General features: G+C 48.0%; 40 protein-coding genes and 1 tRNA gene (2 of these 41 cut by a window edge). 21 read left to right on the forward strand and 20 right to left on the reverse strand.

The annotated features are described in order from the left end of the window. Positions 1–2,272, reverse strand: the 5' portion of a protein-coding gene (locus BUR42_RS04780; protein WP_074238141.1) for an FAD-binding and (Fe-S)-binding domain-containing protein. 650 nt of this gene lie to the left of the window's left edge; the window shows 2,272 of its 2,922 coding nt (coding positions 1–2,272); the start codon lies at positions 2,270–2,272; the stop codon falls past the left edge of the window. A gap of 32 nt (positions 2,273–2,304) precedes the next feature. Next, entirely contained in the window at positions 2,305–3,201 is an 897-nt protein-coding gene (locus BUR42_RS04785) for a DUF72 domain-containing protein (protein WP_074238142.1), read from the reverse strand. A gap of 135 nt (positions 3,202–3,336) precedes the next feature. Between BUR42_RS04785 and BUR42_RS04790 the strand changes: the two genes are divergently transcribed. From BUR42_RS04790 to BUR42_RS04800, 3 genes are read left to right on the forward strand one after another with little or no spacing between them, the layout of a single operon-like run. Beyond that, a complete protein-coding gene (locus BUR42_RS04790; protein WP_074238143.1) occupies positions 3,337–4,752 on the forward strand; it encodes a glycogen synthase in 1,416 nt (471 codons plus the stop codon). A 10-nt stretch (positions 4,753–4,762) separates the two neighbouring features. Beyond that, the gene (locus tag BUR42_RS04795) at positions 4,763–6,040 is read left to right on the forward strand and encodes a glucose-1-phosphate adenylyltransferase (protein ID WP_074238144.1); all 1,278 of its coding nucleotides are present in this window, start codon (positions 4,763–4,765) and stop codon (positions 6,038–6,040) included. A gap of 41 nt (positions 6,041–6,081) precedes the next feature. Further along, on the forward strand, positions 6,082–7,545 hold the full coding sequence (locus tag BUR42_RS04800) for a glycoside hydrolase family 130 protein (RefSeq protein WP_074238145.1): 1,464 nt from the start codon (positions 6,082–6,084) through the stop codon (positions 7,543–7,545). Here BUR42_RS04800 and BUR42_RS04805 read toward each other — a convergent pair. Together BUR42_RS04805 and BUR42_RS04810 are read right to left on the reverse strand one after the other, a co-directional pair. Beyond that, a complete protein-coding gene (locus BUR42_RS04805; RefSeq protein WP_074238146.1) occupies positions 7,532–8,542 on the reverse strand; it encodes a glycosyltransferase family 4 protein in 1,011 nt (336 codons plus the stop codon). The two genes, BUR42_RS04800 and BUR42_RS04805, sit on opposite strands and share 14 nt — an antisense overlap. Before the next feature lie 13 nt (positions 8,543–8,555). Further along, positions 8,556–10,838, reverse strand: a complete 2,283-nt coding sequence (locus BUR42_RS04810) for a glycosyltransferase family 4 protein (protein WP_074238147.1) — start codon at positions 10,836–10,838, stop codon at positions 8,556–8,558. A 188-nt stretch (positions 10,839–11,026) separates the two neighbouring features. Here BUR42_RS04810 and bshC point away from each other — a divergent pair, with 188 nt between their 5' ends. Then, on the forward strand, positions 11,027–12,640 hold the full coding sequence (gene bshC, locus BUR42_RS04815) for a bacillithiol biosynthesis cysteine-adding enzyme BshC (protein ID WP_143197336.1): 1,614 nt from the start codon (positions 11,027–11,029) through the stop codon (positions 12,638–12,640). Positions 12,641–12,834: 194 nt separating this feature from the next. On the opposite strand, the gene BUR42_RS04820 is transcribed toward bshC, so the two are convergent. Further along, on the reverse strand, positions 12,835–15,072 hold the full coding sequence (locus BUR42_RS04820; RefSeq protein WP_074238149.1) for an FUSC family protein: 2,238 nt from the start codon (positions 15,070–15,072) through the stop codon (positions 12,835–12,837). 534 nt (positions 15,073–15,606) lie between these two features. Between BUR42_RS04820 and smc the strand changes: the two genes are divergently transcribed. From smc to BUR42_RS04835, 3 genes are all read left to right on the forward strand, one after another. Next, positions 15,607–19,137 (forward strand): chromosome segregation protein SMC, encoded by a 3,531-nt coding sequence (smc, locus tag BUR42_RS04825; protein WP_074238150.1) that lies wholly within the window; start codon positions 15,607–15,609, stop codon positions 19,135–19,137. 95 nt (positions 19,138–19,232) lie between these two features. Further along, on the forward strand, positions 19,233–20,696 hold the full coding sequence (locus tag BUR42_RS04830) for an MFS transporter (RefSeq protein WP_074238151.1): 1,464 nt from the start codon (positions 19,233–19,235) through the stop codon (positions 20,694–20,696). Between the two features lie 230 nt (positions 20,697–20,926). After that, positions 20,927–23,200 (forward strand): DUF7133 domain-containing protein, encoded by a 2,274-nt coding sequence (locus BUR42_RS04835; protein WP_084185401.1) that lies wholly within the window; start codon positions 20,927–20,929, stop codon positions 23,198–23,200. A 53-nt stretch (positions 23,201–23,253) separates the two neighbouring features. On the opposite strand, the gene BUR42_RS04840 is transcribed toward BUR42_RS04835, so the two are convergent. The 6 genes from BUR42_RS04840 to BUR42_RS04865 all read right to left on the reverse strand — a co-directional run bounded on the left by BUR42_RS04840 (position 23,254) and on the right by BUR42_RS04865 (position 31,174). Continuing rightward, complete coding sequence (locus BUR42_RS04840) at positions 23,254–24,324, reverse strand: hypothetical protein (RefSeq protein WP_074238152.1); 1,071 nt, start codon at positions 24,322–24,324, stop codon at positions 23,254–23,256. Next, positions 24,321–25,544 carry a glycosyltransferase family 87 protein gene (locus tag BUR42_RS04845; RefSeq protein ID WP_084185402.1) on the reverse strand — a complete coding sequence of 408 codons (1,224 nt, stop codon included), beginning with the start codon at positions 25,542–25,544 and terminating at the stop codon, positions 24,321–24,323. Before BUR42_RS04845 ends, BUR42_RS04840 begins: the two co-directional genes overlap by 4 nt. Before the next feature lie 24 nt (positions 25,545–25,568). Beyond that, positions 25,569–26,099, reverse strand: a complete 531-nt coding sequence (locus BUR42_RS04850) for a DUF192 domain-containing protein (protein ID WP_074238153.1) — start codon at positions 26,097–26,099, stop codon at positions 25,569–25,571. 5 nt (positions 26,100–26,104) lie between these two features. Beyond that, positions 26,105–27,286 carry an aminofutalosine synthase MqnE gene (gene mqnE / locus BUR42_RS04855; protein ID WP_074238154.1) on the reverse strand — a complete coding sequence of 394 codons (1,182 nt, stop codon included), beginning with the start codon at positions 27,284–27,286 and terminating at the stop codon, positions 26,105–26,107. Further along, complete coding sequence (locus BUR42_RS04860; protein ID WP_159442217.1) at positions 27,283–29,448, reverse strand: M43 family zinc metalloprotease; 2,166 nt, start codon at positions 29,446–29,448, stop codon at positions 27,283–27,285. Before BUR42_RS04860 ends, mqnE begins: the two co-directional genes overlap by 4 nt. Positions 29,449–29,539: 91 nt before the next feature. Further along, positions 29,540–31,174: a NupC/NupG family nucleoside CNT transporter gene (locus tag BUR42_RS04865; RefSeq protein WP_084185404.1), complete on the reverse strand. Its 1,635-nt coding sequence runs from the start codon at positions 31,172–31,174 to the stop codon at positions 29,540–29,542. Between the two features lie 185 nt (positions 31,175–31,359). Here BUR42_RS04865 and BUR42_RS04875 point away from each other — a divergent pair, with 185 nt between their 5' ends. After that, entirely contained in the window at positions 31,360–34,047 is a 2,688-nt protein-coding gene (locus BUR42_RS04875; protein ID WP_074238155.1) for a T9SS type B sorting domain-containing protein, read from the forward strand. Between the two features lie 54 nt (positions 34,048–34,101). Here BUR42_RS04875 and trxA read toward each other — a convergent pair whose 3' ends face one another. Both trxA and dnaE read right to left on the reverse strand, forming a co-directional pair. Beyond that, entirely contained in the window at positions 34,102–34,419 is a 318-nt protein-coding gene (trxA, locus tag BUR42_RS04880; protein WP_074238156.1) for a thioredoxin, read from the reverse strand. 106 nt (positions 34,420–34,525) lie between these two features. Beyond that, positions 34,526–38,164, reverse strand: coding sequence for a DNA polymerase III subunit alpha (gene dnaE / locus BUR42_RS04885; protein ID WP_074238157.1), 3,639 nt, complete (start codon positions 38,162–38,164; stop codon positions 34,526–34,528). An 80-nt stretch (positions 38,165–38,244) separates the two neighbouring features. Here dnaE and BUR42_RS04890 point away from each other — a divergent pair, with 80 nt between their 5' ends. The 4 genes from BUR42_RS04890 (at position 38,245) to BUR42_RS04905 (ending at position 41,451) form a co-directional block, all read left to right on the forward strand. Next, a complete protein-coding gene (locus BUR42_RS04890; protein ID WP_084185405.1) occupies positions 38,245–38,919 on the forward strand; it encodes a C40 family peptidase in 675 nt (224 codons plus the stop codon). Positions 38,920–39,043: 124 nt separating this feature from the next. After that, positions 39,044–39,928 (forward strand): class I SAM-dependent methyltransferase, encoded by an 885-nt coding sequence (locus tag BUR42_RS04895; protein WP_074238158.1) that lies wholly within the window; start codon positions 39,044–39,046, stop codon positions 39,926–39,928. Between the two features lie 6 nt (positions 39,929–39,934). Further along, positions 39,935–40,669 (forward strand): class I SAM-dependent methyltransferase, encoded by a 735-nt coding sequence (locus tag BUR42_RS04900; RefSeq protein WP_074238159.1) that lies wholly within the window; start codon positions 39,935–39,937, stop codon positions 40,667–40,669. After that, positions 40,666–41,451: a family 6 glucosyltransferase gene (locus BUR42_RS04905; RefSeq protein WP_074238160.1), complete on the forward strand. Its 786-nt coding sequence runs from the start codon at positions 40,666–40,668 to the stop codon at positions 41,449–41,451. The genes BUR42_RS04900 and BUR42_RS04905 overlap by 4 nt, the downstream gene beginning before the upstream one ends. Here BUR42_RS04905 and BUR42_RS04910 read toward each other — a convergent pair. Continuing rightward, positions 41,440–42,933 carry a polysaccharide biosynthesis C-terminal domain-containing protein gene (locus tag BUR42_RS04910; RefSeq protein ID WP_074238161.1) on the reverse strand — a complete coding sequence of 498 codons (1,494 nt, stop codon included), beginning with the start codon at positions 42,931–42,933 and terminating at the stop codon, positions 41,440–41,442. The genes BUR42_RS04905 and BUR42_RS04910 overlap by 12 nt on opposite strands. A gap of 75 nt (positions 42,934–43,008) precedes the next feature. On the opposite strand from BUR42_RS04910, the gene BUR42_RS04915 reads away from it, so the two are divergent. The 4 genes from BUR42_RS04915 to BUR42_RS04930 are packed head-to-tail and all read left to right on the forward strand — an operon-like array spanning position 43,009 to position 46,753. Then, positions 43,009–43,863 (forward strand): alpha-1,2-fucosyltransferase, encoded by an 855-nt coding sequence (locus tag BUR42_RS04915; RefSeq protein WP_074240452.1) that lies wholly within the window; start codon positions 43,009–43,011, stop codon positions 43,861–43,863. Positions 43,864–43,866: 3 nt separating this feature from the next. After that, entirely contained in the window at positions 43,867–44,679 is an 813-nt protein-coding gene (locus BUR42_RS04920; protein ID WP_074238162.1) for a glycosyltransferase family 2 protein, read from the forward strand. Beyond that, positions 44,679–45,839 carry a glycosyltransferase family 4 protein gene (locus tag BUR42_RS04925; RefSeq protein WP_074238163.1) on the forward strand — a complete coding sequence of 387 codons (1,161 nt, stop codon included), beginning with the start codon at positions 44,679–44,681 and terminating at the stop codon, positions 45,837–45,839. The genes BUR42_RS04920 and BUR42_RS04925 overlap by 1 nt, the downstream gene beginning before the upstream one ends. Continuing rightward, a complete protein-coding gene (locus tag BUR42_RS04930) occupies positions 45,836–46,753 on the forward strand; it encodes a glycosyltransferase family 2 protein (RefSeq protein WP_074238164.1) in 918 nt (305 codons plus the stop codon). Before BUR42_RS04925 ends, BUR42_RS04930 begins: the two co-directional genes overlap by 4 nt. Here BUR42_RS04930 and BUR42_RS04935 read toward each other — a convergent pair. Beyond that, positions 46,750–49,233, reverse strand: a complete 2,484-nt coding sequence (locus BUR42_RS04935) for a YfhO family protein (RefSeq protein ID WP_074240453.1) — start codon at positions 49,231–49,233, stop codon at positions 46,750–46,752. The genes BUR42_RS04930 and BUR42_RS04935 overlap by 4 nt on opposite strands. Positions 49,234–49,295: 62 nt before the next feature. Between BUR42_RS04935 and BUR42_RS04940 the strand changes: the two genes are divergently transcribed. Genes BUR42_RS04940 through BUR42_RS04950 form a run of 3 tightly spaced genes read left to right on the forward strand, consistent with a single transcriptional unit; the run spans position 49,296 to position 50,832 of the window. Continuing rightward, positions 49,296–49,577 (forward strand): hypothetical protein, encoded by a 282-nt coding sequence (locus tag BUR42_RS04940; RefSeq protein WP_143197337.1) that lies wholly within the window; start codon positions 49,296–49,298, stop codon positions 49,575–49,577. After that, positions 49,574–50,371 (forward strand): queuosine precursor transporter, encoded by a 798-nt coding sequence (locus tag BUR42_RS04945; protein ID WP_074238166.1) that lies wholly within the window; start codon positions 49,574–49,576, stop codon positions 50,369–50,371. The genes BUR42_RS04940 and BUR42_RS04945 overlap by 4 nt, the downstream gene beginning before the upstream one ends. A gap of 5 nt (positions 50,372–50,376) precedes the next feature. After that, positions 50,377–50,832, forward strand: a complete 456-nt coding sequence (locus tag BUR42_RS04950) for an NUDIX hydrolase (RefSeq protein ID WP_074238167.1) — start codon at positions 50,377–50,379, stop codon at positions 50,830–50,832. Position 50,833: 1 nt separating this feature from the next. Here the strand turns inward: BUR42_RS04950 and BUR42_RS04955 are convergent, their stop codons facing one another. From BUR42_RS04955 to BUR42_RS04965, 3 genes are all read right to left on the reverse strand, one after another. Beyond that, positions 50,834–51,772, reverse strand: a complete 939-nt coding sequence (locus tag BUR42_RS04955) for a magnesium transporter CorA family protein (protein WP_074238168.1) — start codon at positions 51,770–51,772, stop codon at positions 50,834–50,836. 44 nt (positions 51,773–51,816) lie between these two features. After that, a complete protein-coding gene (gene dapF / locus BUR42_RS04960) occupies positions 51,817–52,596 on the reverse strand; it encodes a diaminopimelate epimerase (RefSeq protein WP_074238169.1) in 780 nt (259 codons plus the stop codon). A gap of 67 nt (positions 52,597–52,663) precedes the next feature. After that, positions 52,664–53,536, reverse strand: a complete 873-nt coding sequence (locus BUR42_RS04965; RefSeq protein WP_074240454.1) for a nucleoside phosphorylase — start codon at positions 53,534–53,536, stop codon at positions 52,664–52,666. Positions 53,537–53,632: 96 nt separating this feature from the next. Here BUR42_RS04965 and BUR42_RS04970 point away from each other — a divergent pair. Continuing rightward, positions 53,633–53,703 (forward strand) — tRNA-Cys (locus tag BUR42_RS04970). A 124-nt stretch (positions 53,704–53,827) separates the two neighbouring features. After that, positions 53,828–56,341: a cation-translocating P-type ATPase gene (locus tag BUR42_RS04975; protein WP_074238170.1), complete on the forward strand. Its 2,514-nt coding sequence runs from the start codon at positions 53,828–53,830 to the stop codon at positions 56,339–56,341. A 178-nt stretch (positions 56,342–56,519) separates the two neighbouring features. Here the strand turns inward: BUR42_RS04975 and BUR42_RS04980 are convergent, their stop codons facing one another. Next, positions 56,520–57,254 (reverse strand): 3-keto-disaccharide hydrolase, encoded by a 735-nt coding sequence (locus tag BUR42_RS04980; protein ID WP_074238171.1) that lies wholly within the window; start codon positions 57,252–57,254, stop codon positions 56,520–56,522. Positions 57,255–57,265: 11 nt separating this feature from the next. Continuing rightward, positions 57,266–57,671 carry the 3' end of a Gfo/Idh/MocA family protein gene (locus BUR42_RS04985; RefSeq protein WP_074238172.1) on the reverse strand. The gene runs 881 nt beyond the window's last position, so only the last 406 of its 1,287 coding nucleotides appear in the window; the start codon falls outside the window, past its right edge — the gene reads right to left on this strand; it ends in the stop codon at positions 57,266–57,268.

The following is a 57,671-nucleotide window of genomic DNA, read 5'->3' on the forward strand; positions in this document are numbered from 1 at the left end:
GCAAGAGGTTCACCGCTTTGATCCCTACATAGGTATCGTTGTAATTGGTGAATTCATCTACGAAGAGATATACTTTTCGGCTTTCCACACCTTTTTGCGGATTCTCACGCAGCCACTTCCGCAGTGTTTTCTTTTCCAGTGTAGGCATGGAACGGTCAGGCGCAAAGCCGCAGATCTTTTTGATCAGCCGGGAAGTGAAGCGTGTTTTAACAAGCCAGTTGTAAATGCCGGGTGCAATAGCCGCCAGGCTGGTCATCATGCGGAAGTTACCGATCAGCCAGGTGCGCATGGGTACGCCATTGGCATCGAGGTAGTGCTGCAGGAATTCCATTTTCAGTTTAGCCACATCCACGTTGGAAGGGCATTCTGATTTGCAGCCTTTACAGGCAAGGCAGAGGTCCAGTACTTCGTAGATCTCTTTATGATCGAACTTATTTTCTTTGGTGGAATGCGTGAGGAATTCACGGAGGATATTGGCCCGCGCGCGGGTAGTATCCTTTTCGTTGCGGGTGGCCATGTAACTGGGGCACATAGTGCCGCCGCTCAGTTCTGTTTTACGGCAGTCCCCGGAACCATTACATTGCTCTGCGTGCTGGAGGATGGTCTGCTCCGGGAAGTGGAACACGGTTTTCAGGTCCGGCGCTTTCTTTCCCGGCTCGTAACGCAGGAAGCTGTTCATGGAAGGCGTATCTACGATCTTGTGCGGATTGAAGATGTTTTCCGGGTCCCAGGTGTATTTAACTTCTCTTAATAACTGGTAGTTCTTTGGACCGATCATCTGCTGGATGAACTCACCGCGCAGTCGGCCGTCTCCATGTTCACCACTGAGAGAGCCGTTGTATTTCTTTACAAGGATGGCAATTTCTTCAGCGATGGTCCTGAATAACTGGTTACCTTCTACGGTTTTCAGGTTGATGATGGGGCGGAGGTGGATCTCCCCGCTGCCTGCGTGTGCATAATGCACAGCATACAGGCTGTGTTTCTTCAGCACTTCGTTGAAGTCCGCGATAAAATCGGGCAGGTCTTCCACGGCAACTGCGGTGTCTTCGATCACGGGTACGGCCTTTTCATCACCGGGTAGGTTGCTGAGCAATCCTAATCCTGCTTTACGCAGCGTCCAGATCTTTTTGGTATCGTCTCCAAACAGCAGGGGGAAGTGGTAACCTAAACCGGCGGCTTCCATTTCTGCTTTCATCTGGTTGGCAATAGCCGTTATCTCTTCGCGGGTATCCCTGCAGAACTCCACCACCAGGATGGCACCGGGATCGCCCAATACAAAGAAGCGGTTTTTGCTTTGCTCGATATTATCTTTTGTGCATTCCAGTATATAATGATCTATCAACTCGCTGGCGCTGGGTTTATAGCGCATGGCAATGATGTTGGCGCGAAGGGAATCGTTGATGGTGGGAAAGTGTACACACATCAGGCCGGTTTCCTTTGGCGGCAGCGGTGATATATTGAGCTTGATCTCCGTGAGAAAGGCAAGGGTACCTTCTGAACCGGCTATCAGTTTACAGAAATTGAAGTCTTCTTTACCTGCAGTGAAAGGTGCGCTTTCCAGCAGCATATCTACAGCATAACCTGTATTACGGCGGAGGATGGAAGGTTTGGGGAATTGCCTGCGGATCTCACTTTGATTATCCGCATTGCCCAATATCTTCCTGATCTGGCGGTATACACTGGTTTCCAGGCTATCGTCCGTAGCTTCACATTTTGCATGGAACTCATCAGGCGAAAGAGCAGAGAACGTGGCTTCAGACCCATCGCTGAGGATGGCGTTTACTGACAGGAGGTGTTCCCGGGTACTGCCGTATACAACGGAGTTGGAGCCGCAGGAGTTGTTACCCACCATGCCGCCGATCATAGCGCGGTTGGCGGTGGATGTTTCCGGGCCGAAATAAAAGCCGTAAGGTTTCAGGAAGTAATTGAGCTCGTCGCGGATCACGCCGGGTTGTACCCGTACCCAATGTTCTTCAGTATTTATCTCCAGGATGGAAGTGAATTTCCTCGAAACGTCCACAATGATGCCGTTCCCTACTACCTGCCCCGCCAGGGAAGTGCCTGCGGTCCTCGGGATCAGGGAGGTTTTGTTCTCCCGGGCAAACCGGATCAGTGTCTTAATATCGTCTGTGTTCTCCGGAATGGCTACGGCCAAAGGCATTTCACGGTAGGCTGAAGCGTCTGTGGCGTAAAGGGTCCGCATTGTATCATCCAGGTACAGCTCTCCCCGTAATTCCCGGCTGAGTTGTACCAGCTTTTCACGCTTGATCATAATGGTGCGAAATTAACATTTAAACGCGTGACTTAAAAGAGGGTATTATCGCGGTGAATGTGAGGTTTGATAAGTTTAAGGCCGGAAGCCGCTTCCAGCTTGCTTGCCAGGTAAATGCTCATTTCCGGAACCGCCACATCGTCATGCATATGCAGGAAGAAATATATTTCTTCCAGTCCGTTCTCCAGCCAATAATGCAGGCGGTTCACCCAATCGTCTGCCCGTACATAATCTGTTGGATGCAGGCCATTGCCTACATACCGGATAAAGGCTTTGGGAAGAGGCAGGTGCATGTGTGCACAATCCCGCCGCCCGGCAGCATCTGTTATGACAAGCCCGATGCCCAGTTGCCGGAGCGTAGTGTACAGCTCCTGTGGCTGAATGAACCATTCCGGGTGACGCAGTTCCAGGAAAAAGGTAAGGTCTGTGGGAAGGGAGGCCAGGTAATTATACAACTGATCTTTGCGGGCAGGGGAAAACTGTTCGCCCACCTGTAAAAAGATAGGGCCCAGGTGTTCCTCAAAAGCCATCACACCTTCCAGGAAAGCGGTGGTGGGCTCTTTGGCATTCACCAGGTTGCTGTAGTGACTGATGCTCTGAGGCACCTTTGGGCAGAAACGAAAATCCCGGCCCTTTACTTTCTCTGCCCATTTACGGATAGTTTCCGGCGGATAGATCTTGTAATGCGTGGCATTCAGCTCAACGCAGTTATAATGTCTGGCATATTGCTCCAGGAAATCCTTTTCTTTGGTGCCCTTTGGAAATACGCTGCCCACCCAGTCTTTTCGGTTCCAGCTGGTGGCACCGAGATAAAAGGAAGGCTTCGGTGCCGGCCTGCCGGGCAGTACGCCCTGGTTGAAAACCGGTTCCGCAGGGAGTTTGAAGTCGATGTCGTTTAACAGGTCAAGGTCTGTACGTCCGAATTGCATGCTGTTAAAATATTAATTTTTAATCAACTGACAAGGTGTGGACAACCATAGCATTTCATCTTTGTTTATCAATATTTTAGCAAGCCCTTTGTTTTCTGGCTTTTCCGGTTTAATTTATAAACGAATACAAAAAGCATGGAGATCTTACACGTTAGCGCGGAGTGTTATCCGGTGGCAAAAGTAGGTGGTTTGGGCGATGTAGTGGGCGCCCTGCCCAAATATCAGCAGGAGGCAGGAACAATTGCCAAAGTAGTGATGCCCGCATATCACACAAAATTCCGGGAATCGCATACCTATGAACTGGTTCACCAGGGCGGTTTATGGGTGGGGCATGCATGGTTCCATTTCAATGTATGGAAAGAAGACTCCAATGAATTGGGCTTTGATCTTTACCAGGTGGATATCCCGGGTTTACTGGATACCCCCGGCGTATATGGATACATGAACGACACAGAGCGTTTCCTCGGATTCCAGGTGGCAGTGCTGGACTGGCTGAATGAATGGCAGCACCAGCCGGATGTGATCCATTGCCACGATCATCATACCGGCCTGATCCCTTTCCTCGTCCGCTTCGGTTACAAATACAGCCGGCTGCAGGATATTGCCACGGTGCTCACCATTCACAATGCACAGTACCAGGGCCAGTTTGGATGGGATAAGTTATACCTGATCCCTTCCTTTGACCTGTGGAAGAGTGGTATGCTGGATTGGGGAGGCAGTATCAACCCACTGGCGGCTGCCATCAAATGCGCATGGCGCATCAACACGGTGTCGCCCAGTTACATGGAGGAACTTTTCACCAGTGCAAATGGCCTGGAAGCGCTGCTGAATGCAGAAAGGGGGAAAGCCACCGGCATCCTCAACGGCATTGACGACAAAGTCTGGAACCCTGGCAAAGACGGCATGATTGCAGCAAAGTATACCATGAGCAGCCAGCTGAAAGGAAAGAAGGCCAATAAACAGCATCTCTGCGAAACTTTCAGGCTGGACCCTGAATTGCCGTTGTTTGTGTTCATCGGCAGGCTGGTAGGCGATAAAGGAGCAGACCTGCTGCCGGAGATCATCGGGCGTTCCTTGTTTGAAAACCCGGGTGCGCTGAATTTCCTTATATTAGGGAGCGGAGATGCACATACGGAATGGATGTTGCAGCAAACAAGGCAGTATGCAGGAGAGCACTTTAATGTTTATATTGGTTATAACGAGGCCCTTTCCCATCAACTATATGCCGGGGCCGACTTTTTGCTGATGCCTTCCCGCGTGGAACCCTGCGGCCTGAACCAGATGTATGCCATGCGTTACGGTACAGTGCCCATTGTACGTACAACAGGCGGCCTGAAAGATACCGTTACCGACTTTGGTGATGAGGGCGGGTTTGGGATCCGTTTTTATCATGCCAGCGTTGGGGATGTGTGTCATGCCATCGGCAGGGCGTTGGAATTATTCCACACCAAAACCAAATTTTCAAAGATCAGGAAAACGATCATGCAGCTGGATCATTCCTGGGATAAAGCAGCGCAGCAATATTTAGATCTATACACCAGCCTAAAATAAAAATAACGTTATGTCTAACGCAGTGATCTCAATCATCCTTGGGGGAGGAGCCGGTACGCGGCTGTACCCGCTGACCCGTAGCCGCTCCAAACCTGCCGTACCGGTTGCAGGCAAGTACCGCCTCGTGGATATCCCCATTTCCAATTGCCTTAATGCCGATCTGCATCGCATATTTGTACTGACGCAGTTCAACTCTGCTTCGCTCAATAAGCATATCAAGAACACGTATCACTTTTCTCATTTCAGCAAAGCCTTTGTGGATATACTGGCTGCAGAACAGACGCCCGATAACCCCACGTGGTTCCAGGGTACGGCGGATGCAGTGCGCCAGACCCTGCGGCACCTGGAGAACTTTGAGTTTGAATATGCGCTGATTCTTTCCGGGGACCAGTTGTACCAGATGGACTTCCGCGAAATGATCCAGCATCATATAGAAAAGGGGGCAGACATTTCCATTGCCACCATCCCGGTGAATGCAAAGGATGCTACAGATTTTGGGATCCTCAAAACAAATGAGGAAAGCTTTATCACTTCTTTTATAGAGAAGCCGAAGAAAGACCTGCTGCCGGACTGGACTTCCGAAGTTAGCCCCGATATGCAGCGGGAGGGAAGGAATTACCTGGCTTCCATGGGTATTTACATCTTCAATAAACAATTACTGTTCGACCTGCTGAGCGGCTCGCCGGAAGCAACGGACTTTGGTAAGGAGATCATCCCTAATTCCATCGACCAGCACAAGGTGCTCAGTTTTCAATATGAAGGGTACTGGACGGATATCGGGAACATCTCATCTTTCTTTGAAGCCAACCTGGGCCTTACAGACGATATTCCGCAGTTCAACCTGTTCGATAACCACCAGACCATCTTTTCCCGTGCCCGCATGCTGCCGCCGGCAAAGATCTCCGGCACCACCCTGGAAAAAACCGTGATCGCGGATGGCTGCATCATTAACGCCAGCCGTTTGGAACGCTGCGTAGTGGGCATCCGTACCCGCATCGGTAAAGGTACTACCATCAGCAACAGTTACCTGATGGGGAACGATACCTACCAGACCCTGGACGAGATCAACAACGCCCGGAGTCATGGCAGGCCTCCCATTGGTATCGGAGACCGCTGTTATATTAATAATACCATTATCGATAAGAATGCCTGTATAGGCAATGATGTAAGGATTAATGGCGGTAAACATATGGAAGACGGGGATTTTGAAAAATATACCGTGAAAGATGGCATTGTAGTTGTGAAGAAAGGAGCAATACTCCCCGATGGCTTTCAATGCCTTGCATAGACATGGTTGACGGGAGGTTTATTATTGATTAAATCAGGTATATGCGATTATCTATTGAAAGACAGGCAACAAAGATCACCCCGGACCTTAAACGTGTGGTAGCACGTTTTTTCTTTAACGGGGATGCGAGAGCCAAAGGAATAATACTGAAAGTGCTGGAAATGTCTGAAGTAGAAGTGGATATCACCATTACGCCTATACTAAGGGATTTCTCCAAACGTCACCGTAACATCACCCGTATCTTTGAACGCCATGCAGAAAAGCTGCGCAATCTGTTCGTGGCCATGAACATTGATTACAGCGGGGTAGAGTACAAAAGGAAACTCCTGATCGGTTCTTTTTTCACCAACGAATTTTCTATTGAATCTGCGGCTTTCTTTAATCCTTCCATTGTGGAGGATGTGGACCAGAGCGGATTGGAAGATGGGGAAAAGAGAGTGATCATGAGCTTCCGCGCAGTAGGGGAAGGCCACGTTTCTTCCATCGTTTTCCGCCGTGGCCTGATAGGGAAGGACAATGAAGTAAGTTTTGTACCGGCCGGTAATTATGTGGATGAACCGGAGATCATCCGTAATGCTGTTTACCATAAAGAGACCTTCTTTCAGAATGCCGTTTCCATTAAGTTGCCGGACTCCGTGATGAACGAGGTCAAAGGCATGCTGCCGGATACATTTGAATATGTAGCCCTGAAACAGGCAATAAGGGAAATGCAGCAGCGGTACCAGGTGGACCATCTGCTGAAAAGGAACCTGGAGCGCCTCTTATGGCTGGGAGATTCCTATTACGACATTAACTTTTCGCTGGATACAGATATTTCAGACAGGGTGATCTTCCCTTATTCCGAAGCAGAAAGCAGGGGGATAGAAGATGCGCGGTTTGTGAAATACACCGGCGATACAAGCGGTGTTACCTATTATGCTACGTATACTGCATTTGATGGTATCACCATTCAGCCCAAACTCCTGCAAACGCGGGATTTCTACAGTTTCAAGATCATGCCGCTGTATGGAGAGGGTGCCCAGAATAAGAACCTGGCGTTGTTCCCGCGGAAGATCAATGGCAAATACGCCATGTTGTCCCGCATAGACGGGATCAACAATTACATCATGTATTCCGATAAGATCAATGTATGGGAGAACCCGCAGATCCTGCAAACACCCAAGTATCCCTGGGAGTTTGTGCAGATAGGGAATTGCGGTTCCCCGATAGAAACACCCGAAGGCTGGCTGCTGCTCACCCATGGCGTGGGACCTATGCGTACCTATTGCCTGGGCCTGACGTTGCTGGACCTGGAAGATCCCACTGTTGAGCTGGGGCGGCTGAAAGAACCCCTGATCATTCCCAATAAGGATGAAAGGGAAGGATATGTGCCTAATGTGCTGTACTCCTGTGGTTCACTGATCCATAATGATGAGCTGATCATCCCTTATGGCCTGTCCGACTACGCTTCTTCCTTTGCAACGGTGAAACTGGATAAACTATTAGAGAAGATCAAAGAAGGTTAAGTGATTCGTAGATACGCACATAATCTTTCACCATCTTTTGCATACTGAATTGTTCTATTGCCCACATTCTGCACGCTGCCCGGCTTATTTCGGGCAGCGTGTTTATTTTTTCGGCCGCTTCATGGAGATCGTTCACCAGGTAACCGGTTTCTCCGTTGATGATCAGTTCCGGCATAGACCCCCTTCGGTAAGCGATCACGGGTGTTCCGCACATCATGGCTTCCGCCACGCTTAAACCAAAAGGTTCTTCAAAATAGATAGGGTGTAATAATGCTTTTGCTTTTCCCAGTAAGGTATTCCGTTCCTTCGGGCCAGCAGGGCCGATGTACCGGATCTGTTCACCATCCACATATGGTTTTATCTTCTCATTGTAATACCCTTCATCCTGTATGATACCGGCAATGATCAAACGATGCCCTGTTTTCTTAGCCAGCGTAATGGCATCATGCGCACCTTTATGCGGATGCAGCCTGCCAAAGAACAGAAGGTAATCTTCCGGTGTTTCGCAATAATCAAAACCTGCCGGATCGATGCCGTTGTAAACGGTGCCGGCATAATCCAACTCCGGATGCCGGTCGGAATTACTGATGGACACGTAGTGATTGATATCGTTGTACCGCTTGTACACCGGGATGATCTTCTCAGACGAAAACCCATGAATGGTAGTGACCATGGGGGTATTGATCAGCCGGGAATAAGTGAGGGGTAGAAAATCAAAGTGATTGTGAATGATGGCATAATCAGCGGCCTGTTCCATCAGGTAACTGATATGCATACACTCCATTACTTTAGCGTCCCGGGTTTTGTCTTCTTCATACCCTGTTGCGCAAATGGCCTTCAATGTACCGGCGGTGTGCGAATTGCCCGTGGCAAAAAGTGTTACATCCCAACCATGCTGTACCAGCCCCTCCGCTACATTTGAGGCCATCTGCTCCCAGGGCCCGTAGTGTTCCGGCGGTGTACGCCAGGCTACGGGCGAGAGTATTGCAATCTTCATATCTGCTTACTGTCTAAATGATCTTGCTCACAATGCCTCCTGAAATAACGGCCGTTTTGAGGATCTTTTCCGGTTTGGGCACAGCAGCGCAGGCGTTCAATACACTAAGATGTGAAATGAAGTAGGCCAATGTGCTTTCAGCGCCCTGGTTACGGTTGAGCCCTCTTGTTTCCAGCCCGTCGCAGCAGCCATGTGTTTCCTGATCATATAAAGAGAGGCGTAATGCATTGTCTCCCAGGAACCAGTTATAGCAGGTATACATGCGTTGCAGGTATACTTTGTTACCGGTAATGGTATGTGCCTGCTGATACAGTAACACCATGGCCATTGTTTCAATGGCCTGCTGGTCGAATAAAGGACAGTCACCGCCTTCGCAATGCCAGCCTTCGTTGCCTACAGGTGTAAAGTAACCCTGGCTCATGGTGAGGTTTTCCAGGAAGGAGAGGCTTTGCAACCCGATCTCTTTCCAGCTTTCATTACCAGTGATCTCTGCCGCATGCAGTAATGCCAGCGGCAGGATGCCGTTATCGTAGGTCATATCTTTTTCAAACCATTGCCATGCATCGTTGCTGTTCCTTTCCCATCCATCCGTTAAAGGTTCAATGAGCGTTCGCAATGCCACGAACAACCGCTCATCAGAAGGATGATAGTGAAGGTAATGGCAAACACCGATGGCTGCATTGGCGCGTCCGCGGAGGTGCTGCAGGTCTTTAAAGTGAGGAATGGCGGCATGGAACATCTCCTGCGCAAATTCCCGGTAAGAATTATTAGGTGCATGACGGATCAGGTAACCCAGGGCCCAGATAGTACGGCCAAAGGAATCTTCGGAGCCTACTTCATCCAGGTACTGCCGGTTAAAGCTGAGGAAGTTCCTGAAGTTGCCATCCGGCAATTGCATGTAATGCAGGAAGCTGAGATAGATGGGCAAGAGGTCCAGGATCTCCTTGGATGGGCGGTGCGGTACTACCATGAGCGTCATCATCAGCGCACGCGCATTATCATCTACACAATACCCTTCTTTCAGGTTAGGTATGCCGAACTTTGCGTGTTGTATGATGCCCGTATCGTCTGTTAAACGGCGGATATGACTAAGGTTCAGATGCGGCAGCATGGATGGCTCCGGCAGATTACGTGTAAGCATTGGCGTTGGAGGAGGGTTCTGCAGCCTTCTGCGGGCTACCTGGCGGTAACGGGCACCCATCCTGCTCCATTGCAATTCCTTTCCGAAGTTCAGCGAACGTTCCCGCAGGCCTTCCAGCATAGCGGGGTCGTCCAGTAATTCTGTAATGATATTGCTCAGCTCTTCGTGTTGTGCAAAACCAAAGAGGCGGCCACGGCCTTCTGCCAGTAATTCTTTTGCATACCAGTAAGGTGTGGATATCACAGCAGCTCCTGCACCCATGGCATACGTTAATGTGCCGCTGGTGATCTGCGCTTCGTTCAGGTAAGGTGTGATATAGATACTGCTGTGCATCAGGTAAGCGAACAGGTCGTTTTCCGTGAGGAACTTATCAATGAACATTACATGATCTTCCACTCCCAGTTCTGTGATCAGGTTCCGCAGGTAGTCCCGGTATTCTTCTCCTGCATGGCGCAGCACGCCGGGATGGGTTTTGCCTGCCACCACATATAATACGTCCGGGTGTTTGCTGATGATGGCGGGGAGTGCCTGTATAACGGTTTCTATTCCTTTATTCCTGCTCAGCAGCCCGAAGGTGAAGAGAACTTTGCGTTCACGTAATACCTTCGGAATTATGGCAGCATCAATGCTCAGCTTTTCAAAATCCGGTACACCATGCGGTATCATCAGTATTTTATCCTGCTCTATGTCGTAGAGGTTCACGAGGAAATTGATAGCAAGGTTACTCATTACGATCACCTTCGCCGCATGTTGGGCAATTTCTTTCACCACCATCCGCTGCATAAAAGAGGATTCTTTCAGCACAGTATGGAAGGTAACCAGGTAAGGTACTTTCAAACGGTGAAGGAACGGTAAGAGATACACGCCAGACTCTCCACCGAAAATACCAAACTCGTGCTGTACCATTACGAAGTCCACCCCGCTTTCATTCACATGGTCCGCCGCGTTGAGGTAATCCTGCATATGATGCTGGCGGATAGTGAAGGTAACTTCAGGTGGGTATTCGTACGTTTGCCCTTCGTCGTTCATCGCAATCACAGATACTTCCGGAGCTGTTGGATCCTGTTCATTAGAGATCGCACGAATGAGATGCTCTGTGAACGTTGCTATTCCGCATTCCCGCGGAAAATACGAGGCTATATAGGCTATCTTCATATTGAGATAATATTATTTACATTTTAATTGAAGGGTACAGGGCAGGAAAGCTCAGTGCTTTGCAGGACATAGATCATTTTACAAATTCGCTGCCAGATTTACCAGCTATCCGTTATAGTAACCTCAACAACAAATTCTAAAAGGGGCTGCTTCAAATTCCCTAAATTCGTGCATCCAAATTTCGAAGAGTGATCAATCATATACAACCGGTAATGTGCCACCATTACCTGCCATTTACGGAAACGGGGTTCTGTAGTCCGATCATAGCGGATTTTTTGACAGGCCGTACACCCCTGCGCTCTTTTTATGAGTATATCCAGGTAAATCCTGATTTCGATAAAGCCATGCATGTCAAATCAACGCAGCCACTGCGCAGGGACTTACTGGCGGAAGCCTTATATAAACAATACCAGGGGATAGAAATCAGGGAAGAAGTAAGGGCTAATATAGGCCTGTTGCAGGCCACCAATACTTTTACAGTCTGCACGGCTCATCAGCCGAATATATTTACAGGGTATCTCTATTTCGTCTACAAGATACTACAAACAATCAAGCTTTCCCGGGACCTGGCGGTAAAATACCCTAAGAACCATTTTGTTCCGGTGTATTACATGGGCAGCGAGGATGCAGATCTGGACGAACTGGGTTCCATACAGCTGAATGGTAAAACCCTTACCTGGGACACGGATCAGAAGGGCGCGGTAGGCCGGATGAACACTACCGGGCTGGATGAAATGATCAAAAAAGTGGCAGATGCAGTGGGTTTTGAGCCGCATGGGCCTGCTTTGGTGGAAATGCTGGAAAGGGCTTACCTGGGGCATAAAACCATCCAGGAGGCTACCCTGAGCCTTGTAAACGACCTTTTCGGATGTTACGGGCTTGTTGTGCTGATACCTGACAATCCGGCATTCAAGCAACAGCTGATCCCGGTAATGGAGGACGAATTATGGCAGCAGCGTTCCGCTTCCATCGTGGGCAAAACCATCGAAAAATTAGCAGAACATTATAAAGTTCAGGCAACCCCAAGGGAAATAAATCTTTTTTATCTCATTGAGGATAAACGTGAAAGGATTGTTAAAGATGGGGAATTGTGGAAGATACTACACACATCGTTGTCGTTTTCCGGGGAGCAGTTGAAAGAGGAATTATACACCCATCCTGAACGGTTTAGTCCGAATGTGATCCTTCGGGGCATCCTGCAGGAAACCATCCTGCCGAACATTGCTTTTATTGGCGGTGGAGGAGAAGTGGCGTACTGGCTGGAGCTAAAAGAACTCTTCCAGCATTATAAGGTGCCTTATCCTGTTATCCTGCTGCGCAACTCTTTCCTTTGGATCAAAAAGGACCTGCATGACCGCCAGCGGAAACTGGGTATCAGCACGGATGCGTTGTTTGAGGATACAGAGCTGCTGGTGAACCGTTTTGTGCATGAACATACAAATGCTGCCCTGGTGTTGCGGGAAGAATATGCGGCCGTAGAGAAGTTGTTCAATGAACTGGAAGAGAAAGCAAAAACCATTGATGTTACTTTGATCGCTACCGTGAATGGAGAGCGCACCCGTGCTTTGAAATCCATTGGTAAGCTGGAGCATAAATTCCTGAGAGCAGAGAAGAAGAAGTTTGCCTGGCAGACGGAACAGATCCGTGCTTTGAAAGAGCGGTTGTTCCCCGGGAATTCTTTGCAGGAGAGGAAGGAGAACTTTATGCCTTACTATGCGCAATATGGGCCGGCCTGGTTTGATATGATGCTGAAGGCGGTGAAGCCGGTTACGGACCAGTTTGGGGTGATTTCGGAGGAATGAATGTTTTAAAAAACACCCTTTATTGCAGCCTTAAGGTTTGCCGCGCAGCAGAGGGCGGTGTGTTTATAGTATAGATAGAATATTTCTTCTTCATTAAAAACACCCTCTATTGCAGAGGTAATGTGTTTTTAGATAGAAAAGATTCCCTCTTCATTAAAAAAAATAAAAACCGCCCTTTTATGCGCGGCCCAACCTCAGCCTTCTACTATCACCGCACCATGTACCGCCGCCTTCTTCATATCCTTTAGCACCGTGAACAATGCCTGGAACTGGTCCCGTACATGTTTTATTTCCAGCATTTCTTCCCTTTCAACAGTATGCCCCTGACCATCATTGATCTGTTGCTGTCTCAGGCGTAACAATTCCTCCAGCCTTTCTTCGAGGCGGTGGAATGCCGCCGGGGTTTCCGGGTCCGGTATAATAGCTCCTACAGATACATACTGCTCTATATGGTCCATAATGGTGAGCAGGAACAACAGGATATCCTTGTATTCCGGCCGCTTATACTTCAAATGATGTTGCAGTGCATAAGCAGATAACTGTGCTATATGTGATGATAATGAATGACTTAACACTACGAAATGATAGAGCTCTGATCCATGCTTTTGTTTGCTCTTTGGCTCAGATAACATCCGCTGAAAGGCAGCAGTAAGGTTGGCAATGCTTACATGTACATCCTTGCGGGCCAGTTTATAGGCGATCAGGCTAAAGGGTTTATCAGTGTACAGGTTGGTGACCTGCTGCAGGTATTGTTTGTTGGCTGTGATCGCTTTGATCATATAATCCGGCAGGAACCTGTATTCCCAGCTTGGCCAGAAAATGTAATTGAATACAAAGGCTATCGTACCACCGATCACCGTATCGATCACCCTGTTCGTGAGGTTATTGAAATCCGCCGGATGGAGGAAGTGTAACAGGAAGATGATAAAGGGTGTCATGAACACCACGCTCGTGATATAGTGGTAGGTCTGGAAGCTGTAGGCTCCCAGGATACAAACCAGCATCACGCAGAAGATAACCGTATCGTCTTTTGTAAGGTAGAGGATACCCGCTGCAAAGAAAGCCCCGATCAGCGTACCGATGATCCGCTGGAAACTACGGGTTTTGGTGAGGCTGAACCCCGGTTTCATGATCACCATAATGGTAAGCAGGATCCAGTAGGTCCTGCTGAGCTGCAGGGCCTGGCCCAAAAGCAGCCCGGCTACCATGGCTACGCCAGTTCTCACCGCATGCCGGAAGATGTGGGAGTTGAAGGTAAGGTTATTACGGAATGTGGTTACGTCGTACGACTGGCGGGTAGTGAATTTGGATAGTTCGAGCTGGTGATCGAAGCTGGCTTCCTTCACCCTTTCCAGCCTGGTCAGGCGGTGCATGTTGTACATCCGCTGGGTAATATGCTGCAGGTTGTCGAAAATGCTTTCGAAAGGGATCAGGTCTGCCCGTTCTTTCAGGGAAGGCAGGCTGGCCTGGTAGTTCTTGAATTCCTTCCTTGCTTTCTCTAATTCTAGTTTCAAATTCACTTTAGGCATAGAGCGCAAGCCTGCTGATACTGCGATACCTATGTTATCTAATTCTTCTGAGAATTGTATGATGGTCTCATGCAATTGCGCGATCACCTTGGTGCCGGCAAAACGTTTTTGCAGGGAGGTATAATCGATCTGGGAGGCCATGATCTGTTCCTGCATATCCACCAGGTCCAGGAAAATGAGCACCATGCTTTTGCTGATGCTCGTGGTACCCTGCTGTGCGGAACGCATTTTCAGCAGGAGTTCCCGAACGGCTTCCTGTTTTTCATTCACGATCACCTGCTGGGCAAATACATCTTTATAGGTTTCGGTGATATCGAGATCGGGTTCGTAGAAATTAGCTCTTTGGCGGAGGTATTTTGCGGTTGACTGGATACAATCCCCTAAAGTCTGCTGAACGGTCAGGTAAGGCCTGATCTGCCAGAATAATAGGGCAAGCAAAGCATACCATATACTGCCGCTGAGGGTAAGGAAGGCGATCTGCACGGCCATTTGCCAGGTACTGAACTGTTCCGCCATAATACTCACCATCACCAGCATGCCCCCGATGCCGATATTTCCGCCGCGGTTGCCATAGATCAGCAACATGGAACAAAAGAAACTGCAAAGCCCCACCCAGATGGTCAGGAACGCCATATGAGGCAGCAACAAACCTGTTCCTAAAGCTATCAGGAAGATCAGCACGGTGCTGATGATCAATCCGTTCCGTTTATGGATAATAGTGCCGGGAACATCCGCAAGGGCCGTACATAAAGCACCCATCGATATCGCTATCCCGGTGCTGAGCTGCCCGATAGCAGCAAAAATAACAGAGGGGACAACAACGCTCAGGGTAGTACGAAGTCCGTTGCTGAAATGGTAACTGAAAATAAAGGCTTTTGCTTCTTTGAGCCAACGTTCTTGCATCGTGTGCAAAATTACAATTTACAAAGGAGAGATTTTTTGCTTGTTATCCACCTTTTATCTTAAAATACTATCAGCGCTGCTGACATCTGCTGACACTTTTTTTAAATTTTATCCGCTGTAACGCAATACTATCAGGCTTCTTACGCTAATCCTTCAGTGATCCTTCAGTGATGCTCAGTGCTGGCAAGGGTTTGAGGGTGTTTCACTGAAGGATCACTGAAGGATGACAGAAGGATGGTAGGAGAAAGGCCGGTTTGCTTCTTCTTTTTTATAATTTAATCTTAGCTATCGTCTCATTATCAGTTGTTTATCACTTTCCAATTTAAGTAAATGTGAAAAATTTATCCCCAAGTGTGTATAAGTAAATACTAAATATTATACGTTCTCTTTTAACTTACCAAATGATTCAGCATCATTGAATTTTACGTGTGAGTGTGACCATATCTACGTACCGTTATCCCGAAGCGGCAAGCCCCATGATGCTGATATCAACTTAATTCAATTATCTTTGGCGGCTCATAAAAAGGAGGTGTTGTGCGTTTAAAAACACTAGAGATCAAAGGGTTTAAAAGTTTTGCGGACAAAACCGTGTTACACTTCGACGAAGGCGTAACAGGCGTTATTGGCCCTAATGGATGCGGAAAGAGTAATATCATCGATTCTATCCGTTGGGTGATCGGAGAACATAAGATCAGTAACCTGCGTTCAGATAACCAGGCCGGCCTCGTGTTCAATGGTTCCCGTACCCGTTCCGCCAGTGGTATGGCGGAAGTAAGCCTTACGTTCGAGAACAATAAGAACGTATTGCCTACCGAATTCACCACGGTGACTGTTACCCGTAAGTTCTACAAGAATGGAGACAGCGAATATCGTTTGAACGATGTAGTCTGCCGCCTCAAGGATATCCATAACCTCTTTATGGATACGGGGGTCAGTACAGACTCCTACGCCATCATCGAGTTAGGGATGGTAGACGATATTATCAAGGATAAAGAGAACAGCCGCCGCCGGATGCTGGAACAGGCCGCCGGTATTTCCATCTACAAAACCCGGAAAAAGGAAGCCAAATCCAAACTGGACGCTACAGAAGGCGACCTGAACAGGATCGAGGACCTTCTTTTCGAGATCAATAACAACCTCAAGACATTGGAGAGCCAGGCCCGCAAAGCGGAACGGTTCTACGAGATCAAAAAGGAATATAAAGAGGCCAGCATTGAACTGGCCAAAGCTTCGCTGGAAGGTTTTAACAACACCTTTAAAGACCTCACAGAGCAGCAGCAGCAGGAAACAGACCGTAAGTTTGCCCTCGAAGCAGAGATCTCTACGGACGAGGCCGCTGTGGAACAGGATAAACTGCACTTTGTAGCGAAAGAAAGGGAATTGCAGGTATTGCAGCGCTCTTTCAATGAACTCGTATCTACCATCCGCACCAAGGAGAATGATAAGAACCTCGCTTCACAACAACTGACCTACTTAAAGGAAAGGGAAAAGAGCCTGACGGACTTCCTCAATAACGCGGAAGGGCAGGCAAAAGGCCTCACGGAATCCATCGCTTTCACTGAAACGCAGGTGGCGGACGAGCAGGAAGTATTCGACTCCATGCAGGATGAACTGGAAACCCTCCACGAAATGGTGGATGAGAAGAAAGATCATTTTGCAGAGAAGAAGCTCAACCTGGAAAACCTCCGGAAAGACCAGCAGCAATGGCAGCGCCAGCAGTTTGAAGCGGAAAAGAAAGTGGCAATTGCCGATACTTCCGTACAAAACCTTCAGCGCGGCATCCAGCAGTTACAGGAAGAAAAGACCAACCGCTTAACACAGATCCAGCAACTGGAAGAAGAGAAGAGCGGTTTGCAGGAAGTACTGGAAAACAGCAAGGATGAGCTGGAAGAAATGGTGAACTTCCAGGAAGAAACAAAAGGCAAGATCCTCGCCACACAAGGTGAGATAGAAGGCCTGCGCGACCGCCTGGTAGACGAGAACCGTAAACTGGATTCCAAAAAGAACGAATACGATCTGTTGAAATCCCTTGTGGACAGCCTGGAAGGTTATCCCGAGAGTATCAAGTTCCTCAAAAAGAACACAGACTGGAATAATAAAGCACCCATCCTCAGCGATATTTTCTTTTGCCAGGAAGCTTACCGCACCTGTATAGAAAACCTGCTGGAACCTTACCTGAACTTCTATGTGGTGAACAATGCAGAAGAAGCCATCCAGGCTATCCAACTGCTGGACCTCCATAAAAAAGGTAAAGCCAACTTCTTTATACTGGACCAGTTCAATCACCAGGCAGGTACCCTGTTTGCCCCTCCCGGCACTATTTCCGCACTGGAAGTGGTGGAGATTGACGAGAAGTATAAAGGGCTGGGTAATTACCTGCTGGGCAAAGTGTTCATTGCGAACGACCTTACTGCCATGAACTTCGCCGAACTGCCGGACCAGGATGTGCTGATCACGGAAAAGAGCGGCCGTGTTCACCGTGGTAAATACAGCATGAATGGCGGCTCTGTAGGTTTGTTCGAAGGAAAGAAACTGGGCCGCGCCAAGAACCTGGAGAAGCTGGACCAGGAGATCAAAGACCTGGAAGCCGTTTGCAGCAGCCTTAAAGCACAATTGCAGGCTAAGCACGACCAGGTGCTGGGTTACAACAGCCAGTTGAATGAGAATAAGATCAATGCTTTAAAGGAGAAAGTGAACCAGCTGAACAATCAGCTCTTTGGTTTGCAGAACAGGATCGAGAACTTCCATCACCTGATCGAAACCGGCAGCAAGCGCCTCACAGAAATGGAGCAGCAGCTGGAAGCCAATGAACAAAGCATTGCATCCGTAAGGGATGAACTGGATGGCCTCAATGAAAAAGTGCATAACCTGCACGACAGCATTCAGGCGGCAGACAGGGCAGCACAGGAGGCAGAGCAGCAGTTCAACCAGGCAAGCGTGCAGTTCAATAACCAGAACCTTCAACATACCCGCCAGCACAGCAAGGTGCAGGGCCTCAAACAGGAACTGGATTTCAAACGTAAACAACTGAGCGACCTGTATGTACAGGTAACAAGCAATAAAACACAACTGGAAGATACCGCAGGTAACATCGCTGCGGCTGAAGACAGGCTGGCTTCTTCAGAAGACGGACTGGTAGACCTGTTCCGCCGCCGTGAAGAAGAAGAAAAGAGCGTGAATGAAAAGGACCAGGAGTATTACAACTTCCGTAACCACCTGCAGGAACTGGAAAGCACGCTGCGTTCCAAACTGAAAACCCGCGATCTGCTGGACCAGAACCTGAACCTGATCAAAGACAAGGTGAATGAACTCAAGCTGCAACTCTCTTCCATGAAAGAAAGGCTGAGTGTAGAGTTCAAGATCAACCTGGACGAGATCCTGGACGAAGACCGTACCGGCAATCAGTCTGTGGAAGACCTGCAAAACAATGCGGAACGCCTCAAGAAAAGGCTGGAGAACATGGGTGAGATCAACCCTACGGCCATTGAAGCGTATACGGAAATGAAGAAACGTTACGAGTTCATCTTAGAGCAGAAGAACGACCTGGTGAACGCCAAAGAATCCTTATTGCAAACTATCCAGGAAGTGGAATCTACGGCTAACCAGAAGTTCCTGGATACCTTTAACCAGGTGAAAGAAAACTTTATCCGTGTGTTCAAAGCTTTGTTCACGGAAGAAGATCAGTGCGATATGATCCTGAACGATCCGTCCAACCTGGCTGATACCGGTATAGAGATCATCGCTAAACCGAAAGGTAAACGCCCGGCGGCCATTACTCAATTGTCCGGTGGAGAAAAAACCCTTACGGCTACCGCGCTGCTCTTCGCTATTTACCTGATCAAACCGGCACCTTTCTGTATCCTGGATGAGGTGGATGCGCCGTTGGATGATGCCAACGTAGGCAAGTTCACCAATATGATCCGCAAGTTCTCCGATAACTCCCAGTTCATTATCGTAACGCACAACAAGCAAACGATGGCTGCGGTGGATGTGATCTACGGGGTAACCATGCAGGAAGCTGGTGTGAGTAAACTGGTGCCTGTGGACTTCAGGAGCTTGAATTAAGATCTTCATCAAATTTTATATAGGTGTGCTGTTAAAACAGTACACCTTTTTTTATGGTACAATGATTGCCCCTTAACCTCGAAAAAATAGTTGTAATGGATCTGAAGCCAAGTCAGTCACTTACAGAAACAGACGTAAGCAGGGGGTTAAAACTGGTAATAGGAGATGGGCTGGCTTCCGAAGCCATGACCACCTTAACAGGCGGTGCTTTTGTTGTGGCCATGGCCATTCTGCTGGGTGCCAACAACCTGCAGCTGGGGTTGATAGCTGCATTACCCACCCTGGTGAACCTGTTCCAGCTGATCTCTATCTGGCTGGTACGGCGGTTTAATAACCGCCGCATTGTAACGGTGACCTGTGCTTTCCTGGCCCGCTTTCCCCTCATCATCATTGGCATATTTCCGCTGCTTTGGCCGGAATGGACCACCATAGAACTGATCATCCCCATTCTTTTCTTCTATTATTTTTCCGGTGCTATTGCCGGCGCCAGCTGGAATTCGTGGATGAAAGACCTGGTGCCGGGTAACCAGCTGGGGGCTTATTTTGCCAAACGCAGCAGTTATATGCAAACGCTGAATGCCGTGCTAAGCCTGTTGCTGGCATTGGGGATTGACTATATCCGCGATCATCAGCCATCGATGGAACTCAACGTATACGGCTGGATGTTCATTGCAGCAGGTATCTTTGGGCTTTGCGGCGCCATCTTCCTTTCCAAAACGCCGGAACCACAGGTATACATGACCAAGGAGAATATCTTCCGCTTATTACGTGGCCCCCTGAAGGACAGTAATTTCAGGCGCCTGCTGATCTTTAATTCTGCCTGGGTGTTTGCGGTGAACATTGCGGCGCCCTTCTTTACTGTTTTTATGATGAAGAGCATGGGGCTGGGGCTTTCTTATATCATTGGCCTCACTATCCTCAGCCAGGTGTCCAGCATCCTGACTATCAGGCTCTGGGGTATGTTTGCAGACCGGTACAGTAATAAAACCATTATTGCCATTGGCGCGCCCCTGTATATCCTGTGCCTGGTGGGTTGGTGTTTTGTGGGTATTTACTCACAGCTATGGCCTAACCTGGTATTGCTTACCTGCATTCATATCGTAATGGGTTTTGCCAATGCAGGCATCAACCTGTCCCTCACTAATATAGGCCTGAAGCTGGCACCGCAATCGGACGCGATCTATTACCTTGCCACAAAGAATATTGTTACGGCGGTGTTCTCTTCGCTGGCACCACTGGCAGGTGGATATCTTGCGGATTATTTCACCGGCCGCCACCTGAAGATAGATGCAGAGTGGGGAAGCCCTAACTGGACGAAAGCCTTTCATCTTGTAGAGCTGCATGAATGGAACTTCCTCTTTGCTTTCGGGGCTTTACTGGCATTGATAGCGGTGAACCGTTTATCCAGGGTGAAAGAAACGGGAGAGGTGGAAAAGGACATGGTGGTAAGGATCATGCGCAGTACCATCCGGCATAACCTCAAGCAAAGCTTCCTGATAGGCAACCTGATGACAGGGTATTCAACCATTAAGAATGTGTTCCGGCGTAAGTTTTTTTAAGGAGCTTTCATTTTTCAGGTGCAGGGTTTAAAAAATACCCCGCCGTACTTTGAGCCCCAGGTTTTTGATGGATGGATTTGAACCATTAAGAATGTGTTCCGGGAGCTTTCATCTTTCAGGTGCAGGTTTTAAAAAACACCCCACCCGTACATTCAGCCCAAGGTTTTTTGATGGATGGATTTGAATATTAGCGGAAGCGCAGTATTTTGGGAGTTATATCTTTTTGGGCTATGACGAGTAAATTGATCGGATGTGCTTTAGCAGGGCTTATGTTTATGTCTTGTGGTAATGAGGGGAAATCCCCCAAAGCTGATTCCATTGCCATGCGGCAGCAATATGGGGAATCCCCGGTGCTGACGGCAGAACAATCCCTCCAACATTTAAAAGCAGAAGACGGGTTCAGTGTTCAGCTGGTAGCGGCGGAACCGCAGGTAATTGTACCCGTGGCGATGACCTTTGACGAAAAGGGGCGCCTCTGGGTAGCGGAGATGACGGGTTATATGCCCGATACTTCAGGTACCGGCGAAAATGCCATGAATGGCAAGATCGTGATCCTGGAAGACGCAACAGGAGACGGCGTTATAGATAAACGCACGGTATTCCTGGATTCCCTGGTATTACCCCGTGCCTTGTGTATCATAGAGAACGGTCTCCTCGTAGCAGAACCTCCCCGGCTCTGGTACGTAGAAATAAACGGCGATAAAGCCGGCAAACGTACCCTTGTAGATTCAGCCTATACAGAAGGTGGAAATGTGGAACATCAACCCAATGGCCTTTTGCGGGCCATGGACAACTGGATCTACAATGCCAAATCCAATAAAAGGTACCGGAAAGAAGGTAACCGCTGGTTGAAAGAGGATACTCATTTCCGTGGCCAGTGGGGTATTTCACAGGATAATTACGGACGCCTGTTCTATAACAACAACTCAGAGAACCTCCTGGGAGATTATTTCTCGCCGGGGCTGGGAAGCGCCAATCCAAACCAGCGCAACGTAAAAGGATATGATGAGAACATTGTGCCGGATAACCGGGTGTTCCCTGCCAGGCCAACACCCGGTGTGAACCGTGGTTATATGAAAAAAGTGCTGGACGATAGCCTCCGCCTGATCAACTTCACTGCAGCCTGCGGGCCGCTGATCTACCGGGGAGGACTATACGGCGCGGCATATGAAGGCAATGCTTTTGTAGCAGAACCTTCTGCCAACCTGGTGAAAAGGGACCTCCTGGAAGACAGCGGTTACCAGGTAAAAGGAAAGCTGGCTTATACCGGCCGCGAATTCCTGGCCAGTACAGATGAACGCTTCCGCCCTGTAAACCTGCACCTGGGGCCTGATGGCGCGATCTACGTGCTGGATATGTACCGTGGCATCATCCAGCATAAAACCTATCTCACCCCTTATCTCAAAAATGAAATTAATACCCGCAGCCTCACACAGCCATTGAACTGCGGCCGCATTTACCGGGTATTACCCAATGGTGCAAAACCAATGCCGTTCAAACTTACAGCAGATCCTGCACAACTCGTTGCAGCGCTGGATAATACAAACGGATGGGTCCGTGATAAAGCACAACAAATGCTGGTGGACGGAAAATATGCATCCGCCATTCCACTGTTAAGACAGCGCCTGGCAGATACAACTAAACCAATAGGCCTGATCCACACGCTATGGACGCTGGAAGGCCTGCATGCTTTGAACATCACGGATGTAAAACCATTGACCAGGCAGAAGGATGTAATGATCAGAACGCAGGCCCTGTGGACCTTACCTTCCATTATTAATAGCAGTAATAAAGCAGCCGTTGCAGATATACTGACCGGTTTTTTAATTGATCAGCAATTGGCGCCTTCAGCTGCGCTAGTGCTGCCTGCTTTGAAAAAAGTGGACCCATCCATGGCCAAACGTTTATCACCGGCATTCTTCTACGGTTTCCCGAAAGATGTGTTTGTGGCAGATGCATTGATCAGTAATGCAAAAGACCAGGAAGCAGCTTTACTGGATGAAGTGATAGCCTGGAACCCCGATACCAACCTGGTGATCCGCCGTCATCTGCAGAAAGTATTAACAGACATCTCCAACCGCCGGAAAGCCAGCCAGGGCGATGTACTGGCCAAAGAATTCCCGCGTGGCAACCTGATCTTCAAAACAGTTTGCCAAACCTGCCATGGTGCAGATGGAGAAGGTATCCAATCCCTTGCGCCACCTTTGAACCATTCAGAGCTTGTAACCGGCAAAAAGGAAAGACTGATCGCGATCGTATTATATGGATTGACCGGACCGGTGGAAGTGAACGGCAAGATCTACAAAGCACCCGAATACAATGCAGATATGCCGGGTATTGGCAGTAACGATGAGTTTTCTGACGGGGATATTGCACAGCTTATGAGCTTTATCCGCAACGCCTGGGGCAATAAAGCGGAGAAGGTAACGGAGAAGGATATACTAAGTGTGAGAGAGAAATATAAAGGCAGGCAAAAATCTTTCACCATGGAAGAATTTAAATAAAAAAAACCGGTACTGGCTGAACAGTACCGGTACATACTCCCACAGTACCACGCCTACTTTGAATTCATTTGATTGATCAACGCGAGCAGCGCAGTTTCTGAAACTTCCTGCGGATCAAATGTTACACCTGTATAAGTTTTGCCTGCCAGGGGCGCCGCAATGGTTACATCCTTCATCTCTGCATAGAACTTGCCATTCACTGCACTGATAGCCAGGAAAGTACCTTCCAGCCCGATGGGGATAGATGTCTGATAACTGTGAAATCCTTTTTTGCCAACCGGTGCATTCAGGATCACATTGTATAATTTAACGAGTGAGTTTTCATTCTTCGGTTTAAAGAACAGCATACTGGGTTGTTCACCACCATAAGCATTACCGGTTTCCTCATTGAAGTTATTAGCGAAGTAACCCATTACCGTAGTTTTAACGCCGGGAATACTATAGAGTACATCACAGTTGCGCCAGTTCAGTAAAGAATCCAGTTTGAAATCCAGTGTACCGGTGGTGCCGTTGAACAAGGCATAACCGTTCGCCTGCGTCCATTGGATCCCCCTGTTAATGCTGTATTGTTGCGTGATGGTTACGGTAGTATTCTCATGATCATAACCCGTGGATGTGTAAGTAACCAGGGAATCTCCATCCCATAAAGGCATTTCCCTGATCTGTGCTGCCGGTTTAGCGATAACCTGCACCAGTACAGTGGAGTCCTTCTTCAATTGCAATTGGTTATTATTCTGAGAAGCTTTTACAAAGAATTCCCCGTAGGAAACGAGGATGCCGCCATCTGTAGTAGTGGAGGGTTTGTTACCCAGGATCATTTCACTCACTTTGGTGATCTCTTTTACATCTACCACCACGTTACCGGTAACTACCTGACCGGCAGCGTTCACAAATGCGCCGGCGGGTATTTTATACCTGGTGCCTTTGGCGGTACTGATCACGCCGCCTGTGGTAGCGTCCACGGTAAAGCGTTCAACAGCAGGGCCGTTTTTGGCAAAGAATTCGGTGATTAAGGCAGCATCCCTGTTCTGCGGCGTTTCGGGCGCATCGCTTTTGTTACAGGAAATAATGCTAAGTGCTGCAATCGCGGAGAGGAACAGTGGTTTTAAGGATAATGTTTTCATACTTGCTTGTTGTTTGTTTGCAAGTAGATCAGCGCATGTTCCTTTTTGTTACCCTTAGGTAGGAATTTTTTTGTAAGTACCTGGTAAGCAATGAGTAGCCAGATGAGCAGGCAGGGGAATGCTTTGATGGCATAAGGCACGGAGATATGATGGCGCACCCATGGTGTTACAAGGTCTGAATGAGCAAAGCTGCAAAAGATCAGGGCGAAAATGAAAACGGCTGTCTTCCATTTTGCCGGTGTTTGTATAACATACCAGATGCAAACAGCAGGGAAGGCAATAATATAGGTAGCCGCTTCTGAACTGGTACTGAATAGTAAGGGGAAAAGCAGTGCGGAACAAAGTATATAAAGGCGGTAGGTACTGTTCTGCCTCCAGGGAAGCATCATATACTGACTTACAAATATCACAATGGCCGGGATGATCACCCAGCAATTGGCCATGTTTTGCAGGTGGAAGGTGCGCCTGATAAAACCCATGGCGGAAATATCCTGTAACAGCGCGCCCTGTACATTCTTGTTATTTTTTATGACCAGTGCTTCAGCCCATTGCCCATAGGTTTGCAGGATATAAGCAGGTGAGGAGAGGAGCATGGGAAGAAGGAAGAACACAATGCCCCAGAAGAAAAGTCCTTTAATGAGGGTCCATTTGTTATCGCTGAAAAAGAAGAAAGCAAGGCCCACTATACCATAGAGTTTTGTAAGTGTACCTACAACGATCAGCGCTGCGGCCAGGAATTCTTTTCCTTTCAGGATAAGTGCAAAACTTAAAATGATACAGGCCGCAATACCCTGGTTAAACTGAAGATAACTGCTGGCACCAAATAGCTCATTACTGCAAAAGAGCAAAATGAAATTTTGCTGTATGCGGGTAAGTGGTAACTGCCGGATAGCAAAGTAGAGGAAAGTGGTATTGGCAATGGCCCACAACATGGCGCCGATATGATCAGGCAGCATGCTGAAAGGCGCGATGAGGAGGCTGAATACCGGGCCGTACAGATTTACATCATGGTATTGTTCAGGGTAAAAGAGGTATAAAGGTTGCAGGGTGGTAACGTGAAGGTAAACATGTTTGAAAATAAGGTAGTTATTGATGTTATCATTCCAGATCTCTTTCCCGGCGGCAAATATGGAAATGCCAAACCAAAGAATGATAACAGGCCATTCTTTCCCGCCCGCTCTGATCAGAAACGATGTGTTACCCAGTTGTAGTTCCCCCATTTTATGCGCCTCCCGGACGCTTTATTAGTCTTTTGTGAAGACAATCTTATCGCCGTACTTCACCTTATATCTATCTGCAAAACCGGCATTTGTTTCCACTACATATTTGGCTTTTTTGAAGGAGGGAAGGCTCTCTTCAGATAAAGGGGTGGCGTATTTCTGGATGGATACGATCTCCAGGTCTGCCCCTACGTACATGATATCCAATGAAATGTAAGTGTTCTTCATCCAGAAGGATTGTTCTTCCGCTTCGGCAAAGATGAACAGCATGCCCTGTGTATCCTGCATGGATTTGCGGTCCATCAGCCCCCTGGCGCGTTCTTCGTCTGTTTCAGCTATCTCAATATCAATGGTTTTGATGGTATCGCCTTTTTCCTTGCTGATAAAAGAAAGTACTCCCTCTTTTTTGAAGACCGGGCCATTATCCACTACAGGAGCAGGAGCTGTTACAGTAGAAACAGCAGAAGAGTCTGCCCGTGTGCCGGTTGGTTGATTCTGGCAGGAAGCCATATACAGGCTGCCCCATGCAGCCAGTATGATGATCTTAAAGTTCATAAATATCAGTTGAGTAATTCTTCGTCTGAAAAAACAACGTCACCATAATCCCTGATCTCATTATACACGGTATCCCGTTCAACCGGGATCCTGCCTGCCTGTTTGATAAGCATGGCCAGTTGTGCGGTATTCATGGAAGGGTTCTGTTCTTCGGAACCTGCCATGGAATAGATCTTGGTGGTATCGTCGATAGTGCCGTCCAGATCATTCACCCCAAAGGAAAGGGTGAGCTGTGCGGTATTCCTTCCCAGCATGGGCCAATAGGCTTTCAGGTGAGGGAAGTTATCCATGTATAACCTGGCTACGGAATACATCTTGAGGTCTCCCACAATGGTAGATTCCGGTATATGCGCCATGTCGTTTTGCTTGTTGCGGAACTTCAGGGGAATGAAGGTGTTGAAGCCACCTGTTTCATCCTGCAGCTGGCGGAGGCGTTCCATATGATCTATGCGGTGCCAGTATTCTTCAATATGGCCATAGAGCATGGTAGCGTTGGAGTGCATACCCAGTTTATGAGCAATACGGTGAATTTCCAGCCAGCCATCTCCGTCCACTTTATCGTGGCAGATCTGGTTGCGGATATCAGGGTGGAAGATCTCCGCGCCGCCACCCGGTAAGGATTGCAGACCGGCTTCATGCATTTTTTTCATGCCTTCTTCCGTGCTGAGCTTTGCTTTACGGAACATATAGTCCAGCTCTACCGGCGTAAAGCCTTTCACGTGCAGGTCAGGGCGGTGTGCCTTGATCTTTTGCATGAGCTCAATAAAGAAATCCAGGTTCATTTTGGGATGTACGCCCCCTACGATGTGCACTTCGGTAACAGGCTGGCCGTCGTATTTCTTTACAATATCCAGCATCTGGTCAATGCTGAGTTCCCAGCCTTCTTCACGGTTTTTGTACAACCTGGAATAAGAGCAGAACTTGCAGGTAAATACGCAAACGTTGGTAGGTTCTATATGAAAATTACGGTTGAAGTAGGTTTTGTTGCCGTGTTTCCTTTCTCTTACATGGTTGGCCAGTGCGCCGAGTACTCCGATATCTCCTTTCTCAAACAGCGTTACGCCGTCTTCCTGCGTAAGCCTTTCCTGTTGCAAAACTTTGTCAGCGATCCGGCGTATATCTTTGTCCAGAGAAGCGGCGTTAAGTATGGTCAGTAATCCCGGCTGTGTTGCTATGGTCGTCGTCATTTTGCTTTCACTATTTTATAAGTCCTCACCTGTTGCGTGTAAAACAACTTCACAAAGTAAACACCATTTGCCCCATTTACCAAATCAATTGTAACCCTGTTACCCACGCGGGCTAACGGTTGCTGCTGATAAACGAGCCTTCCTGCGGCATCAAAAACGGCAATGCCCAGCAGGTCTTCCGGCCAGGTGCTGAACTCAACGTAGAACTGGCGGCTGAAAGGGTTTGGCCATACAAGGATGCCTTTATCCCGGAGGGTACTGTTCACATCCTTTTTGAAGATATTGACCTGGTCTATGTACACATTGTTCTCGTAGTTGGTGGTGTTGCGGAACACTACCCTGAACTTCTTATTCCGGATAAAAGGTGTAAGGTCTATGGTGTCCGTGCGCCATTCATTAGCTGCGGGAACAAATTCCTGGATAGTAGGGATGGTCCTGGTCACCAGTGAGCTGCCCCACTTCTTATAACCGGTGGGAATGAATGTTTTACCACAGTCTGTTGTCAGCAATACCTCCAGGGTATCCCAGGGATTATTGGGCATGCCAACGGGGCTGGCTGTTGCGGCGGCGAGGTCAAAAGAGAGGAAGATAGAGTCTGCATTGGCGGCATCTACTACCGGTCCCAGCAGGTCGTCTATTTCATCATTGCGGGCATAGCCCAGGTTGCGCATTAATGCAGAACCGGCGCTGCCTTTGCTGCCAGTGGTGGAACGTTCCCAGGTAAAGCTCCTGTCAGGGTTTGAGATACTGAACCCGGCAGGCGGGAAGAGGGTATTATCGAAGGTTTCTGTAAATGGTATGCTTACTTCGCGGCGGTAGCTGAAGCTCACAGCGGTGGTATCATTATCCGGCTGATCGTCTGCTGCGCCGTTTGGCTGTACGGTATATGCTTTCAGGGTGGAATTGCCTTCTCCGGCTGTGAGAACAGGGAGGGTAACTTCTGCCTGCTGCAGCATGGCGAGGTTGCCCGTCCAGCTGTAATTTACCGGTGTTCCGCCATTGATGGCGTAGCGGATGGTTACGCTGGTAAGCGTTTCTGAGCCGCGGTTCTTTAAGGTTACAACGGGTGTTTGCCCTGCTTCGCAGAGATAACCCTGTGGCTGGGATACGGCGGTAATGCCGGCATCTCTCGTTTTCAGGTTCACGGGAGTGCAACCGTCTGAGGTGATCAGGGAAGCTCTTTGTGCATCTATCGCATTCCGCATGCGGTCAGTTTGCCCTGCGGTGAAAAGATACATGCAGGCATCGTTCACATAATCCATGTAATTCATGAACATGATACCGGGAGCAACCGTGGTACAATTGTCCAGCTGCGGAAAAGTGGGGCAGTTGTAGGTGTGATCGCCCTGCAGGGGAGTGTCGTCCACACCATCATCCTGTGTGCAGCCTCCGTTGTCATCGGCCCAGGTATGTTTCAGTCCGAAGAAGTGCCCTATTTCGTGGGTAAGGGTGCGGCCCAGGTTAAAAGGTGCCTGTGCGCTGCCCATTCTGCCAAAGGCCCTGTAATCCACCACCACACCATCTTCTGCTGCGGGGAATATATTGCCGGGAGGGGTGGCTACACCCAGGTAATCGCTGGCCAGGTCGCATACCCAGATGTTCAGGAAGCGGGTGTTATCCCAGCCGGGCGCACCGCCGGTATTGGTATATTTTACTTCGCTGGCGCTGTTATTCACTGAAAAGGCACCATGTGTAGTGGTAGTGCGGGTAATACCGGAGGAAGGATCTCCGTCCGGCGTGCGCACGGCCAGGCAAAACTGGATCTGCGGGTTGCCTATCCGGGCCTGCCATACGGCGGGTACTTTATTGATATCTGTATTAGCGGCGAGATAATCCAGGTTAAGTGCTGCCAGCTGGTCCAGGACCTGCTGGTCTGTTACCTGGGTGGGGTTAGGCAATACAACGTGTACTACTACGGGAACATTGATCAGCGGATTTACACGGAAGAGCCTGTTGTCCGGTCTTTTTTTCTGAAGGTCCAGTTCTATAGCCTGCATCCTTTTTGCCAGTTTGGGTTGTGCTGCCAGCTTCTCTGCCAGCACTTCCGCCGTACCACATTTGCGTTGGGCAAAGCTTCCAAAACCAAAGAAAATGAATATGGAGATCAGGGTAAAGTTACGCAAGTTGTGTTCATTATAGGTGATAGTGAATAGTATATGCAAAAATGCACGGTTTTCCTTCATGTAAATGTACTTACACTGGGCGAAATCTGCATTATTTTTCGATTAACGGACAGTTTTTCCGGTTGAATGATCAGGTTAAGGCGCCGGCTATGCAGCCACACATCAAACAGGCAATGGTGCCGCCTATCAGGGCCCTTACACCAAGTTCCGTGAGGTTCTTCCGCTGATTGGGTGCCAGCTGGCTGATCCCCCCGATCTGGATGCCTATAGAGGCAAAGTTGGCAAACCCGCAGAGCGCATAGGTAGCGATCAGCAAGGATTTGGGATCGGTGATCAGGCTGGCGGCCTTCATCTCTCCCAGGGATTTATAGGCCAGGAATTCATTCAGGATGGTTTTTTCACCCAGCAACTGGCCTATACTGAGCATGTCCTGCGAGGGGACGCCAATGATCCAGGCAACAGGGGAGAACACGTAACCCAGGATCAGCTGCAGGGATAATTCCTTATACCTTCCTCCGCTGATAGTATTGATCTCCGCATTCAGATTGGTTTGATCGCCGACCCATCCCAGCATGGCATTCAGCACATACATCATAGCGGTAAAAACAATCAGCATGGCACCTACATTCACGGCGAGTTTCAACCCGTCTGTAGTACCTAACGAAAGGGCATCCAGGAAGTTGTCTCCCAGTTTTTCCTTCGGTATCTTCAGTTCCTTGGAGATCAGGTGTTCCTTGGTTTCCGGGAATAATATTTTAGAGCAAACAATGGCGGCAGGGGCACTCATAATGCTCTGGCTGAGCATGTGTAAGGCAAAATATTCCTGCTGTGTTACATCCGTTCCTCCCAGCATGCCAACATAGGCAGCCATTACGCTCCCTGCAGTGTTGGCCATACCACCGATCATAATACAGAGGATCTCAGAGCGGCTCATACCTTCCAGGTAAGGGCGGATCATCAGCGGGGCTTCCGTTTGGCCCAGGAAAATATTCGCGGCGGTAGAGAGACTTTCAGCACCGGAGATCTTGAGCTTATTCAGAAGGTAAGCAAAGATGTATACGATCTTTTGCAGGATGCCCAGGTAGTAAAGAATAGAAGAAAGCGCTGCAAAGAAGATGATGTTCGGTAATACCTGCACCGCAAAAATATAGGCCCAGTTACCGCTGGCATCTGCCAGTGCGCCGAACATGAATTCCGTACCGGCATGACTGTTATTGATCAGCGCTACAAAAGAACTGGATACAGAAGAAAGAACGCTGCGGAATATTTCAGGATTACATAATCGCGTAAATACACAAATAGCCAGCAGGATGCAGGCTGTAAGGATCGTCCATTTCAGTAACTCCAGTGAGCGCTTCTGCAGTATCCTGATCATGGCTACAATAGGAACAAGACCCACTGTAAAGGCAATGGCCGGAAATGCATACTGATGGCTGCGAATGATACCGAAATAAAAACCTGCAAGGCCTGCCAGTGCCAACAGCCAGCTCAGCGCATCTTTGGGCAGATCAAAACCTTCCTGCTGTTTCCTGCGGAAGCGGTTAAAGATGAAGATCAGCACCATGATGATGAAGAGTTCCCAGAAAACGGGTTGCCCGCCGGCCTGGGTGTTGAGTACACCCATAGCAAACATTACCTGTGCAAAGATGCCCAGCCCTACCAGTTTCCAGTTAATGGCTTTACGATTATTGCTCAGCAGATAACAAACCAGGATAAGAAAGAACATTCCCAGGAATCCACGGGTAAGATTTTCCCAATGTAGCATGCATTAACAGGTTTGATTGTGAGGTTGCATATTATAGAGCAAAATAAGGGAAAGTAGCCATATGAAGAGAAAAGGCCTGCAATTTTATTTGATAATGCGGCGGTGTTATATGAAAATTAATTTTATATGGTTAACTTGTGGCAGGTTTTTCAATTATTTCGCGTGGCCTTTACCCTTACCTTAGTATGTTAAGATTCAACCGTTTGTTTATTTACCTGTGCGTACTCTTTATTCCCAATATAGCCACCGCACAAACTGCAGGATTCCTGGCACCGGATACGGTCTGCGTCAATGAGCCCATCAACCTTCAGAATACTTCCACCGGCGTAACCAATTACTTATGGAACTTTTGTTCCGGTACGGTGTATAGCGCTCCTCAACTGGTGAACCTTGGCAATCCCGGGGGGAATTTCAAAGACCCGGTATTCTCTGCTATTGCCAAAGAAGGGAATAACTACTACGTGTTTGTGGTGAATAATACGGATCCGGACCTGATAAGACTTGATTTCGGCAATAGTTTGCTAAACACACCGGTGGCTACCCGGCTCCTGAACCTGGTACCGCCCAGCGGGGAGGGTATCCAGATCGTGCAGGATGCTACAGGCTGGCATGCGATCATTGTAGGGGGAACTGTGGCACAGGGCTCCAGGATTGTGAGAGTGGATTTCGGGGCTTCCCTGGCTAACAATGCACCCTCCGTTACCAACTGGGGGAACAGGGGCAATATGGCTTATCCTACAGACCTGTATATTTTCCAGGAAGGAGGAAGGTATTATGGCTTCACCAATAACTTCGAAAATTCCACTATTACCCGGCTGGATTTTGGAACTGATTTCAGTAATCCGCCAACTGGTTTTAACATGGGTAATTTCAGTGGATTGATGAACAGGCCTTCCGGTATTTTTGCGGTGCAGGAAAATGCCAACTGGTACCTCCTGGTAACCAATGAAGGTTCCAATAAGCTGGTCCGGTTAAATTTCGGAACTTCTTTGCTGAATAACACACCTGTTGCCGTAGACCTTGGTAATCCAGGGAATGCATTTAATCATCCAAGGGATATCAGTGTTGTGAAAGAGTGCGGCCAGACGATGGCCGTGGTGGTGAATGGTGTCCTCAATGGTACACCCTCTATTTCCAGGTTAAACTTTGCAGGTGGGGTAGCCGGAACACCCAGTGGTACCGACCTGGGTAATCCGGGATCAACACTGGCTTTTCCCGCTTCCATTTCTTCTGTGTTCCGCGTAGACAATGAATTGTATGCATTCATTCCAAATGTGCAGAATGGCACTATGAGCCGTGTGGCATTCAGGAGTTGTTCGGATGCCAGTATTCCGAATGCAACAACCGCCACACCACCTGCTTTTCATTATACCCGGCCGGGGCATTATACCGTAAACCTGATCACAGATGAAGGAACACCTTTTCAGCAGAACTTCTGTAAGAACATTGTAGTAGTAGATCCTCCGGCTGTATCGCTTGGAACGGATATCATTGTTTGCAATGGAGCTACCGTTAATCTGAATGCCGGCGGAGGATTCAGCCGTTATTCCTGGAGTACCGGTGCTAATACACAGCAAATATCTGTGACCACTTCCGGGCTGTATGATGTAACGGTAGATAATGGCGGATGTACTGCAACAGATCAGATACAGGTAACGTTCAATAATATCCTGGTCATCAATCCTGTTACCACGGACATTGATTGTACGCATCCCACGGGTACTGCTACCATTGGCGTGGCCGGTGGCACGGCGCCATACAGATATACCCTGGATAATGGAACGGAAACCACCGGTAATGTATTCTCCGGCCTGGCGCAGGGAAATCATACCATCAGCGTAAGGGATGCAGTTGGATGTATCACCACAGAAACTTTTGTCATCAACGTTGATAATACAAAGATCATTCGTTTTACAGCGTCCGGGCAGAACCCTACCTGCTTCGGTTTACAGGATGGCACTATTTCAGCGTTGGTAACACAGGGTATTCCTCCATTTCAGTTTGCGCTGGGAACGCAGCCATTTCAAACGCAACCGGACTTTACAGGATTAGCCGGAGGTACCTATAAAATATATGCACGGAACGGTGTTTGCCTGGATAGCCAGATGGTGACCCTTGTAACACCTGCACAGGTTGCAGGTACAGTAGCAGCGCTGGATGAAATGTGCGACAACGGAAATGGTTCAGCACGCATCACCATCACCGGCGGCACAGCGCCTTACGATATCCTGTGGAGCGATGGCACTTCCAATACCACGCTCACGGGTTTGTCCGCAGGTGATTACAGCGTAACAGTGAGTGATGTGAATGGTTGCGGCAGTACAACGGATTTCAGTATTGCCAATAACAGAACAGACCGCGTGCGTATCATTAATAACGATACAACGATCAATATCGGAGATGAGATCATCCTGAGAGCAGAAAATGCGCCGGATTATGTATGGGAACCGATAGACGGCGGGCTGAGCAGTTTAACCGGTGCTATTACCACTGCGAGGCCTGTGAGAGATACGCGGTATATTGTACGTACACTTACAGGTACTAACTGTGTTACTTCAGATACAGTGAACGTTACGCTCACTTATAACAGGTCTTTCCAGATGCCCACTGCATTTTCTCCCAACAGGGATGGTGTGAACGATCTGTTCCGTCCTAAAAGCCAGGGGCTGGTGGTGTTTCATATGCTCATTTACAACAGGTGGGGGCAGTTGCTGCATCAGACCGCAGATCACCGGAAAGGATGGGATGGTAAGTTCAATAATGTTATAGCGGATATTGGCACTTATATCTACGTGGTAGAATATGGTTTCTGGGATGATACAGGAAAAATAGTGATAGAAAAGAAACAGGGTTCTTTCACCCTGATACGGTAATAAAAAAGGCCACTCACATGAGTGGCCCTTTCAGTTTTATGCTTCTCTAAAAGATTAGAGGTTTGCCTGAATTTTCTTTTCCAGTACAGATCTTGGAACAGCGCCCACCTGCTTGTCTACCACCTGGCCATTTTTGATGAACAGGATAGCAGGGATACTGGTGATGCCGTAGTTCATGGAGATCTGAGGGTTGTTGTCTACATTCACTTTACCTACGTTCACTTTACCATCGTAGTCTTTAGACAATTCTTCGATCACTGGTCCGATTGCGCGGCAAGGACCACACCATTCTGCCCAAAAGTCTACCACGGTTAATTTATCCGAATTCAATACACTGGATTGAAAGTTCGCATCTGTGAATTCTAAAGCCATTTTTATAGATTTAAAAGTTTATAATTTCTATGATTGGTTTCTGTGTTTCGCGCTGCAATATATGCAAAAACTAAACCGGTGTAAAAGTACTGCTTTTTTGACACGCCTACTTATTGATTGTGTCAATATAGATATCGATGTCCGGCTGTTTCATTAAAAACTGCGCCAGTTCGTCATTCATCTCAATATGCCGGTTAAAAGTATGCAGTTTTACGGTCAGATCTTCCTGCCGGTCTATCAGCTGCAGGTAAATCTCACATTTTCCGGGGTTTTTAGCCGCATTATCCACCAGGAAGTCGATTATCTCCGGTGTAATGTGCTGCGGCTGGGTAACCAGCCCTAATTTCCTCGTATGTGCCCTTTTTACCTCCTGGAGCAGGTGCATGCCCTGGATCTTGAATTCGTACTCGTTTTCGTTAAAACGCTTGGATTTGAAGGCGCCATTCACATATAAACAGAGCCCTGCCTTGAAATGGGTAGTGAATTTCAGGTAATCCTCGCTCCAGAGGGCAAATTCGAACTTCCCGGTCATATCCTCCAGCGCCATGATCCCGAACTGTTTATTGTTCCGGGAGATCCTTTCCACTGCGCTGGTCACAAAAACAGCCATACGGAAGGAGCGTTCCCGGCCTTTATTGTTGTCTGAAGCCACGGAAATGAGGTTCTGGTAGTCCAGCACTTCCTGGATGGTGTTCATATTGTAATACTTCATCTCAAACTTATAATCGTCCAGCGGATGCCCGGAGATATAGATCCCTGTTACATCCCGTTCGTTATTAAGTTTGATGGTGAGTGGCCACTGATCGCAGTTGGGGATCTTGGGAGGCTGGATGTCCAGCATCATATCGTCTCCAAAGAGGCCGCCGGAGTTCTGGCTACCGGCCTGAACCTGCTGCCCGAACTTCACGATCTTATCCAGCCCGGTGGTATTGTCGCCATCTGCTTTGTAGAAATATTGTGCCCGGTGCAGTTCCGGAAAGCAGTCGAAAGCGCCGGACATGGCCAGGGCTTCCATGGATTTCTTGTTCACGGCACGCTGGTTCACCCGTTTCACCATATCGAAAATAGTGGCGTATGGCCCGTCTTTTTCCCGCTCTTCAATAATACTTTCAATAGCTGCTTCACCCACACCTTTCAGGCCGGCCAGTCCAAAACGTACCTGGCCTTTTTTATTTACGGCAAACCCTTTATAAGATTCGTTCACATCAGGTGGTAATACATCCAGGCCCATGCGTTTACATTCTTCCATGAAGAAGGTGATCTTTTCCAGGTTACTGGCGTTGTTCAGCACAGCGGCCATGTATTCAGCAGGGTAGTGGGCTTTCAGGTAAGCCGTCTGGTAAGCCACAAAGGCGTAACAGGTGGAGTGGGATTTGTTGAAAGCGTAGGAGGCGAATGCTTCCCAGTCTGTCCAAACCTTATCACACATTTTCAGATCATGGCCATTCTCTTTACAGCCGGCCATGAACTGTGCTTTCATTTTATCCAGTACAGCTTTTTGTTTCTTACCCATGGCCTTCCGCAGTACGTCCGCATCTCCTTTGGAGAAGTTGGCCATCTTCTGGCTGAGCAGCATCACCTGCTCCTGGTATACGTTGATCCCGTAGGTTTCCGCGAGGTATTCCTCCATGATGGGTACATCGTAGATCACCGGCTCCAATCCGTGCTTACGGCGGATAAAGGTGGGGATGTACTCCAATGGGCCGGGGCGGTACAGGGCGTTCATGGCAATAAGGTCAGCAAATTTATCCGGCTTCAGCTCACGGAGGTACTTCTGCATCCCCGGGCTTTCAAACTGGAACGTACCGTTGGTTTCTGCTTTCTGGTATAATTCGTATGTAAGTGCATCATCCAGCGGAATATCATCTATCACGATGTCTATGCCATGGTTCTTTTTAATCAGCTGAAGGGCATTCTTAATAATGGTGAGGGTCTTCAGACCCAAAAAGTCCATCTTAATAACACCCGCGCTCTCAATGATATTTCCTTCAAACTGGGTCACCAGCAGGTCGGAATCTTTTGCTACAGCAACGGGGATCAGTTCAGAGAGGTCCTGCGGCGCAATGATGATACCTGCTGCGTGGATGCCGGTGTTCCGCACGGAACCTTCCAGTACGCAGGCTTCCCGGAGTACCTCTGCCTGAAGGTCGTTCCCTTTGATCAGTTCCCGGAGTTTCTTTACATTCTCAATATCCTCACCGGCCAGTCCCTCTTTCTCCTGGAGGCTCTTTTCACCTTCCAGCGGCGCATTAAAAATGCGGGAGAGCTGAATACCGGGTTTATCCGGTACCATTTTGGCCAGCATGTTGGATTCCATGAGCGGCAGGTCCATTACACGGGCAACGTCCTTGATACTCATTTTAGCGGCCATGGTACCATAGGTGATGATCTGTGCTACCTGTTGCTTGCCGTATTTCTGAACAACGTAATCAATTACTTTCTGACGGCCTTCATCATCAAAGTCCGTATCAATATCGGGCATGCTCTTACGTTCCGGGTTAAGGAAACGCTCAAACAGCAGATCGTATTTAATAGGGTCAATATTGGTTATACCAATGCAGTAAGCTACGGCAGATCCTGCTGCAGAACCACGGCCCGGGCCGATGAATACACCGAGATCACGACCGGCTTTAATAAAGTCCGATACAATGAGGAAGTACCCGGCAAACCCCATCTTCTCAATAACATCCAGCTCAAAGTTGATACGTTCTTCTATCTCCGCCGTCATCTCTGCATAACGCTGATGCGCACCTTCCATGGTAATATGGCGGAGGTATTGATCCTGCGTGAAAAAATTGGCAGGGATGGGGAAGTTGGGCAGGAGGATATCCCGCTTGAGGTCCAGCAGCTCTATCTTATCAACGATCTCGTTTGTATTGTCTATCGCCTGCGGAAGATCAGCGAACAGTTTCGTCATTTCATCCGTGGTCTTGAAAAAGAACTCATCGTTATAAAATGCGAAACGTTTATTCTTCGTCATCACATCGTCGTCAGAAAAGTCTTTCATGGTAGGTGTACTTTTCTTTTCGCCGGTGTTGATACAAAGCAGGATGTCGTGTGCGTTGGCGTCTTTCTTTTCTACATAGTGAGAGTCGTTGGAGGCAATGATCTTCACATTGTATTTATGTGCAAACCTTACCAGCACTTCATTCACGGTGATCTGTTCAGGTATGCCGTGGCGTTGCAGTTCTACGTAGAAGTCTTCTCCAAAGATATCCAGCCACCATTTGAACTCTTTTTCTCCGGCTTCTTCTCCATGACGCAGAATGGTCCTTGGAACGGAAGCACCCAGGCAGCAGGTGGTAGCGATCAGCCCCTCATGATGTTGAAGGATCAGTTCTTTATCGATACGCGGATATTTACCATACAGCCCTTCTGTGAATCCGAGAGAACAAAGTTTGATGAGATTGCGGTAACCTACATCATCCTTTGCGAGCATCACCTGGTGGTAACGTGCATCTTTTTCTTCCCTTGTAAACTGGCGCTTGTGGCGGTTCTCCACCACATAAAATTCGCAGCCCACAATAGGCTTCACTTTCAGACGTTTATCCTTTGGATCTTCCGGATTTAACTTGTTATTGTATGCTTCTGCAACAAATTGAAATGCACCGAACATGTTGCCATGGTCAGTGATGGCAAGAGCGGGCATGTTATCCGCCATTGATTTCTTGTAGAGCGACTTAATATCGGCAGCTCCGTCCAGCAGTGAGAACTGCGTATGCACGTGCAGGTGAGAAAATTTCATTTTTTCAGATTGTATGGAAGCAGACTAAACGGCAAAAATCGACATTTTTTTTATATTGCAGACTTTTAAAACTGGTGTTCATGATTAGAAGAACGGGGAAAATGTATCTGATATTGCCAATATGCGCACTCCTGCTGGGAAGTTGCGCACTGCTGAAGCCTCGGCAGGAAACGGCAAAAGAAACAACGGCAAAACCTGCAAATGAAAAATTGGTCTTTATTGACGGCATTGCCACTTCCCGTGAAGGTAAAACTTCTGAACACCGTACAAAAAACCGCAATACGCCCATTTCCTCCGTACCTACCGGTGTAAACAGTATTGAAGAAGCCCGGCCCTGGCAATTTAAATATGCCCAGCTGCTGGACCTGCCGGTGGAAAATGTGGTGAATGAAAAACTTTTCGGTTTCATTGAAGAATGGTGGGGCACTCCTTACCAGATGGGAGGAAGTTCCAAAAGCGGCATCGACTGCTCCAATTTTGTAAACACACTCATGGCTGCCGTTTTCCAGATCAACCTGATGGGCAATTCCGTGCAGCTCTATAGCCAGGTGAAAAAACTCCATAAACGCGGTGAGCTCCAATTAGGCGACCTGGTATTCTTTGCCATTAACCGCAAAAAGCGTATTTCCCATGTGGGTATCTACCTGGAGAACGACCGCTTTGTACATGCCTCTTCCAGCGCGGGAGTTATGATCAGCGATCTGCGGGAATCTTACTGGGTAAGGTACTATGCCGGTGCCGGCAGGATCAATTAAGGGAGCATGTGGCAGGATCAATTAACGAGCACGCCGCAGATCAATTAACGCTTGTTTTTCATATTATCATTAAATGCAGGTTGACTTTTGTATTTTTGCCCCATTTTAAAGCAATCTGATATTTATGGGTTTTGATATTGCTGCAGTTAATTTCCTGTTCTTTGCCAAAAAGAAGAACGTCAACTTTACGAAAACACTCATGCTGGGGCGCCATAATTACTACCTGGATGCCCCGGATCTGCAGAAATGCCTGGAAAAGAATGGCCGGCCCGCCGGCGAAGCTGCGGCTATACTCAAAGAAGACCCTGCGTATGTGGAACCTTTCCTCCGCTCCCTGGGTGCTGCAACCGTGCATAGCATGGATGCCTCCACTTACGAAAACGCCACCATTGTACACGATCTGAATAAACCTATACCGGCAGAGCTGGAACAGCAGTATGACCTGGTGATAGATGCCGGTACCCTGGAACATGTGTTCAACTTTCCGGAGGCCATCGGTAATGCCATGAAAATGGTAAAGCCGGGCGGCCACTTCCTTAGCATCACCATTACCAATAACTTTTTCGGGCATGGGTTTTACCAGTTCAGTCCCGAATTGTTCTATCGTGTGTTGTCTCCTGAGAACGGCTATGTGATGGAACAGATGTTTTTCACTACCACCCGGCCCTTTGCGCCCTGGTATGAAGTACCTGATCCCAAAGTAGTGAAGAGCAGGGTGCTGCTGCAAAATGCACGGGAATCCTACCTGCTGGTGCTGGCAAAGAAAACGGCGCATCAGCCTTTATTCACCACTACTCCGCAGCAGAGCGATTATGAATTTGCCTGGCAGCAGGAGGGTACGCAGGAAGCTAAAAGCAAAAGTGCCATTCAATCCCTCGCGGCTATGCTGCCCGAAACATTGAAGAGCAGGATCCGGCACTGGCGCACGGGTATCAGGAACAAAAGGCTGCAGGTGATCACCAAAGATTACGGCAACGGGCTAAAAGATTTTTTCAGGAAAGTAAAATAACCAAGCATGGATCTGGTAGAGCAAAAATACTGGGACGACAGCTACAACAGCTTCACCTATTTTGTGGCAAATGATATCGTTACCCAATGGATGAATAAACATGCCGCTTACCTGGAAAAAGGAGGCCAGTTATTTGAGCTGGGATGTTATCCCGGAAGATATATAGCACACCTGGGAAAGATGGGGTTTGTTGTGAACGGGATGGACCTTGCGCCCAATATGGATGAAGGTTTCAGGGCCTGGCTGCAAAAGGAGGGCGTGCAAACCGGTATGCTGGAAAAAGGGGATGTGCTGGCCTATGCAGCCAACACCACAGACAGGTATGATATGGTATGCTCTTTTGGATTCATAGAACACTTTCAGAATTTCCAGGAGATCATTGCACTGCACGATAAGCTGCTGAAGCCCGGTGGGAAGCTGATGATCACCACGCCTAATTTCCGTGGAGGGCTGCAGCAGTTCCTGCACCGGAACCTGGATAAAGGAAACCTGGACCGCCATTACCTGCCTTCCATGAAACCATATCTCTGGAAAGCGCAGCTGGAGCAATTGGGATATGATGTGCAATTTGCCGGATACTTTGGCCGCTTCGATTACTGGTACGATGTACAGGAGCGCAGCTCCCTGCAGAAGCTGGGCAATAAAGTGGTACATAAGCTCACGCCGCTGTTAAGGCAGTTGCCGGATGCTGCGTTTCAATCTCCCTATTGCGGCATCCTGGCTCAAAAGCGTAAAGCATGAAGATAGCGTTACTGTTTATCTGTACCGGCAAGTACAGTATTTTCTGGAAGGATTTTTATACAAGCGCGGAACAGTACTTTGTGCCGGGTGCAGAGAAAGCATATTTTGTATTTACGGATGATGCAGACCTGCCATTCAAAGATGCGCAGAACGTACATGTACATCACCAACAAAAGCTGGGCTGGCCCTATGATACGTTGATGCGCTTCAGCATCTTTTCCCGCGTGGAAAAAGAACTGGCGGCTTTTGATTATATCTTTTTCTTCAATGCCAATACAGAATTCATCAAACCCATAACAGCAGCAGAAATATTACCAACCGATGCAGAAGATGGTTTAACCGTGGTATTACATCCCGGTTATTATAACAAACCGCTGAAAGCATTCCCTTATGAAAAAACACAGAAGAAGTCCACTGCCTATATGCCTTCCAACGAGCGCCACCAGTATTTCCAGGGATGCCTGAATGGCGGTACGGGCAAGGCTTACCTGCAACTGATCAGGCAATTAACGGAGAACACGCAGAAAGACCTCGATAACGGCATCATTGCCATCTGGCATGATGAGTCACAGCTTAATAAATACGTGGCGAATAAACATCCTAAAGTACTAACACCCGGTTATGCATACCCTGAAGGTTGGGACCTGCCTTTTGAAAAGGCCATCCTGATGCGGGATAAAGGCCGGTTCGGCGGCAGCGATTTTATGCGCCAGACCACACCGGAAGCACCGCTGAATACATTTCAACTCATTATCCGCAAGATCAAACGTTTATTTTCTTAAGTATTTCCGCACGATAGCCAAACCTTTGTGCCATGTTTCCGTAACATCCTGCGACCATTCAAAGAAGATAATGGGCCCCAGGAACACCGCCATGAACCAGGCAGTACGCAGTATTACCCGGAGGTAATGATTTTCCGGAACAATCAGGTAATAGGCAACTACCCAGCCCAGCAGGGCCAGCAGCACCACATACAGGGTCTTCATGGTGAAGGGCTGTAACTGGTACATACGTGCCAGGAAGCTATAGCGTATAAGTGTGAAGAGGAAGATGGTGATCAGTTGCGAAATGCCGGGGCCTGTGATGCCCAGGTGTTTAATGAACAGGTAGGTGAGGGGAACGCTCAAAGCGATCAGGATGAGGTTGGACACAAAATCAAAACGCCACATATTGGAAGTGCCAATGATCTGCCCGTTCACACCTGCGCCTAATTCTATGATCCTGCTCACGCCGTAGAAAAGAATGATGTAACGGCCTTCCCAATACAAGGGGTTTAAGCCCAGGATCTTGTAAGCGGATTCCAGGTTGAGCCAGATCATCATAAAGATCAGCAGCGAAAAAATAAGCATGGTCATGGAAGAGCGTTTATAGATCCGCTGAATGGCATGCATATCCCTGTCTTTCCAGGCTTTGGCCAGCACAGGTACGGCAATGGCCACTACGCTCCGCTGCGGTACCTGTATCACATTGCTCACGTAAGTATTGAATTCCAGTACGGCGGTATAAGAAAGCCCTTTGGTACTGGTGATCAGCATCGCGTCTATGTTCTGTTGCACAGCATTGAAGATGCTGCCGCCAAAGATCCAGAGATTGAACGTCATCATCTTATTGGCCAGCCGCCTGGTGACGCTGCTTGTTTTGAAAGAGAAGTAAAGGGTGTCCTGCGATTTCAGGTACAATAGCAGGGCAAAAAAGAGCACGGCATATAAAAAAGCAAATGCCCAGATGAACTGTACCGTGGTGAACAGCTGGAACACCAGTACAACGATCAGGATGGAAGTGAGGGCACGCAGTAATACTTCCTTTAAAAAGATCGGGAAAACAGACTTATAGTGGTTATAGCTGAAGTTCTCAAAGAGTGTGAACAGTAACAGGAAAAAAGAAAAAGGATAAATGAGATAGAAATATTGCAGGAATAAAGGCGCCAGCTGGTATTTGCGTTCGATCAGATCGTGGAATACTATCGTACCTGCTGTTACGAGCAGGAAGCCCGTCATGCTTACGATCAGTACAATGCCAAAGAGGTCCCTGCGTTTGATGGGCAGATAATCCCGGTAATATGGATAGAACTTATTGAGCAGTGTAGCCGTGCCAAAAGAGGCAAAGGCATAAAAGATCATGGAAGTGCTGAAGAAGATCCTGGTAAGGCCATATATCTCAGGAGGTACGTATGTACTGAAGAGGTAAGCATTCAAAGCACCAATAGCAAAACCTATATAGGTAATGATGGAAGAGCGGATACTTTGATTTCTGATTATTCCCATAAAATTGGCTCCGGAAGCGTAATCAATAATAATGAACGCGAAAATAGATATTTTTACGGCCAAAATGAGAAAGCTTTGATCCTTGTTCAACTGAAAGGCGGCCTGGGCAACCAGATGTTCCAGTATGCAGCTGGCCGCTCCCTGGCTTTAAAATACCGTGTACCCCTGTTGCTGGACCCTGCCAGCTACGAACCCCGGCAGGCCGGCATGTATGCGTTGAACGGGTTAAACATAACAGCAGCTGTAGCCGGGCCTGAAGACCTGGCAGCCTTCCGGCCCGGAACGATCGGCAAAGTACTCAACCGGGTATTGCCGGTGCAATTCCGCAGGGTCTATAAAGAGCCTCATTATGAATTCGATCCTTATTTCTTCCGGGCGAGCCCTCCTGTATACCTGAGGGGATACTGGCAAAGCTGGCGTTATTTTGAACCCGTGCAGGATACTATCCTGAAGGATTTCACTTTCGCCATTCCTTTTTCACAACAGGTGCTGAACAAAGCTGCTGAATTACAGGCAACGGAAAGTATTGCCATGCATTTCCGCCGGGGCGATTATACGGATGCCGCCACCGCGGCTTATCATGGGATCTGTGAACCGGCTTATTACGATGCTGCTGCGGCATACATGCTTACACATCATCCGCAGGCGAAATTCTATATTTTTACAAACGACCCTGCCTGGGTAAAAGATAATCTTCCGGCAGGTATTGCCTACGAGATCGTAAGCGGGGAACTGAGCCATACCCAGTATGAAGACCTCTTCCTGATGAGCCATTGCAGGCATCAGATCATTGCCAACAGTAGCTTTAGCTGGTGGGCAGCCTGGTTGAACAGGTATAAAGAGAAACGGGTAGTTGCACCTGCTAAATGGTTTGCTGTAGACACCCTGAGTGCAAAAGACCTTATTCCCGCCAGCTGGCACAGCATATAACATATGTCCGGATCACCACTCATATCAGTTCTATTACCGGTCTATAACAGTGCCGCGTTCATTGCAGCTACCCTGCAAAGCATCCTTGCGCAAACGGAAGGGAACTTTGAATTGCTGGTGCTCAACGACGGTTCAACGGATGAAAGTGAACAGCTGATCCGGTCTTTTTCGGATAGCCGGATACGTTATTTCCATCATCCCAATATGGGACTGGTGGGTACGCTGAACCGCGGGATCGCAGAAGCCAGGGGCACTTATATTGCCCGGATAGATGCGGATGATATCTGCCTGCCCGAACGTTTTGCCAAACAGGCTGCCTGGCTGGAAGCCTATCCGCAAACGGCACTGGTTGGCTGCTTTATCACTTTTATTAATGAGGAAGGTGTGGAAACGGGTACCTGGCCGGCAGACCGGGATAATTATACCGCCACACAAATAACCCAAACGCTGCCTTACATCAATTGTATGGCGCACCCGGGTATTATGATAAGAACGGCCGTATTAAAACAATATTTGTACAATCCTGCACAGCAGCATATAGAAGATTATGATCTCTGGCTGCGCATGCAGGCGGAGGGAGAAGTGATGGAGAAAGTACCGGAAACATTATTGCTTTACCGGGTACACAGTGCGTCTGTCACCGCTGTGAATATCAAACGGCAGAACCTTTTCTTTAAACAGTTCCATTGCAAAAGACGTTACCTGGCAGCCAGGCTGGCGAAAGGCCGCTTCAATGGTTTTGATGCCAGGGTAGTGGCGGGCATGTGCAAAGATGGTATCACAGGTATCGTTAAATGGATCAAACAAAGGATGTAATGTATCAGTGGCTCATTTTAAAAAGACGGATAGAAGGGATCTTTATTTTCCCGTTTGCCTTACTGGGCAGACTGATAGCATATTTCAGACCATTGCCTGAAGAATACGATCTCTTTTTGTTCTTTCCCTTTTACCATGTGGGCGGTGCGGAAAAAGTACACAGTGAAATAGCACAGTTATTCCCGGAGAAAAAGGTGATCATCTTCTTCACCAAAAGATCCGTGAACGATGCCATGCTGCCGAAGTTTAAAGGTAGCAACATCACCATCCGGAATATTTCCCGTTATACGGATAACAAGTACCTGTACTTTAATAACCTGGTCTTCCGCGGTATCATTGCTGCTTATATCAGCAGGCAGGTGAAAGCCCCTGTGGTGTTTAACGGGCAATGTAATTTCGCCTATAAGCTCAGTCCGCATGTACCGGCCCGTATCCGGCAGGTAGAGCTTATTCATTCTTTCTGTAGTTTTTCTTATATCCGTATTCCTTTTATTCCTTTTTATACAGCAACGGTAATGATCAGCCGCGATAGTATACGGGAACATATTGCTTTGTATAAAGCGTATAAGATCCCTAAAAGCTATGCTGATAAGATACAACTGGTGATGAACGGGATACCGTTACCGGCAGTGCAACCGCCAAGGCCTTCCAACCTGATGCTTTACGTGGGCCGCGGCACTGCGGAAAAACGCCCATACCTCGTGGCCCGCATTGCACAGCAGGCAAAGACCATCGCCGGTTTTATGGGTGCGGTGGAGGAAGCCATCCCTGCAGAATTGCGCACTTATTGCCATTTTTACGGGGAGCAAACAGATGCTGTTGCCATAGACCGCATCTACCGCGAACACCAGGTGATTGTGATCACTTCTTCCCGGGAAGGTTTCCCGATGGTGATCATGGAAGCGATGGCGCGCGGACTGGCTGTGCTGTCAACAGATGTGGGAGATATTCCGTATCATGTGAAGAACGGGGAGAACGGTTTTCTGCTGGACCATACCAAAAAAGAAAAAGAACTCGTAAGCCTGGCGGCAGACCTGCTGGAGATCTGGCAATCAGATCCCTCACTGCTGGAAACCATTGCCCGGAACAATATCGCCTATGCGCAGGAACATTTTGGCATGAACGACTTTGCGCAGGCCTATCGTAAGCTGTTATTATGAAGCAATTATCCATCATCATCATCACGTATAACCGCCCGGAAGACCTGGGAATACTGCTGCGTAATATTACGGAGCAGCAACAGGCTGCGGAGTTACTGGAAGAAGTGATCATCATCAATAATGCTTCCACGGCAGACTATGGCCCGGTAGAACAATTCATTGCCGCACATCCGGAGATCCCTTTCCGTTACCAGTATTCGCAGGAGAACCTGGGTGTGGCCAGGGGACGTAATGCAGGGATAACACAGGCAAAAGCACCTTTGCTGGTAACGATAGATGATGATGCCTGGTTCAGGGATAAAGATGCGCTGGTGCAGATCGTGGCTGCCTTTCATGCTGCTTACCTTACCTCTAATAACACCGGCATCCTTTGTTTTAAAGTACTGTATGCCAGTACCGGGCAAATGCAGGTGAATGCTTTTCCGCACAAACAATTTGAAGCGTATAAAGATAAAGCACAGTTCCTGGCCCCATATTACATTGGCTGCGGGCATGCCATCCGAAAAGAAGTGTATGATAAAGCAGGTTTATACCCTGTAGATTTCTTTTATGGTATGGAAGAATATGATCTTAGCTACCGGGTCATCAACCTGGGTTATTCCATAGCATATACGGCAGACATTGTAGTGCTGCATAATGAATCTCCGCTGGGGCGTACGCCGCAGATGATCAAAATGAAGATGTTGTGGATCAACAAAAGTAAAGTGGCCTACCGTTATCTGCCTTTTGTTTACTTTATCAGCACGGCGGCTATGTGGTCCCTTGAATTCCTGCAAAAGAGTGCCTGGAACTGGACGGAGTGGTTCAAGGGCTGGATAGAGATCATCCGGATACCAGGCAAAGAAAAGCGGCAGCCATTACATGCTGCCGCCCGGAAATATCTGAAGGCTGTAAAAGCCCGTTTGTGGTATTAAGCTTGTTGTGATTTCACACTTTTCCTTATTTCAAATGCAATAGCACCTGCCAGTATTAACAGCATTAATATGGAGGACCAGCGTGTGATGGCATTACCGAGGTAATAAGAGCGCGGCTCAAATTTCATTTCTATCTTATGATCGCCTGCGGGTATTTTCACACCACGCAACAGGTAGTTCACCCGAACGATCTCATCTTTCTTGCCATCTATATATACATTCCAGCCGGCAGGATAGTAAATATCAGAGAATACCGCAAAACCTGGTTTACTGTTGGAGCTTGTATAATCCAGCTGATTTAAACCGTATTTCGTGAGTTTAATACGACTGCTGGAATCTTTAGCCGGTGCGAGGCCATTGAGTTCCGGTTTGAACCGAACATCTATTACGGCAGCATGATCGGTGGGCAGGCTGTCCAGCGCTTTCATTTCATCGTCTGCATTTTTTGCCCATACAAGGCTGTCTACAAACCACGCATTACCTAATGCACCGGGGTTTACCTGGTAAGCCAGCTGCTGCTGCCCTTGTGGATTATTATCTGCAAAGATGATGTATTTGGCATTCAGCATATTGATCACGTGCGGATTGCCTTTGCTGATCTGATGATCTATCAGGTCCTGGAAGCGCGCGAGTTTCACCGGGCTGTAACCGCCTACTGACCTGTGATGATAAGAACTCATGGCATCCATGAAATTAACGGTGTTGAATACACGGTAGTAAGGATCCGTATCCTGCTTGATAGCCTGGTCTACCGGGCTGGGAGCAAAGGAGCTTTTATAATCGGTAGGTGTTACGTAGAACCTTTTACCCAGGTAACGGCTATCTATCAGCATCTGGTCCAGCGCTACGATGATCGTGAGCGCGGCCAGGAACTGGCCCATCTGGATCTTCTGTTTAATGAAAGCCCAGATCAAACCAGCAGAGAGTAATATGATTGCCAGGGTACGGAAAGTATCTATCCGCATCAGTGAAGCACGGTCCTCTATCATGGCATTCAATAAGGTATCCATAGCTTGCGGGTTACCGCCGGTGAATTGCTGATAGAAACCTTTTGCAGGGTCTGTGGCAGAGCTGAAATCCAGCATGCCAAAAGAAGCTACCAGCAACAGCAGGCAAAGGCCGCCGGTGATATATACCGTTTTCTTGAGTTGCTTCAGCAGCAGGTCTTTATTGATGGCGTTGGTCACCACATCGTTCAATGCCCAGCAGGCCAGGAAGGGTACCAGCAATTGTGGTAATACCAATGCCTGGGAAGGTGCACGGAACTTGTTGTATAAAGGAAGGTGATCAAAAATGAAATAGTTGAAGATGGCGAAATGATCGCCCCAGGCCAGGAATACACCCAGTATACAGCCTGCAAGGATCCACCATTTGTGAAAGCTCTTCACCACAAAGAGCGCCAGTACAAACAGGAAAATGATCACGGCGCCCCAGTAGATACCGCCATCCACCATAGGTTGCGGCCCCCAGTAACGCGGCATGTTCTCTACGATCTGTTCAGCCTGAACCTGTGGTACGCCCAATTGGGTGATAGCTTTATAGGTTTTGCTGGAAGTACTCAGCGGTCCGTAAGTAGGGCCGCCATATAAGTTGGGAGAGAGGATAGTGAGTGTTTCAAAAGGCCCCTGGCTCCATTGGAAAGCATATCCTTTATCCAGGCCGCCGGCAGATTTATCACTTTCCTGGCCCGGAGGGGGTGTTAATTCAGAATGCCCGCCACGCATGGTGAACTTGCTGAATTCAGTGGTGGTCCATATGCTTACAGTAGAAGGTAATACGGACAAAGCACCAAAGAAAAGCAGCACGGCAGTGGCTTTAACATATTGCGGCACCTGCTTCTGGCGGATAGCATTTACAAGATGTGCAATACCAATGAACAGGCAAAGCAGCAGCATATAATATACCATCTGGTAGTGGCCCGAGGTGATCATGAGGCAAAGGGTGATACAGGTAATGATGCCCCCGATCAGGTACCGGCCCCGGTAGGTGAGGAGGATCCCCGCCAGTAAAGGCGCCATATAGGCGATCGTGAACATCTTGGTATCGTGCCCTGCAGATATAATGATAGGCGTATAAGAAGCAAAAGCAAAGGCAATAGCGCCGAGAATGGTCACCCATTGGCGGAAACGCATCACCTGCAAAAGGATATAGAATCCCAGCATGGCCAGGAAAAAGAAATTCACCGGCTTAGGCAAACCCAGGGTGAGCAGGGTATGCAGGTGATAGGTGTAGTTATCCTGTGCCATGAAGATCTGGTAAGTAGGCATCCCGCCAAACATGGCGTTGGTCCAGATAGGATTGATACCGGTACTATCTTTATAGGCACGGGCCTCCTGGCTCATGGCCTGCCATTGAACGGTATCGTGCTGTTTGATCTCCAGCCCATTCAATACCGGAAAGCAAAATACGAAAGACAATGCCAGGAAAATAAGGATGGCATACACATGCGGAAGAACAGCTTTTTGCCAGTTTTGCTTCATCGGGTATTTCAGGTTTAATTTTAAAGAATCCAAAATAACTGTATTTTATCGGAAATTTCAATATGAGTTGGCTACGTTTCCTGTTAAAGTTCAGCTTTATCTGTAATTGCTGTTATTTAATAGGGTTTATCATCAGAATGGTGGAGTATACAGATTCTTATCAGCATGTGGTGAAACACATCATGGTATTGGGCGGGCTGGTAGCTGCACCCCTTAATATCATCACCTGCCTCCTGACCACTATCTTATTATTAGCCCGGAAAGTACAGTGGGCAAATGTCCACCCTTATATTTTTATGCTGAATGTAATTATATTGCTGATCCAATTGGAACTGTTCATATGATAATCAATATTTTAAAGGATAAACCAACGAAGCTGTTTGTAATACTGAGTGGCATCTTTGTGGCCAATGCACTTATTGCGGAAATAATAGGCGTAAAGATCTTTTCCCTGGAAGCTACACTGGGCCTGGCGCCCACTAACCTCAAGATCTTCGGGGATGTATATAACTTCAGCATGACGGCAGGGGTATTGCTCTGGCCGGTGGTGTTCATTATGACGGATATCATCAATGAATATTACGGTATGAAAGGGGTGCGCTTCCTTTCCATGATGGCAGCCTTCCTGATCGTTTTCGCCTTTCTTATTTTCTTCTGGGCCATCCGTTTAACACCGGCGGATTTCTTTGTGAGCAGTAAGGTAAATTCAGGTGTACCGGATATGGATAAGGCTTATCAGCAGATCCTGGGGCAAAGTTCCCTGATCATCATCGGTTCTCTCACCGCCTTCCTGGTGGGGCAGCTGGTGGATGTATTTGCTTTTCACAGGATCAAAAAAGTAACAGGGGAGAAGAAGATCTGGCTGCGTGCCACCGGTTCCACTCTCATTTCCCAGCTGATAGACAGCTTTGTGGTGTTGTTCATCGCTTTTTACCTGGGGCCCAGGATCTATAATCCCAACGGGGATTTTGTATGGCCGCTCAGCCTGGTGTTAAGTGTTTGTGTGATCAATTACATTTATAAATTTGCAGTCGCTATCCTGTTAACGCCGGTGATCTACTGGATCCACGGGATCATAGAACGTTACCTGGGCCATAACAAGGCCGCAGAAATGAAACAAATGGCAATGAATAATTAATCAACATGTCCGATTTATTTACAGTCCGTGTATACGGGATCATGATCAATGAGAAAAAACAGGTATTGGTGAGCGACGAACACATTCGTGGCGGCTTATACACCAAGTTTCCCGGCGGTGGCCTTGAGTTTGGAGAAGGCACGCTGGAATGTATGGTAAGGGAATGGAAAGAAGAGATCAACCAGGATATTGAAGTAGTGGAACATCTTTATACCACGGACTTCTTCCAGATGAATGCATTTAACAACAAACAGCAGATCATCGCTATCTATTACCTTGTAAAAGGCATCTCACCTTTTAATATTCATACAGGCAGCAAACCATTTGACTTTGAATTGCCGGACGATCCGATGGTACAGATAGAAGGGGTGCGCTGGATAGACTGGGAGGACTTTACAGAGGATGCGATTACACTTCCCACAGATAAAAGAGTGACTAAGATCGTGAAGGAGCGGTTCTAGTTTAGAACCATTTCTTCTTCATAAAATACCAGCTCATGATCACTGCCGTAACAATGGCAATGGTGATGGGTATATAGAAGGCGTAGGTAGAATGGGCGTACGGAATTTCCACGTTCATGCCATAGATGCTGGCCACCAGTACAGGCAGGGTGAGCACGATGGTGATGGACGTGAGCCGTTTCATCACAAAGTTGAGGTTGTTGGAGATGATACTGGCAAACGCATCCATGGTACTGCTGAGGATGTTGGTGTAGATATTCGCCATTTCAAGCGCCTGGGAAGTATCTACGATCAGGTCATGCAGGAATTCCTTTTCATCTTCATTCAAACCCAGGAAGTTAGTGCGTTCCAGCTTCATCAGTAACAGTTCATTACTGCGCAGGGCCGTTACAAAATACACCAGGCTTTTCTGGATCCGCATCAGGTAAAGCAGCTCCTCGTTCTTATTGGAATCGTACAGTCTTTGTTCAGAAAGGTTACGGCGGTGGTTTATTTCCTTCAGGTAATCCAGGAAGTTCATCACCACTTTTTCAAATACCTTGAGTACCATCATATTCCGCTTTTCAGGATGGCGGTTATGGAAGGTGTTCAGGAATTTTTTGATGGCCGCATTATCGAAAGAATTTACCGTTACGATCTGGTTGTGTGTGAGGATGATCACAATGGGGATCGTAATGTAAAAGGCATCGCTTTCGTTGATGGAATTGTTTTCTGTAGGAGTTTTTAATACAATGAGCTTCACATTGTCTTCCAGTTCAAAGCGGCTCTTTTCGTCGATGTCCAGGGAGTCCGTTAAGAAGTCAAGGGGAATGTCCAGTTCTTCTGCTAACTGTTCAAATTCCGTCTGTTTCAGCGGGGGTGTAATATTCACCCAGGCGCCGTTTTCGGGCTCCTCAATTGCAACAGTGCGGGCATCGATATTTTTGAAGTACTGGATCATCCGGGCGCAAAGGTAGGGGAATTAATTTACCAATAGCTTGCGGGCTAAATATTAATATTTCCTTCAAATACCAGCGTAGCCGGGCCACAGAGCCAGATGTTGGAGAAACTGCGTTCCCCGTTCCTGGCAAACTGAATTTCCAGGTGTCCGCCGATGGTTTCCACCGGAATGGTATATTCGCCTGTTTCTGCGGGAGCAGCGGTTAATGCGGCGGCAGTTACGCCGGTACCGCAGGAAAAGGTTTCATCTTCCACGCCCCGTTCGTAGGTCCGTACAAATATCCCTTTGTCCATTTCCTGTACAAAGTTCACATTGGTACCTTCCGCGGCGAAGCGTTCATTATAACGAATGGCACGCCCTTCTTCGTATACATCCACTTCCTGTACATCCGTCACAAATTTCACGAAATGGGGGGAGCCGGTGTTGAGATAGAAATACATATTGCCTACTTCTATCCAGTCTACATCCTGCATTTTGAGGTTCACCCAGCCGTTTTCCCGGAAACTGGCTTCATGGGGGCCATCTACAGCAATGAACTTTACAGCAGGTTTCTCAATTCCCATCTGGCGGGCAAAAGCACTCAGGCAACGGCCACCATTACCGCACATACTGCCTTCACGGCCGTCTGCATTGTAATATTTCATCTGGAAGTCGTAATCAGCATGGTTTTCCAGCATCATTAATCCATCTGCCCCAATGCCAAAGCGGCGGTCGCACAGATGTGCGATCTGTTGCGTGGTGAGGGAGCTGTATTCGCCGTTCCTGTTGTCTACGATCACAAAATCGTTGCCTGTGCCCTGGTATTTATAGAAGTGTATGTTCATTTCGGTGCAAAGGTAAAATAGTTTTCTGAGGAATTAAGGGAGCCTGCTTTTAGTACCGGCAGTACTGCTATTGTGCGATACGCTCCAATGCCTGTGTGATCAGTTTTTCCACAGCAGCTCCGCCATCTGCACTGAATTCCTTTTTGATCCTGTTAGCCACAATGGCGCTGATAGAAAGGCATTCATGCCCTAAAACGCGTCCTAAGCCATAGATCCCCGCTGTTTCCATCTCAAAGTTGGTGATGTGCTGGTTTTCGTACCTGAAACCGGTAAGCTGGTCTATCAGTTCAGGATGGGAAAGCGCGCCACGTAATACGCGGCCCTGCGGAGCGTAGAATCCGGGACAGGTAACAGTGATGCCTGTATGAAAACCTTCTGTGAACTTTTCCTTCAGCTCTTTGGAGGCTTCAATCAGGTAAGGCCTGGCTGCGCTGGGTTGCATCCTGATCTGCCCCCTGAAGGCTTCCAGTAAGGAAAGTTCTTCCGGCGTGTTCTGATAGGTATAAAAGGGGAGAAGGTTATCCAGGCCAAGCCCGTGAGAGGAAACCACAAAGCTGTCCACCGGAATAGCTTCCTGCAAAGAGCCGGAAGTGCCCAGGCGGATGATGCGCAGTGAGGTGAGTTCTTCCTTCACCGTGCGGGATGTAAAATCTATATTCACCAAAGCATCCAGTTCATTCAGTACAATATCAATGTTATCCGTACCGATACCGGTAGATACCACGGAGATCCTTTTTTGTCCTATAAAGCCGGTATGTGTCACAAATTCGCGGTGTTGGTACGTACCTTCCACTTTGTCGAAGTGTTTGCTGACTGCTTTTACGCGCTCCGGGTCACCAACGGTGATAACGGTATGTGCTAATTCTTCCGGGCGAACATCCAGGTGGTAAACAGCTCCGCGGGTGTTGAGTATCAGTTCAGATTCGGCTATTCTGGTCATATTGTTTTTCATTTTTTGTAATCCGTAAATGAATATCTTTGAATCAGATTTGGCAAATATCGAAAATTTACTACTTTTGCAGTCCACAAAATTACTGGTATCGTGGCCGAGTGGCTAGGCAGAGGTCTGCAAAACCTCCTACAGCGGTTCGAATCCGCTCGATACCTCCCAAAAGGGCCTCTTTTTACGAAGATGGCCCTTTTTTTATTTCCCTCCATGTGGAATTCCCCTCTACTCTGGTACCATCCTTGTTAAAACATTATAACTGTAGAAGTTGTCTTAAACAAGTATATGGGAATAAACTGGCATACCATCACAGCAGAAGAAACACTCAGGCAAACCGGCAGCAGCATACAGGGCCTGAACGATAACGCCGTTCGGCAGAAGCTGGAAGAGTTCGGCAAAAATGAACTGCAAACCAAAAAGAAAGTACACCCCGTACTTTTATTTTTCAGGCAGTTCTTTGAAGTGATGATCCTCGTACTGGTTGTTGCAGCGGTTATATCCGCCTTTATAGGAGAAGTGTCAGATACGTTCGTGATCATTGTGATCATCATATTAAATGCCGTGGTAGGTTTTATCCAGGAGTACCGTGCGGAAAAAGCCATGGATGCCCTGCGTAAGATGGCAGCCCCAACCAGTACACTGATCCGCAACGGCAGTACCATCCGGCTGCCTTCCATAGAATTACTGCCGGGAGATATCGTACTGCTGGAAGTAGGGAATATGGTACCCGCAGATATCCGCCTGCTGGAAAGTCATTCCCTGAAGATCAATGAAGCCAGTTTAACAGGAGAATCCAATGCTATTGATAAAACCACCGATCCCCTGCAGGATGCATCATTGCCTTTGGGAGACAGGAGTAATATGGCCTTTAACGGCACCCTGGTCACCAACGGAAGAGGGAAGGGGGTAGTGGTTGCCACCGCTATGCAAACGGAATTAGGCAAGATCGCAGGTATGCTGGAAGATGCCAAAAGCAGTTCACCCCTGCAGAAAAGGATGGAGGATTTTTCGAGGAAGCTCACATTCATCATATTGGGGTTATGTGCAGTATTATTCTTTATAGGTTTTCTGCGCGGAGAAGATCTGCAAAGGATGTTACTCACTGTTATTTCCTTAGCTGTAGCGGCTATCCCGGAAGCATTACCCGCCGTAGTAACTGTTTCGCTGGCATTGGGTGCCAAACGCCTGTTGAAGAAAAATGTACTGATCCGCAAATTGTATGCGGTGGAAACGCTGGGTTCCGTTACCTATATCTGTACAGATAAAACAGGTACGCTCACGCGCAATAAAATGAGGGTGCAGGAAGTATGGGAAAACGGGCCATTGCTGCTTGCCATGAGCCTGAACCATGATGTGAAGGAAAAGGAAGGAGAACTCTTTGGCGACCCTACAGAAATAGCCATGGTAGAATACGCTAAAGAACAGGAGCGTTTCGAACGTGTAAAGGAAATACCTTTTGATGCAGACCGGAAAGCCATGACCACCATCTTTGAAAAAGAGGGAAAGTATTGGGTGATCACAAAAGGAGCAACAGAATCCATTGCAGATATGATGGCTGATGCAGCAAAAGAGGAATTAAAAACCCGCGAAGAAGAGATGGCCAAAAAAGGCATGCGCGTGATCGGTTTTGCAACAAAGGAATTAGATGAACTTCCCTCAGAAATAACACCGGAACAAATAGAGAAAGACCTGGAGTTCATTGGCCTGGTAGGTTTAATAGACCCTCCGAGGCAGGAAGCAAAAGATGCGATCCTTCAATGTAAAGAGGCCGGCATTGCGGTTGTGATGATCACAGGAGATCATCCGCTTACAGCCGGTTCCATTGCGCAGCAGCTGGAAATCATTGGTGAAGAGGAAGGAAAGATCATCACCGGGAAAGAACTGGAGGCCATGCCGGAAGAAGTATTCAGGGAAAAGGTGGAACAGCTTAGAGTATATGCGCGCGTATCGCCGCAGCAAAAACTAAACATTGTAACTGCCCTGCAGGAAAACCACCAGTTTGTTTCCATGACGGGAGACGGTGTGAACGATGCGCCTTCTCTGAAGAAAGCCAATATAGGTGTGGCGATGGGTATCACCGGTACAGACGTTACCAAAGAAGCTGCACACATGATCTTAGTAGACGATAATTTTGCAACGATCGTAGACGCTGTAGGAGAGGGCCGCCGGATCTACGATAATATCAGGAAGTTTATCCGCTACATCCTCACCGGTAATTCAGCAGAAATATGGTGCCTGTTCCTGGCGCCGCTTTTAGGACTGCCTATTCCTTTATTACCGGTACATATTTTATGGGTGAACCTTGTCACAGACGGTTTGCCTGCACTGGCCTTATCTACCGAAATACCGGAAAAGAACATCATGCAGCGGCCACCACGAAGGACAGATGAAAGTATCTTTGCCAAAGGGCTGGGGATCCACGTGCTTTGGGTAGGTGTTTTCATTGGCCTGTTAACCGTAGGCATGCAATGGTATGCCATTCACAACGATGGCAATCACTGGCAAACCATGGTATTCACAACGCTCTGTTTTTGCCAGCTTTATCATGTAATGGCTATCCGCAGTGAAACCAGGTCATTGTTCAGTATGGGATTATGGAGTAACAGGCCATTGCTGCTGGCAGTAGGCGTTACAGTGCTGCTGCAGTTAATGGTGATCTATGTGCCTTACTTTAATGAACTGTTCCATACAGCGCCACTTTCGTGGCAGGAATTACTGATCGTTACCGGGGTTTCAGGTGTGGTGTTTGTGGCGGTGGAGATAGAGAAATGGGTGAAAAGAAAAGCCGTGACTATTTAGAGCATACATTCCTGCCAATATTATTTTAACTATTCTTCTCATAGGGCTCTTCTTGCTCTTGATAAGCTCTTTCAAAGCTCTTTCATTGCTTTGCCTCTAATGGATAATATGATATTACTTTATAAAAAAAAGACTGTCCTTTGCAGAACAGCCTTTTTCTTTTACATACCGTTTCCGGTTATAATTTCCTGATCCAGATATTCCGGTAGCTCACCAGGTCCCCATGATCCTGCAAAGCCAATGGCATAGCGCCGTGCTTCACATAGGTCGGTTGACCGATATATTCTGTTTTGCCTTTCAGTTCTGTATTGTTCTGCACCAGGATGTTGTTGTGCAGCACCGTGATGCGTGCAGGAGATTTCACACTACCGTCATCATTAAAACGGGGGGCAGTCCAGATCACATCATAGGTCTGCCATTCTCCTGGCTTTTTGCAGGCATTCACTAAAGGAATGGATTGTTTATATATACTACCGGCCTGGCCATTGGAGTAGGTTTTGCTTTCATAGCTATCCAATACCTGTAATTCATAATAAGACTGGAGAAAGATACCGCTGTTACCGCGTCCCTGTCCTTCACCTTTGATCACGGAAGGAGAGCGCCATTCAATATGCAGCTGAAAATCTTCGAAAGCTTCTTTGGTTTTAATCCCCCCTTTTTTAGGCGTAACGGTCATTGCGCCGTCTTTTACCACAAATGGAGCAGGACCGCCTTTATCACTTTCCCAGCTGTTGAGGTTTTTACCATCGAATAGTACGATCGCATCTGAAGGAGCGGCGGTGCCTGTTCCGGGTGTTACTTTAACCGGTACGGGTTCCCATACTTCAGTGGCTTTCGGGTCGCCCTGCTGTGCGCTGGCAAATAAGGGCAGCATAACTGCGGAGCATACAATGAGAGATTTGAGAGAATACATCTGTTATGATTTTATGCTTTAGGTAACTTGTAACCATTGTGATATTCTGCGGCCATCAGCTTGTTGGCGGCTGCATCCGAAAATGCCCGTGTACCTTTATCCCAGAACACTTTTTTGCCCGTTTTAAAGGCAATATTTCCCATTTGTGCATTCACGGCTACATTGGCGCCCGTTTGAATATCGCAGCGCAGATCACTGAGCTTGCGGGATTTGATCACTTCCAGGAAGTTTTTGGTATGTTTTACCAGGCCGTTGTCAGACGCTTTTGTATAAGGGATGGCTTCCATTTTGCCTTTCTCGGGGATCACTTCCCATCCGCCGCGGTCCAGCACCAGGGTACCGTTATTGCCAATGAAGGCAATTCCATGCGTACGTCCGTAAGGGCCGCCGTCAATGCCGGTAGCATGTTCCCATTGC

It is taken from the genome of Chitinophaga niabensis (assembly GCF_900129465.1).
Taxonomy (GTDB): domain Bacteria; phylum Bacteroidota; class Bacteroidia; order Chitinophagales; family Chitinophagaceae; genus Chitinophaga; species Chitinophaga niabensis.

What these genes read in the sequence shown, in the direction of transcription:
- BUR42_RS04910 (WP_074238161.1), bottom strand. Translation starts at nt 42,933, where the DNA reads ATGGGAATAATCAGAAATCAAAGTATCCGCTCTTCCATCATTACCTAT.
- BUR42_RS04940 (WP_143197337.1), top strand. Translation starts at nt 49,296, where the DNA reads ATGAGTTGGCTACGTTTCCTGTTAAAGTTCAGCTTTATCTGTAATTGC.
- BUR42_RS04950 (WP_074238167.1), top strand. Translation starts at nt 50,377, where the DNA reads ATGTCCGATTTATTTACAGTCCGTGTATACGGGATCATGATCAATGAG.
- BUR42_RS04955 (WP_074238168.1), bottom strand. Translation starts at nt 51,772, where the DNA reads ATGATCCAGTACTTCAAAAATATCGATGCCCGCACTGTTGCAATTGAG.
- BUR42_RS04790 (WP_074238143.1), top strand. Translation starts at nt 3,337, where the DNA reads ATGGAGATCTTACACGTTAGCGCGGAGTGTTATCCGGTGGCAAAAGTA.
- BUR42_RS04845 (WP_084185402.1), bottom strand. Translation starts at nt 25,544, where the DNA reads ATGGGGGAACTACAACTGGGTAACACATCGTTTCTGATCAGAGCGGGC.
- BUR42_RS04945 (WP_074238166.1), top strand. Translation starts at nt 49,574, where the DNA reads ATGATAATCAATATTTTAAAGGATAAACCAACGAAGCTGTTTGTAATA.
- trxA (WP_074238156.1), bottom strand. Translation starts at nt 34,419, where the DNA reads ATGGCTTTAGAATTCACAGATGCGAACTTTCAATCCAGTGTATTGAAT.
- BUR42_RS04850 (WP_074238153.1), bottom strand. Translation starts at nt 26,099, where the DNA reads ATGAACTTTAAGATCATCATACTGGCTGCATGGGGCAGCCTGTATATG.
- dapF (WP_074238169.1), bottom strand. Translation starts at nt 52,596, where the DNA reads ATGAACATACACTTCTATAAATACCAGGGCACAGGCAACGATTTTGTG.
- BUR42_RS04935 (WP_074240453.1), bottom strand. Translation starts at nt 49,233, where the DNA reads ATGAAGCAAAACTGGCAAAAAGCTGTTCTTCCGCATGTGTATGCCATC.
- BUR42_RS04930 (WP_074238164.1), top strand. Translation starts at nt 45,836, where the DNA reads ATGAAGCAATTATCCATCATCATCATCACGTATAACCGCCCGGAAGAC.
- dnaE (WP_074238157.1), bottom strand. Translation starts at nt 38,164, where the DNA reads ATGAAATTTTCTCACCTGCACGTGCATACGCAGTTCTCACTGCTGGAC.
- BUR42_RS04785 (WP_074238142.1), bottom strand. Translation starts at nt 3,201, where the DNA reads ATGCAATTCGGACGTACAGACCTTGACCTGTTAAACGACATCGACTTC.
- BUR42_RS04835 (WP_084185401.1), top strand. Translation starts at nt 20,927, where the DNA reads ATGACGAGTAAATTGATCGGATGTGCTTTAGCAGGGCTTATGTTTATG.
- BUR42_RS04925 (WP_074238163.1), top strand. Translation starts at nt 44,679, where the DNA reads ATGTATCAGTGGCTCATTTTAAAAAGACGGATAGAAGGGATCTTTATT.
- BUR42_RS04800 (WP_074238145.1), top strand. Translation starts at nt 6,082, where the DNA reads ATGCGATTATCTATTGAAAGACAGGCAACAAAGATCACCCCGGACCTT.
- BUR42_RS04890 (WP_084185405.1), top strand. Translation starts at nt 38,245, where the DNA reads ATGATTAGAAGAACGGGGAAAATGTATCTGATATTGCCAATATGCGCA.
- BUR42_RS04895 (WP_074238158.1), top strand. Translation starts at nt 39,044, where the DNA reads ATGGGTTTTGATATTGCTGCAGTTAATTTCCTGTTCTTTGCCAAAAAG.
- BUR42_RS04830 (WP_074238151.1), top strand. Translation starts at nt 19,233, where the DNA reads ATGGATCTGAAGCCAAGTCAGTCACTTACAGAAACAGACGTAAGCAGG.
- BUR42_RS04875 (WP_074238155.1), top strand. Translation starts at nt 31,360, where the DNA reads ATGTTAAGATTCAACCGTTTGTTTATTTACCTGTGCGTACTCTTTATT.
- BUR42_RS04905 (WP_074238160.1), top strand. Translation starts at nt 40,666, where the DNA reads ATGAAGATAGCGTTACTGTTTATCTGTACCGGCAAGTACAGTATTTTC.
- BUR42_RS04865 (WP_084185404.1), bottom strand. Translation starts at nt 31,174, where the DNA reads ATGCTACATTGGGAAAATCTTACCCGTGGATTCCTGGGAATGTTCTTT.
- BUR42_RS04965 (WP_074240454.1), bottom strand. Translation starts at nt 53,536, where the DNA reads ATGACCAGAATAGCCGAATCTGAACTGATACTCAACACCCGCGGAGCT.
- BUR42_RS04980 (WP_074238171.1), bottom strand. Translation starts at nt 57,254, where the DNA reads ATGTATTCTCTCAAATCTCTCATTGTATGCTCCGCAGTTATGCTGCCC.
- BUR42_RS04975 (WP_074238170.1), top strand. Translation starts at nt 53,828, where the DNA reads ATGGGAATAAACTGGCATACCATCACAGCAGAAGAAACACTCAGGCAA.
- BUR42_RS04805 (WP_074238146.1), bottom strand. Translation starts at nt 8,542, where the DNA reads ATGAAGATTGCAATACTCTCGCCCGTAGCCTGGCGTACACCGCCGGAA.
- BUR42_RS04900 (WP_074238159.1), top strand. Translation starts at nt 39,935, where the DNA reads ATGGATCTGGTAGAGCAAAAATACTGGGACGACAGCTACAACAGCTTC.
- BUR42_RS04820 (WP_074238149.1), bottom strand. Translation starts at nt 15,072, where the DNA reads ATGCAAGAACGTTGGCTCAAAGAAGCAAAAGCCTTTATTTTCAGTTAC.
- BUR42_RS04795 (WP_074238144.1), top strand. Translation starts at nt 4,763, where the DNA reads ATGTCTAACGCAGTGATCTCAATCATCCTTGGGGGAGGAGCCGGTACG.
- BUR42_RS04840 (WP_074238152.1), bottom strand. Translation starts at nt 24,324, where the DNA reads ATGAAAACATTATCCTTAAAACCACTGTTCCTCTCCGCGATTGCAGCA.
- mqnE (WP_074238154.1), bottom strand. Translation starts at nt 27,286, where the DNA reads ATGACGACGACCATAGCAACACAGCCGGGATTACTGACCATACTTAAC.
- BUR42_RS04810 (WP_074238147.1), bottom strand. Translation starts at nt 10,838, where the DNA reads ATGAAGATAGCCTATATAGCCTCGTATTTTCCGCGGGAATGCGGAATA.
- BUR42_RS04920 (WP_074238162.1), top strand. Translation starts at nt 43,867, where the DNA reads ATGTCCGGATCACCACTCATATCAGTTCTATTACCGGTCTATAACAGT.